Below are 57,671 nucleotides of genomic sequence, written 5' to 3'. Positions count from 1 at the left end.
AAGCGTGATTAAAAGCAATATCCAAAATAACAGCAATACCATTTTGATGGCAAACATCTACCAGTTCTTTGAATTTGTCAGGAGTCCCATAAAACTTATCCAAAGCCATATGATATGCTGTATTATAACCCCAACTTTCATTGCCTTCAAATTCCATTACAGGCATTAACTCAATTGCATTGATATTAAGATTTTTAAAATAATCGATTCTATCAATAATATCTTGGTAGTTGCGGTTTGCATCAAAGTCCCTAACCAATACTTCGTAGACAATAAGATCTTCTTCTTTAGGTTTGTCAAAGTTGGATACTACCCAATTATATGGTGTTTGTCCTGTTTGTAATACTGTGACTTCACGTTCTTGTCCAGCAGGATATGTTGGTAAGTTTGGGTAGCTAGAAGCAGGAATAAATGGATCATCGAATGGTGATAGCACCAGAGTAGAGTATGGGTCAGCAGCTTTGACTATTACTGGAGATCCACTTATAGGTGTTGTGTCATATACCCAATACTGATAGGTTTCAACTTGTCCTGAGGTTAATCCTGTAATTTCTAGCCAATATTTGCCAGTTGATGGGTCACGTTTCATCACATCAGATGCTTGAGGTTGATAGTTATTAAAACTTCCTGCAACTTCAATAAAATCTTTGTTAGGTGCTGTAAGAACTAATGTAGCTTTTGTGGCATCCATAGTATCATAATTAATACCATCTTTAAGTCCAGCCGGTAATGCTTCTTCAACAACAGTAGGACTTACTATAACTTGAAAACTATCTTCAATAGTTATAGTGTTATTTGGTGATGGAGGTGTACCACTAAAAGTTACTATTCCGCCACTTGTAATATTTTGTATAGTATTTGTGCAATTTGGAAAACCGCACATACTATTCAAGGGTGTATTATCCGCTGTACCAGTAAAAGAAATTGTATATGTGCCACCAGCTGTTAGACTACCTTGAAGTTCAATTTGAGCTTGAACTGACAAATTATCTCCAGAATTAACAATTACAGTATTTTGAGTAGGTGTGATAAAAATAATATTTCCAATTCCAACATCTTTAAAACTATCGATGGTTTGACTAGTGCCGTCTTGAGATTTTAATAAAAAACCAATCCTTGAAACACCATTGTAATTGGGGTTTGCAAAAAAGTCTTCGGGTTTTCCAAAATTAAAAGAGTATGTGCCATTACCATTGTCCGTAAATTTTGCAGTCTCTGGGGAGTTGCCAAAATCGTTTCCTACAGCTGTAGGGTTATTTATTTGAGTGCCGTCATTATCGAAATGCCAAGCCCAAAGGTATATATCTGAGACTGACCATTCAGTATTTGGATTAAAGCCAGATACAGTAAGTGTAACATTATCTGTTGTGTCTTCAAAAAACTCAGGCGACCAAGTGTAAGTTTGCCCAAGCATAGTATATGTTGAATATAATAACCCAAGAATTATGAGTAAATATTTTTTCATTTTCATTTTTTTAAAAGAAAAGGCTATGATAATCATAGCCTTTTCTAATTGCATTATATTACATAATTAAGGTTTAAAACTGTTAATTATTTACTCTAGGGTAATAGTTAAATTAACAGTATCAATTGTTGTAAAGTACTGACCAGTTTCACCAACAAATTTGAAATTTAAATCATCATCGTCATTTTGCTCAAATCTACTATCTATGGTATAACCACCATCAGAGAAGAATGGGTAATTTTGACCACTTCCCCAGGCACCATTTTCAGTAAAGAATCTAAAGTTAGCATCATTATCAGATGTGTAATTAACCCAGCCTGAATAAACACCATCACCTTCGCATACTAACTGCACTGGTGTCGTCCAGTCCCAACCTGCATCAGCCAAACCAGCTCCTACTGCCCAATATTGATCTAAATCACAATCACCTTGAGGTGTTGGTTCGTCTAAAGTTATAGTGAGGTTATTAGCGTCTATAGTTAAGAAATATTTTCCTGAAGGTCCAGTGAATAAGAAGTTAGCATCATCATCAGTAGCTTCTTCAAACATAGCGTCAATTGTGTAACCTGCATTAATGAACGATGGATAGTTTTGTCCACTTCCCCATGCGCCATTTTCGGTAAAGAATCTAAAATTACCATCTCCGTCTACATTGTTTACTAAGTCTACATTTATTGTGTAAACATTTGTGCCAGAGCATAAGACTGCTTGAGGAGTTGTCCAATCCCATCCTGTAAACTTTACTGCAGCACCAACCATGAAATACTGATCTAAATCACATACTGCTGGCGCAGCACCTGAATCTTCAGGTAGTACTACTGTTAATGCAGACGCTGGAGAAAAACTCTCTAAGCCATTATCACCAACAACTGCACGTAGTCTAAAATTGATTATGCCAGTGTTAGGCAAATCAGTAGTTGCTGGGTCTGCATCAAGGCCAGCTTCTGTCGCATATGTAAGCATATCTCCTATAGTGATTGCAATATCATTACCTGAAGTTGTTCCTACGACTTCTGCATCAGCAAAATCTCCAGTGATAGATTTTTGTAATTGGTATGTAACATTAGTTGGAACATCAAAATCAGCATTGTTCCATGTAAAACGTTCAGCTAGATTATTAGCAGCTTGTGGAATAAGAATATACTCTGCCTGAAATGAGTTAGTAAAAACTAAGTCTTGAGCCTCTTGAGCAATAAATTCTAAATCATTATCATCTTCACATGCTGTGAAACTAATTACAGCAATAAATGTTAGTAGTATAAATTCTATTTTTTTCATCTTTTGTAATTTTAGTGTTATTAGAAGTCTGGATTTTGAGTAAGGTTAGGATTTGCTTGTAAAGCAGTAGCTGGAATAGGGAAAAGGTTATAAGAGTCAGGAATCGATGTTCCTTGTTCTGAGCCTCCTTTCCAAGGCCATATATAATTGCCACCAGTAAACATATTAAATCTAATTAGGTCTGAACGTCTATGACCCTCAAAGTTTAATTCACGAGCACGCTCATCAATAATGAAATCCATAGTTAAATCAGACATAGTGATTGCATCTGCATTAGACCTAGTTCTAACATCGTTTACATAGCCTAAAGCTTCTGAAGTAGTAGTTCCAGTAGCACCTCTTAAGGCTAACTCAGCATACATTAGGTAAGCATCAGATAGTCGATAGAACGGAAAATCTGTTCCAGAAAAATCTACAGCATTACCAGAACCATCAGAGTTAGTATTTCTAAATTTTGTTACAGGAAACCCATCTGTCCAAGTTCTGTAATCTGTCATTTCAAAATTATGACCATCGGTCCAAAATAAACTTGCTCTAACGTCGTTAGATGATGCTAAATCTTCAGCGCTATCACCAAATAAACCATACCAACCTTTAGAAGAGCGGTGCCCTGTCCAACCTTGAGTAGCTCCAAATTGAGCGAGCGGCATAGTATCTGCACTAAGACTACCATTTACCATGTATGTTGTGTTACCAAAGCTTTGACTTGAAACGGATTCAGCTAATAAAGGAAAAATGATTTCAGGAGATGTGTTATTGTCTAGAGAAAACATTCTAACAAAATTATTGTCAAGACTGTAAGGTCCTTCGGTTATTACCTTGTTTACATATGTAGCAGCATCATTCCATCGTGCAGTTCCCGTGTAGACTTCTGCGTTGATATAAAGTTTTGCTAAAAGCATATCTACTACATATCTGTTAGCACGCCCGTAGTTAGATGTTTCAGATATTACAGGCTCTATCGCTAGTAACTCAGATTCAACATAATTAAATAATTCAAGACGTGAAGCTTCAGGAAGAGGCTCTGACTGTCCTAAATTTTCTTCAGTTGCAAGGACACCTTTTCCAAAAACGTCTATGATATTGTAGTATGCTAAAGCTCTTAAGAATCGAGTTTCAGCTGCAATATTCTCTTCATCAGGAAAATCAGCAATTTCTAGAGCCTGTAAAAAGTTATTACATTGAGGAATAGTGTAATATGCTCTGTCATAAAACAATCTAAAGAACTTATTATTTCTATCCCAGTTAGATGTGGTAGTCAATTGATCTAAACCATCATCACCCCATCTATTCTTCATAGCATCAGCAGTAAAATCTTGTAGATTTATGATAGCTCTTAAAAACGCACCTTCACCTGCATCGGGGCTTACAATATCTGAACTGGAAGGTCCGCTTGGTCCTGATAATGCAAAAGAAGCATAGAGCCTAGATACAAGGCCTTCGACTGCATTAGGGTCAGAGGCTAATAATTCCTCCAGAGTAAGTTGAACTATTGGTTCTGTATCTAAATCATCAGAGCATGATAGATTGAAGCACAATAGTATTCCAAATGTTAAAATTAAAACTCTTTTTTTCATAATTCTTTTTTTTAAAAATCTATATTAACTCCAAAAGTGTATACCGTTGGTCTTGGATAAAAATTACGGTCAATTCCACCAAAATTTTCAGGATCTTCACCAGTGTAGTCGGTTATTATAAAAGGATTTGTTACAGCGGCATAAAGTCGCATAGAACCATCCTTGATTAACTTATCGAAACGATAACCTAGTGCAATATTATCGCATCTTAAGAAAGTAGCATCTTCTAAGTAAAAGTCAGAGAATTGGATGTTACCATTAACATTTTCTATTGCCGGATTAGCAGAGCCGTCAAAGAAGTTTAGAACGTTTGTTAAGTTATTTTGGCTAGAGAAAACGGCACTATCTGTCCAACCATAATTGAGTTGAGCGAAATTATATACATTACCGCCTATTTGACCTCTAAAACTTGAACTTAAATCCCAATTCTTATAATTTAGATTAAGATTAAAACCATATGTCCAGTTAGGAGCTATTTGCTCATAATATCTATCTTCGTCAGTAATTTGGTTATCACCATTTAAGTCTACGAAGGCATTAGGTATAGGATTGCCATTTGAATCATATACTTGTCTGAAGACAAAAGCACTTCCAGCTTGCTCTCCAACGGCATGTCTTAATAAATCGGCACCAGTACCTCTTAAAGATCCTCCCGCATTAATATCATTTAAGCCATTTAAGCCAGTAACTTCAGTATTATTATAAGATAAATTTCCGCCTAAACTAACAGTGAAATTATCATTGTCAACAGGCACTATATTGAGATTAAGTTCAAACCCTTCACTTTCGGTCTCACCAATATTATCAACAAAAGCATTTGTTAATGCTTGTCCAGGAGGTACAGGAGCAACAGCTAATAAATCTGTAGTTTCTCTTTTGTAAATATCAAAAGATCCTGATAATAAGCCATTATTAAATAAAGAAAAGTCTATACCAAGATTGTAAGTTGTGGACTTTTCCCATGTTAAATTTGGATTAAAAGGTTCAGCAGAATATATTGATGAATTAGGGAAATATTGACTATTCGCATCACCAGCAAGGAACAGTGGGATAGAAGGATAAAAACTACCTACTGCATCAGTAATATCTTGCTGTCCTGTTTCTCCCCAGCTTAATCGTAACTTCAGAGAATTAAAAACATTAGAGTTTTCTAAAAATGTTTCCTCATCAATCTGCCATGCTAAAGCTGCAGCAGGAAAGTAACCCCAGCGATTATCTTCTGTAAACAAAGAAGATCCATCAGCTCTAATCGAAGCAGTAAGAAGAAACCTATCTAAGATACTTATATTTCCTCTGGCAAAATAAGATTGCAAATTTAGTACATCATAGTATCTGAAATTTCGATTAGCAGGGTTGAATATAGCTTCTCTAATTCCAGTAGTAGCATTGTACTGAAAACGTTCCTGGTTCCCATCATTTTTAAAGTTTTGATAAGAATATCCAACTTGTAAATCGTATTTGCTAACAAAGCTTTCACTTATATCCTTAGCGTATTGAATAAAACCATCAAAGGTAGTATTGGTGATTTGTTGACGTTCTCTAAAGTTAACACCAGGGTTAAAAACACCTTCGTTAGTATCATTGTTTAGTCTGAAAGTTTCGAAAGCGTTTCCTATAAAGCGCTCTTCAATTTTTGAGCCAGAAGCATCTAATCCAAAATTTACTACTGCTCTTAATTCAGGCAAGAAAGGCAATGTGTAATCAAACTCTACATTACCTATAAATCGATAAACATTCTCTGGTCTCTCACGCTGTTCTAATCTAGCTAGGGGATTGGATTGAAAAATACCAAAATTACCACCGCCGTTAAGTGTTAAGTAATAATCGTCAAATAGATTGTTTGATGATCTGTCAAAAACTGGTTTTGTAGGGTCAAATGATAATGCCTCACCAATAGCAGATCCTGAGTCTACATTATTCTTAAAAGCAAAAATACTTTTTGCATTTACGTCTATTTTTAGGTTATCATTTAAAACCCTAGGAGTAAGTTTTACCGATAAAGTAAGTCTTTCATAATCGTCATTTTTCACAACACCTTCTGCATAGGTATAGCCAAAAGAACCTCTAAAAGGAATTTTGTCAAATAAATTTGCTCTGGCACTAAAATTAGTATTAGAAGTTGTTGCCGTTCTAGTAATAGCATCTCTCCAGTTTGTGTTATAAATGTCTCTGCCATTTAAAGTCTGTAGTACAGCTTCACTAGTTGCTACAGATCCTGAAGGAACACCTAATTGGTTGACTCTGGAAGGATGGAATTCTTGAATAAATCTTGTAAACTCATCTGCATTCATCACGTCTAAACCGTCTCCTAATGAGCTAACAGAAAAGTCAGTTGAAAAATTATATTGTACATCACCAGAAGTCCCTTTTTTGGTAGTAATAATAATAACACCATTTGATGCTCTAGAGCCATATATTGCAGTGGCTGATGCATCTTTTAGAATAGAAAAACTTTCTATGTCATTTGGGTTTACAAGAGCTAGTGGGTTATTTACACCAGCAGGATTATCATTCCCAATTGGTACACCATCAATCACTATCAATGGATTATTTTGAGCATTTAAAGAAGAACCACCTCTAATACGAATATTTGGAGCGGAATCTGGAGATCCACCTGTATTTGTAATTCTAACACCTGCAGCTTTACCATTAAGTAGTTGGTCCGTTGAAACAATTGCACCTTGATTAAAATCTTTTGCAGAAACAACATCTACTGAACCAGTAGCATCTTTTTTTGTTGTAGAACCGTAACCGATTAATACAATTTCATCAAGTTGAGCAGCATCTTCAGTTAATGTAACATCTATAGTTGCTTGTCCATTATATGTAATTTCTTGAGTAACAAAACCAATGTAGGAGAAAACAATGACATCGCCGTTGTTTACTGTAAGGGAATATTTACCGTCAAAATCAGTATTATTTCCATTGGTTGTTCCTTTAACAATAACATTAACACCTGGTAAAGGCATTGAGTTAGATCCATCCGTTACTGTTCCTGTTACCGTTGATTGAGCAAACAATGTTACCGGTGCCAAGAAAACACATAACAAAATGGCATTTAAAAATGTTTTCATAAATTATTTTTAAGTTAATTGCTTAGTTTATTTTTAACTTTATTTTCACTTCTCGGGTTAAATTTATGTAAATTTAGAGTGTCGAAAGTGTTAAAAACACTGATGAACGCTACGAAAACGTTTTCGTGTTAAAAACTTTTTAAGAAACATTAACAAAGTAGATAATTCCGTAAAAAAATATGGATTTCGTAATGGAGGTATTGTTAAATTACGATGTTTGCATTGCTAAAAAATGGTTGCAATCGTTTTTTTTGATTAAAACAGCTAAAAGAAAACTCAATGAAAAGAAAAGTTACTCTCAAACAAATAGCCAAAGAACTTGATGTTTCAATTTCTACTGTGTCTAAAGCACTACGAAATAGTGTGGAGATTAGTGATGATACTAAGCAAAAAGTGCAAGCGTTCGCCAAACTATACAATTACAAACCAAACAATATTGCGTTAAGCTTAAAAAATAGAAAAACAAACACTATAGGTATTATAATTCCCGAAATTGTTCACCATTTCTTTTCTAAAGTCATAAGGGGTGTAGAGTTAGTGGCTAACCAAAGAGGTTATAACGTTATTATAGGTCTGTCTAATGAGTCATTTGCCAAAGAGGTAATTAATATGGAAATGTTGGCTAATGGTAGTATTGATGGATTTATTATTTCATTATCTAAAGAAACATTGCAACTGCAAGATTATCATCATTTTAATGAAACTATAAGTCAAGGGATGCCAATTGTTATGTTTGATCGCGTAGTTAGCGAAATACAATGCGATAAGGTTATTGTTGATGATTTTGAAGGAGCAAAAAATGCAGTAGAGAAATTAATAGAAAACAAATGTAAAAATATAGCACTTATTACAACTAAAGACTACGTTAGTGTTGGTAGATTAAGGACGCAAGGATATCTCGAAGCCCTTAAAAATCATAGTTTAGATTTAAAAGCTGAGCTAATTTTAAAACTTGATGATAATATTAATTATGAAGTAAATCTTGATGCACTCGAAAAAGAAATCGAGCAACTATTTAAAACAAACAAAACCATTGATGGTATTTTTGCGGTTAATGAGCTCTATGCCTTAACAGCGATGCGCGTTGCTAGACGTTTAGGTTTTAATGTGCCAAATGATATGCAAGTTATAGGTTTTACAGATGGTGTTTTATCCAAACATTCCACGCCAAGCCTTAGTACGGTCAGTCAACATGCACAACTTATGGGTGAAAAAGCCGCTGGTTTGCTAATCGATAAATTAGAGAATGATGAAGACGAAGAAAGTTACCAAACACAGATAATTGCGTCAGAACTTATTGAGCGCGAATCGACCAAGTAATGTTAATGTATTTGGCTGTTTCATATTCTTTGCTACCTTTGTAATCAAATCAAAACGTATATTTTCACTTCTCAATGAAAAGTTTTGATGAGTTTAGCTTGTCAGAATAGTATTAATCTAAACATACTATTAATGAAAAAGCGTACACTAGGTTTCTGGGAAATTTGGAACATGAGTTTCGGTTTCTTAGGGATTCAATTTGGCTTTGCCCTTCAAGGCGGCTTCATGTCTCGAATATTTCAAACCTTAGGTGCAGGAAAGGATGACATTCCGTTGCTATGGATTGCAGCTCCTTTAACAGGGTTGTTGGTGCAACCTATTATTGGGTACTTTAGCGATCGCACTTGGCATCCAAGATGGGGTAGAAGAAGACCTTATTTCTTGATTGGTGCAATTCTTAGTTCACTTGCATTGTTCTTTGTTCCATATTCTTCAGTAATATGGATGGCTGCTGGTTTTCTTTGGATACTAGATGCATCTATTAATGTGTCAATGGAACCTTTTAGAGCATTAGTAGCTGATAAGTTAAACGAATCCCAACGTACCTATGGTTTTGTTGTTCAAACCTTAATAATTGGTATCGGTACATGGGTGGCGAGCAATTTACCTTGGCTGGTATCTCAAATGGGAGTTAGTGACTCTGCAGATGTTGGAGTTGTCCCAAACTCAGTTAAAGTAGCTTTTGCTATTGGTGCTTTTGTGTTTCTACTCAGTATTCTCTATACAGTTTTTACGACATCTGAGTATCCTCCTGAAGATATGGAAGAGTTTGAGAGAGAGCGAAAGAAGAAAAGCAGTTTTGTTTCAGACATTATAAATAATGTCGGAAACATGCCAAGGACAATGAAGCGACTAGGTGTGATACAGTTCTTTAGTTGGTTTGCTTTTTTTACAATGTGGAGTTTAGCCAACCCTGCATTGACAGAGCATGTGTTCAAAACACCAGCTCCTGATAAAATGGAGTATAATATGTCAATACAAGAAGAGAAAGAAGCTTTTGATATTGCAAATACATCATTTCAAAAAGCGTCAAACGAAGTAGGTTCAGCTATGGGAGTCTATGGATTATCATCTATGGCATTTGCTTTATTACTTGTCTTATATACGTCTAAACGTAGAATTAATAGAAAGTTTGTTCACATGGCAGCGCTAATTACAGGTGGTGTTGGTTTCCTTCTCATGAACATTGTTACACCAGAGCAATTAAAGTATTGCTTTATTCTAATTGGAGTCTCATGGGGTAGTATTCTTTCTATGCCTTATGCGATGTTGTCAAGTTCAGTTGATGAGAAAAAAATGGGAATGTTTATGGGGCTATTTAATATGTTTATTGTTATACCTCAGATTATTGCTGCAGTTGGTGGTGTTAATTTTATTTCTGGACTACTTGGAGATGAGGCCATTAATGCAATGACTGTTGCAGGTATAAGCTTAATAATAGCGGGGATAAGCAACTTATTAATTACAAATAAATCGGCAATTACTTATCAGCCTTCATAATATTTAGATGAATAAAAAAGGATTCATATTTGACCTAGATGGTGTTATTGTAGACACTGCCAAATACCATTTTCTTGCATGGCGAAAGCTAGCTAACGGCTTGGGTATAGATTTTACACATGAAGAAAACGAACAACTCAAAGGCGTAAGTCGTGTTCGTTCTCTCGAAAAAATATTAGAGTGGGGCGGAAAAACTCTAAGCCAAGATGAGTTTACGTCACTCATGGCAAAAAAGAATGAAGAATATTTAAGTTACATTAGTACAATGGATGCTTCAGAAATTCTTCCACATGTTTCTAAGGTATTAGAATTTTTAGAAGAAAAACACCAAGCTGTAGCATTAGGTTCAGCAAGTAAAAATGCTAGACCTATTTTAGAAAAAGTGAGTTTGTTAGAAAAATTTAATGCCATCGTAGACGGTAACGATGTATCAAAAGCAAAACCAGACCCGGAAGTCTTTCTAATAGGAGCAAAACTATTAAATATGCAACCTCAAGATTGTATCGTTTTTGAAGACTCAGTTGCTGGAGTAAAAGCAGCAAATACAGCCAATATGATATCTATTGGTATTGGAGAAAAAGATGTTCTGCACGAAGCAGATTACGTGTTTAAAGATTTTACAGAAATGTCTCAAGAGTTTGTTGAGGCTATTATTTCTAATAAAGTGACTAAAAAAATCAATTAAATCAGCTAATCACTGATATTATAATCAAGACAATGAATAATATTTATATACAACCCAATCCTTGGTCAATTATAGAAGAAGGTTTTGATGCTGCCCGAGTAAAATCATCGGAAAGCTTAATGAGTTTGGGAAATGGGGCTATGGGGCAACGTGCTAATTTTGAAGAGCATTACTCAGGAGCTACATTTCAAGGAAGTTATGTGGCTGGGGTATATTATCCAGATAAAACAAGAGTAGGCTGGTGGAAAAACGGTTACCCAGAATATTTTGCAAAAGTACTTAATGCCCCAAATTGGATAGGAATTAATGTACATGTTAATGGAGAGCAATTAGACCTAGCAGAATGTAAGTCTGTCGAAGATTTCCGTAGAGAGCTTAACATGAAAGAAGGTTGGCTATCTCGTAGTTTTACTGCGACGCTCAAAAATGATATTACTATAAAGGTTAATACCAAACGCTTTTTGAGTTTAAATATTGATGAAATAGGTGCTATTGAATATAGTATTACTCCTGTTAATAGTGATGCACAAATAGACTATTCACCATATTTAGATAATGGAATTACCAATGAAGATTCTAATTGGGACGATAAGTTCTGGGATGTATTAAGTATAGATTTTGAAGACAATCAAGCATTCATAGTGTCTCGAACTATGAAAACAGATTTTTACGTCTGTACATACATGCAAACAGAATTGGCTATAAATAATAACGCTATTGAAGCACAACCTAATGTTGATGCTTTTAAAGATATGATTTCGTTTAGTTATACCCAAGAAGTTACTAAAGGAGATACATTTACAATTACCAAGTACGGAGGTTATAATTCTGATAGAAATCATGACAGAAACCAATTGGTTGATATAGCCAAGAGCACATTAAGCAAAGTTTCAGATTTAGGATTCAATAGGCTTTTAGAACAACAGAAACAAGCTTGGGCAGACATCTGGAACATGTCTGACATTACTATAGATGGTGATGTTGAAGCGCAACAAGGTATACGTTTCAATATCTTTCAATTAAATCAAACCTACTTAGGAAAAGACGCAAGGTTAAATATTGGCCCAAAGGGCTTTACAGGTGAAAAATATGGAGGAAGTACCTACTGGGATACTGAAGCGTATTGCATTCCTTTTTACATGGCAACAAAAGACCAAAGCGTCGCTAAAAGCTTATTAGAGTATCGTTATAAGCATTTAGAGAAAGCTATCGAAAATGCTGAGAAATTAGGATTTACAAACGGAGCAGCCTTGTATCCTATGGTAACCATGAATGGTGAAGAGTGTCATAACGAATGGGAAATTACTTTCGAAGAAATTCATAGAAATGGTGCTATAGCTTTTGCAATTTTTAACTATTACAGGTATACAGGAGACTACAGTTATGTCCCTGAGAAAGGATTAGAAGTTCTTATCGGTATCGCACGTTTTTGGCAACAACGCGCCACGTTTTCGACAGCAAAAGAGCAATATGTAATTCTCGGTGTAACTGGTCCAAACGAATACGAAAATAATGTAAACAATAACTGGTACACGAATTACATTGCAAAGTGGTGTATTGACTATGCGATACAAAGCATTGATAAAGTCAAAAGAGAGTATCAATCAGACTACAATAGAATAATGAGTAAGGTTAATTTATCTGAAGATGAATTAGCTAAATGGAAAGCTGTTGCAGATAATATGTATTTCCCTTATGATGACAATCAAAAAATATTTTTACAACAAGATGGCTTTTTAGACAAGGAATTAATTACCGTTTCTGATTTACCTAAGTCAGAGAGGCCAATAAATCAAAAATGGTCTTGGGATAGAATTTTACGCTCGCCTTATATAAAGCAGGCAGATATACTTCAAGGGTTCTACTTTTTTGAAGACCAATTCACAGACCAAGAGCTAGAGCGTCATTTTGATTTTTACGAGCCTTTCACAGTACATGAAAGTTCTTTATCACCTTGTGTGCACAGTATTCAGGCGGCAAAGTTAGGGCGTATGGATCAAGCATATGAGTTCTATTTAAGAACATCTCGATTAGACTTAGATGATTATAACCATGAAGTTGAAGAAGGACTACATATTACATCAATGGCAGGCACATGGATGAGTATTGTAGAAGGTTTTGGAGGTATGCGTATTGTAAATGATACCTTATCTTTTGAGCCTAAAATTCCTCAGCAATGGGAAGCGTTTTCTTTTAAAGTTAATTTCAGAAATCAAATACTTAGAGTTAATGCATGTAAAGGACATACACATTTTGAGCTCGAGGGTAATCGTGATATAAACATAATAGTTAATGGTAAATCAGTAACTATAAGCCCAAATAGTTTAGTTACTGTATAGATTATAATTATAAGCCTTATGATATTTTCATGAGGCTTTTTTAATACCTAAACTCATGAAGATATTTAATTTCAGAGTGTTCGCGATAATCCTATTATCACTTACAGTAAACGTTTCTTGTAAAGACACCAATGGCACTAGTAATGCTCAAAATAAAACAGAATTAATTGATAAAAATGATATTGAACGCATTGAGCCACCAAATTGGTGGGTAGGTTTCAAGAATGATAGCTTACAACTATTAGTGAAGCATGAAAATATTGCGGATTACCAACCAAGAATTTCTTACAAAGGTGTGTCCATTGCAAAAGTTTCAAAAGGCGATAATAGTAATAACTACTTGTTTATTGATTTAGGTATTTCAAAAGCTAGTTCTGGGAAATTCAATATTACCTTCGAAAAAGAAAATAGCGAATCCCTTATTGCAACCTACGAGTTAAAAGACAGATTAAAACCTTCTGAAGACTATATAGGTTTTAATAGTAGTGATGCAATTTATTTAATTACTCCAGACCGTTTTGTAAACGGCACAGTAGAAAATGATTCACCTTCAGGAATTGAAGGTCAACCAGAACTTTTAGAGCGTACTATTGATAGAACAAATAGCTATGCAAGACATGGTGGAGATATATCAGGGGTTATAAAACACATAGACTACATCAAAGACTTGGGCTTTACTGCAATTTGGCCACAACCCATGCTAATTAATGATATGCAACAGGGTTCATATCATGGTTATGCTATTACAGACTTATATCAGATAGACCCGCGTTTTGGGACTTTAGAAGAGTATAAAACGCTTTCAAGAACATTACAATATAACGGGATGAAACTCATTATGGACCAAGTGGCTAACCATTGTGGGTTATACCATTGGTGGATGAAAGATTTACCATTTAAAGACTGGTTAAATCTTCAGCAAAATTTTGAAGAGCATAAAGAAAATTGGGGGCACAACTACACAAATTATTCAAACCACAGAAGAACAACAAATCAAGATATATATGCCTCAGAAGCAGATAAAAAGGGCAATAATCAAGGTTGGTTTGTAGCTACAATGCCAGACTTAAATCAACGTAATCCGTTTATGGCAACATATATTATTCAGAATAGTATTTGGTGGATAGAAACTGCTCAGTTGGGGGGCATTCGTCAAGATACATACCCATATCCAGATAAAGCCTTTATGAGTGATTGGGCTGGTGCTATTATGACCGAATATCCAAATTTTACTATCGTTGGTGAAGAATGGAGTTATAATCCGCTGCTCATAGGTTACTGGCAGGAAGGTGCTAAAAACAATGATGGGTATGACTCTAATTTAAAATCTACGATGGATTTTGCTATGCAAAAGGAAGTAGTTGACGGTATCAAAGAAAAAGAATCATGGGATAAAGGCTTGGTAAAAATCTATGAAGGCTTAGCAAACGATTTCCATTATGCCAGTCCAAAGGATATTATGATTTTCCCTGACAATCATGATATGAGTCGCATTTTTACTCAAATGGATGGTGATGTTGTAAAGACAAAGATGGCGATGGCAACTTATGCAACAATGCCAAGAATTATGCAAATGTATTATGGTACAGAAATTTTGATGAATGATTTTGAAATGCCAGGAGACCATGGGTTGATTCGTACAGATTTTCCTGGTGGTTGGGATGGGGATGCGGTAAATGCATTTACAGGTCAGGGTTTAACAGATGTGCAAAAAGATATGCAAGTATTCATCAAAAAACTCTTCAACTACAGAAAGAATAGTAAAGCCATACATGAAGGTGAAACAATACATTTTGCACCATTTGTTGGTACGTACTTTATGTATAGAACATTTGGTGATGAGACTGTGGTTTTAATTCTAAATAAAAATGAAGACATCATCACAATAGACCTTAATTATCAATCAGAAATTGGGCTTAAGGGGAAAACTTTAAAGAACATTATTACAGGAGAAACAAAACTTTGGGGAGATGTTATAGAACTCAAATCTAAAGGTGTAACTCTATTAACCACAAAATAGGATTAATATGAAACAGACATTTGTTTTACTCGCTTTTATATTGTCTTTTACTGCAACTGCGCAAATAACTAATGATATCAAATTTCAGAAATTAGATAGTGCAATTTTATTCGCTGGTAGTTTGCATCGGGTAGAAGCATTTCCTTCAAAATTTATAAAGCCACGACCAGTCGATGTTTGGTTGCCAGAGAACTATTCTAAAGACAAAAAATATGCAGTTTTGTACATGCATGACGGTCAAAATCTTTTTGATGCTACAACGACTTGGAATAAGCAGGAATGGATGGTTGATGAATGGTCCAGTAAAATGATGGAAAAGGGTATCACAAAAGACTTCATTGTTGTAGCTATTCATAATATTCCTCAAATACGTTGGCAAGATTTATACCCAGAAAAGGCAATGAGTTATATGAATGAAAAAGTGCGAGACTCTTTAATTACACTTGCTAAGAAGAGTAATTTTAATGTAGATTTTAAAGGAGACGAATATTTAAGTTTTATAGCTAAAGAATTAAAACCTGTTATCGATAAGCAGTATGCTGTATATACAGATAAGGCCAATACGTTTGTTGGAGGCTCGAGTATGGGAGGCTTAATGTCTATGTACGCAGTAGCAGAATATCCCGATGTTTTTGGAGGAGCTGCATGCCTTTCTACACATTGGCCTGGCGCAATGCCAGCACCAAATAATCCACACCCTAAAGCGATTTTCGATTATATGAAAGAAAATTTGCCCAATGCAGGTATGCATAAGTTGTATTTTGATTATGGTAATAAAACACTAGATCAATATTATCCAAAGTATGCACCAAATGTAGATGCTATTTTAAAAGCAAAAGGATATACAGATTCAGATTCTAAAAATTTATTTTTTGAAGGGACTAATCACTCAGAGCAATCTTGGAACAAGCGTTTGGATAAACCACTATTATTCTTGTTAGGTAAATAATATTTAAAGACATCTATACTATTAAGTACAGTCGAGAACTATCAATATGAAAAATATACTTTATATACTTTTATGTTTTATTCAATTCGGTTATACCCAAAATCCAGACCGAGTTTATAAATCTCACAGTGAAGAGAATAACATTTTTACCGTTGTCACTAATGATGGTAATTATAGATTTCAGTTTTACTCAGATGATATTGTTGAAACGACGTTTATTCCAAAAGCTGAAAGCTCAACATTAGAAAGTCATGCAGTGGTCATGAAACCTAATCAGGTTAAAACAGCATACAAATATGTTGGAAATACAATTTCTTTTTCGAGTAACGCATTATCTGTATTAATCAACACTGTACCATTTCAGATTTCATACGCTTATAATGATAAGCTCATTACTTCAGAAAGAAGAGGTTACTACAAAAGTTCTCACGAACCTATGGAAATGGTTGCCGGAAACATTGTTGCTGATGACACCGAAAAAATAGAATTTAATCTTACTAAAGATGAAGTTTTATATGGTGCTGGCGCAAGAGCTTTAGGAATGAATCGTCGTGGCTATCGTTTACCACTTTTTAATAGAGCACATTATGGTTACGAAACCAAAAGTGAATTGATGAACTATACGATGCCAATTGTATTGTCATCTAAAAAATACATGATTCATTTCGATAATGCACCAATTGGGTACTTAGATTTTGATAGTAAAAAGGATAATACCTTAACATACGAAACCATTTCTGGACGTAAAACTTATCAGGTAATAGCAGGAAATTCATGGTATGATATTATTGAAAATTACACAGATTTAACAGGAAAACAACCTATGTTGCCTCGTTGGGCTTTGGGTAATTTTTCAAGCCGATTTGGGTATCATTCGCAAAAAGAAACTTTAGAAACAATAAATAAATTTAAAGAAGATAAAATACCTGTTGATGCTATAATTCTTGATTTATACTGGTTTGGTAAAGAGATAAAAGGCACTATGGGGAATCTCAAATTTGATAGAGATTCTTTTCCAAATCCTAAGCAAATGATTAAGGATTTAAAATCTCAAAATGTAGAAACAATTCTCATTACAGAGCCTTTTATTTTAACCACATCTAATCGTTGGGAAGAAGCCGTTGAGAAGAAGGTTTTAGCAAAAGATTCTATTGGTAATCCAGCCAAATATGATTTCTATTTTGGCAATACTGGAATCGTAGATATTTATAAAAAAGAAGGTTATAAATGGTTTAGTGATATCTATAAAGACTTGTCAGACTATGGTGTAACTGGTTTTTGGGGAGATTTAGGAGAGCCAGAAGTACATCCAACATGGGTGCAACATGCAACAGGTTCAGCAGATGAGGTCCATAATATTTACGGACATGATTGGGCTAAATTAGTTTATAAAGCTAGTTTGGAGGCCAATCCAAACAAAAGGCCTTTTATACTTATGCGAGCTGGGTACTCAGGCTCACAACGTTACGGTATGATACCTTGGTCCGGTGATGTAAATAGAACTTGGGGTGGCTTACAAAGTCAACCAGAAATTGCATTACAAATGGGTATGCAAGGCTTGGCTTATATGCATAGTGATTTAGGTGGTTTTGCAGGAGCAAATTTGGATGACGAATTGTATGCACGTTGGCTACAATATGGTGTTTTTCAGCCAATATTTAGACCCCATGCTCAGGAAGAAGTGCCTAGCGAACCTGTTTTTAGAAGTGAAAAGGCAAAACGCTTTGCAAAGTATGCGATAGAAATGCGTTACAGAATGCTGCCCTATAATTATCACCTAATGGCTCAGAATCATATTGAAGGAACACCATTAATGCGACCATTATTTTTTGAGGAGATTGATAATCCTAATCTCTTTAACTATTCAAAAGCATATTTATGGGGGAATGACTTTTTAGTTTCACCAGTATTAGAAGCTGGTAAAACAGAGCAAGAAATATACTTTCCAAAAACTTCAAATTGGTTTAATATTGAAACTGACGAAATTATTAAAGGAGGACAAACCAAGACGGTAAAACTTCATCCAGCATACATACCAACATATGTTAGAGCAGGTGCTTTTATCCCATTAGCAAAATCTATGCAGTCGACAAAAGCGTATAATGTCAATATATTTCAATTGCAACATTACTACGATGATTCAATAAAAAAATCTGAGCGCGAATTTTATTTTGATGATGGCCATACTGTCAACCCTATAGAGAAATCTCAATATCAAATTTTAGCATTTGAATCAGAAAAAAAAGGAGGCTGGCTACATATAAATTTTGAAGCAGAAACGGCTGCGAATTATAAAGCAGAATCAAAAACTATTGAGTTTGTAGTTCATAATTTAAATAAAAAGCCAAAAAAAGTTCTTGTAGACAGAAAGGAAGTTACAGGAAAATACAATTCAAAATATAAAACACTAACCCTAGATATAAGTTGGGATACTACTAACAAAAAAAGAATTAAAGTAAAACTATAATAATCACCAATCATGAAAAAATTAAGCCTCATCGTTTTAAGTTGCCTGCTTTTTATGGCATGCAAAAAAGAAAATACCGAAAAGATAGAAGCAAAAGAAGAAGCAAAAGTAATTGCACCAATGTCTAATGATATTATGGAATCGGCTGTAATTTACGAGGCTAATATCCGTCAATATTCTCCAGAAGGTACTTTTGCTGAGTTCACTAAAGACATTCCTGAATTAAGAGAATTAGGTGTAAAAGTAATTTGGTTAATGCCAGTTTTTCCAATTTCAGAAACGAAGCGTAAAGCTACAGGTGGTGCTGATAGTAAGTTTGCTTCAGAATTCCCAGAAGAAGAACAAGTAAAGTATTTGGGGAGTTATTATGCAGTAACAGATTTTACAAAGATTAATCCAGAATTTGGCACTATTGAAGACTTTAGAGATTTAGTGAAAACGGCTCATGATAATGATATTTATGTCATATTAGATTGGGTGCCAAACCATACAGGTTGGGATCACAAATGGCTTAAAACTAATCCAGAATATTATACGCAAAATGATAAGGGAGAAGTTATTCATCCAAAAGATACGGATTGGACAGATGTTGCTGATCTTAATTATGATAATCAAGATATGCGAAAAGAAATGATTGCCGATATGAGTTATTGGGTTACAGAAGAAGGTGTAGATGGTTTTAGATGTGATGTTGCGGGTTCTGTGCCAACTGATTTTTGGCAGCAAGCAGTTCCTGAACTTAGAAAACTTAAAGATCTTTTTATGCTAGCTGAAGCATGGGAACCTGAATTACTAAAAGGTAATTTGTTTGATATGGCTTACGCTTGGGATGGGCATCATTTAATGAATGCTTTGGCAAAAAGTGAAAAAACGTTACAGGATTATGATGCTTATCTCGAGAAAGTATCAAATGATTATGAAGCTGATGATATCTTAATGAATTTCGTGACAAACCATGACGAAAACTCATGGAATGGTACCATAAAAGAGCGTATGGGTAACGCTGGCGAATTGATGACAGCGCTTTCGTTTACAATGAGAGGAATGCCACTGATTTACTCAGGACAAGAATACGATTTAGACCATAGATTAAAGTTTTTTGAGAAGGACTCTATTCCGCACACAAAGCAAAAATCATGGGAATTACTTAAGAAATTAGGAACATTAAAAAATTCAAATCCAGCCTTGAATGGTGGTAAGAATCCTGCTTCGTACAAACAATTAGATTCAGAAGAGAATGTTTTAATGTTCGAGCGTTCAAAAGATGGAAATACCATTTTGTTTGTTGGAAATTTCTCTGCAGAATCAAATAAAGTATCTATTCCAAATGGCAAATACCTTGATTATATATCAGATGAAAAAATGGAAGCAAAAGGAGATGCCATTAATCTTGAAGCTTGGGCATATAAAATCTTAATTAAATAATTATGAAAAAAATCTTTTCAATTGGTTTAATAGCTCTATTGTGTACAAACTGCAAAAATCAGTCGGAAGAAATCTTAGATACATCAATAGATATTATTGGTAAAACTGATGCAAACGAATTTTTTTGGGAAGCGGCTAATGTATATTTCCTGTTAACAGACCGCTTTAATAATGCAGATACTTCAAATGATTTAATGTATGACAGAAAAAATGATGCCGCTACTCTAAGAGGTTATATGGGCGGCGATTTAAAAGGGGTAACGCAAAAAATCAATGAAGGCTATTTCACGGATTTAGGGATTAATGCCATTTGGATGACACCTGTCGTTGAGCAAATTCACGCCGGAACAGACGAAGGTACAGGTAAAAGTTATGGGTTTCATGGGTATTGGACCAAGGACTGGACAGCTATAGATGCTAACCTCGGTACTAGACGAGATTTGCAAGAATTAGTAGATGCTGCGCATAGTAAAGGTATACGAGTGCTTTTAGATGCAGTAATAAATCATACTGGACCTGTAACTGAAAAAGACCCTGTTTGGCCTTCGGATTGGGTAAGAACTGAGCCACAATGTGAGTATACTAATTATGATAACACCATTACTTGTACCTTAGTGAAGAATCTACCAGATATTAAAACAGAGAGCAATGAAAATGTAGACTTACCTCCACAATTAGTCACCAAATGGAAAGCAGAAGGACGTTTTGAAGAAGAAGTGAAAGAGCTTGATGAATTCTTTAAGCGAACCGGTCATCCTCGTGCACCACGTTTTTATATCATGAAATGGCTAACAGATTATATTACAGATTTTGGTATTGATGGGTATCGTGTAGACACAGTAAAACATACTGAAGAGTTTGTATGGCAAGAATTTAGAAAAGAATGTGATTATGCGTTTAATCAATATAAAAAGAATAACACTGAAAAGGCTTTAGATGATACAGATTTCTATTTAGTAGGTGAAGTGTATAATTATTCCATTTCACATGGAAAAGCTTTTGATTTTGGAGATAAAAAGGCCAATTATTTTGATAATGCTTTTGATGCATTAATCAATTTTGAAATCAAATGGAACGCTAAGCAAATGCCAGTTAAAAACGTTTTCGAAAAATACAACAATTCCCTAAATGGAGAGCTTAAAGGCTATAGTGTTTTAAATTATATGTCATCACATGACGATGGTCAGCCTTTTGATAAAGAAAGAAAGATGCCCTACAAAACAGCTACAATGCTACTCTTAACACAAGGGGCATCTCAAGTGTATTATGGAGATGAAATAGCTAGAGAACTTATTGTGGAAGACGCAACAGGAGATGCTAATTTACGCTCGGTGATGGATTGGGATAAGGCGAAAAATAATCCTGAAACTCAAATGCTATTAACTCATTGGCAAAAGCTAGGTCAGTTTAGAGCAAAACATCCAGCCGTTGGAGCTGGAGTTCATCAACTAATTTCTGAAGATAATGGATTGGTGTTTTCTAGAGTAAGAAATGACGATAAGATTATCGCTGGAATTAACCTGCCAAAAGGAAATAAGTCAATTGATGTAGCTTCAATATTTGAAGACAAAGTAACTGTAAAGGATTATTATTCTGGAAATGAGTCAATTGTGAGTAATGGTGTTGTTACTATTAATTCTCCTTTTGATCTAGTACTATTAGAATTGAAATAGATATAAGCCTTAAGAAGAGTAATTTCAAATAAAGTAATTTTTATACGTTTTTAAGTAACAAATAGTACGTAAGATAGTCTAACTAAAAACGACTATTTTAAATATTTGTAACTTTGCTTATAGAAAAAAATTACAGTTTGGATATAAACGATAATATAGAGTCACCTCTTATTCTTAAAGTTAGCTTTGATAAATACTTATCACAGTACGAAGAATTAGTTAGTACTGATAATGATTTTATTGCTGCTAATGCACGTCGTGTCTTAGAAATTGCTGAAAAAAACCCAATATTAAGAGAAGGTTTCAGTGATTTATCGTCATTTAAAACCTATGAAAAGGAAATAGAAGGTTTGCTGCAGGATGCGTTTAGCCCTATACTTACTAAAAATGAAATTAAAACAGCATCAGTTCCGTTTCATAATCTCATTTTTAATTCATCAGAGCGTTTTAAATCTATACTAAAGACTGCAGGAAATAATTTTGATTTAGAAATCAAAAACATGCCTACGGATCAGAAGTATATTATTGCATGTACTATAATTTTAAATTTATGTTATGGATATAACTTAAATTTTAAAAGGCCATTTTTTTACGAAATCCCTGATGCTAATGGCATTACACGTTACTATAAGATATTATATAATGCTGATTTTACTGAAATTGTTGCAAAACCTAATGCGCCTAAGATAACTTTAGAGGATTATAATGAGCTACTAGATAATTTTGAAAACATCGAGCTTTGGAAAGAAAAATTTCCACCTAATAGTTATGAGTTCAAAGGGTTTGTAATATCTAATATTTTTGATGTTACAGATGATCAGTCTATATCAAATATCAAGTCAACATTAATTGGAGAAGACAAGCGTAAAGACGAGAGTTTTATGGAAGATTTTCATGAGATTTTTCGATCATTACTGGGTCTAAAAGACATTAAAGTTGGGTTTTCTATCTATAATAAAGATGAAGATACTTTTGAGCGTGTATATGGGGCAGGAATGAATAGCTTTTTACTTGATACATTAGAAACTGCGCAATGTTCTGATTCTCTATGTAGTTGGTCATATAATAGACTATTGAAAGAGAAAAAATACTTTACTGTATCAGATGTTGAGGCAAAGTACAAAATTTCTGAAGGTCAGGCGCCACATGTTAAAGTGCTTCATGATCAAGGCATACAGAGTGCCATATTTGCGCCAATAGCAAATGATGAGGGCCTTATGGGAATTTTAGAAATCGTTTCAGAAGAGCCTAAAGTACTCAATAGTATCAATGCTAACAAACTAATAGATGTTATGCCATTTATAGTTTCTGCAGTAGAACGTAGTAAAAACGAGGAAGAAAATTTAATAGAAGCTATTATTCAAAAAGAATGTACATCTATACACCCAAGTGTACATTGGAGGTTTGAAAAAGAAGCTAAAAACTTTATTAAAGATCAGCTCAATGGTAAAGAACCTTATTTTAGTAAAATAGCATTCGAAAACATATATCCACTTTACGGACAAATAGATATTAAAGGATCATCCGAAGCTAGAAACCTAGCAACTAAACAGGATTTAACTTTACAGTTAAAATCTATAAAAAGTATTATTAATGACGCTTCTAAAATAGATAGTCTTCCTATTTATGATCAATATATCTATCAAGCAAATCAGTATCTAAAAAGGATATCTAGTAATTTTCAGGTAGACAGTGAGCATCAAATATCTGGTTTTATAAAAGATGATATAGAACCAGTTTTGAAACATTTATTTGTTAAAGAAGAATTAAAGAGTAAGATAGATGCTTACTTTAACAACATAGATAAAAACACAGATGCTGTATATCAAAACCGTAAAGACTATGATGATACTATAGCACTTATAAACAAAGAGATGGCTGCTTTGTTAGATGCAAAACAAGTAGATGCCCAATTGATGTACCCTCATTATTTCGAGAGGTTTAAAACGGATGGTGTAGAGCATAATATGTATATAGGAGAATCTATTACTAAAGAAGATAGTTTTAATCCTATGTATTTATACAATCTAAGATTGTGGCAATTGCAAGTTATGTGCGAAATGGAGAATGCTTTTTATCTCATGCAGCCAAGCTTTCCTGTAAAATTAGATGTGGCTTCAATGATATTGGTGTTTAATCAGCCATTGTCCATAAGCTTTAGAATGGACGAAAAACAGTTTGATGTTGATGGGACATACAATGCCAGATATGAAATTGTAAAAAAACGTGTAGACAAGGCTTATATTAAAGGGACTACAGAGCGCGTTACTCAAAAAGGTAAAATAAGTATTGTTTACTCTCAGAAAGAAGATGAAAGAGAATATTTGAGATATATTAAGTTTTTACAATCTAAAAAGTTATTAGGTAATGATGTTGAGATTGTAGATTTACAAGATTTACAAGCTGTTACTGGCTTAAAAGCTATACGAGTAAGTGTACTTTATCATAAAGAAAATAATGATAAAGATTTTTACACCTATGATGATTTAATGAAAGAGATTAATTCTTAAAGCAATGCCGATTCTGCCATATAGAACGATACAGCAAAAGCAATAACACTTATAACAATACCTACCATAAATACAGTATATGTAATTCTCAATAAATTATATTTTCTGTTAAGGACTAACCCAAGAAAGTATAAATCTTTTGTAAGTGAGCCATAAAGATATTCTTTGTCTTGCATCATTTCATGCATTGCCCATTCAAATTCGCTAAGACTCATTTGGTGAAAATTCCCAAAGAATAAAAGATTCACTTTTTGATTGGCAACATCTTCTTTTGTGAATTTTCCTTTTGTAACATTAGGACGCGTTGCCAATACAGAAAGTACAATACAAACCACCGTAAAGGTTAAAAATATTAGCGTAGGATATATAAGATATGCATTCGACGGGTTATCAAGTTTAGGTAGCAGGTTGGACAATGCAACAGAAATAATAATGGCATTAACAGATAATAAAATATTGGCTTTTGTATCTGCAATATCACTAAGAGTAATGTGATTTCTCAATGCCACCCTAAACATAGTCTCAATACCACGATCTGGTAAGTCGCGTTTTTCTTTTTTAAAGCTTAGCTCATTTTTCTTTTGTTTTAGCTTTTCTGAAGCTTCCTTTATTTTGCTTTGACTTTGAATAAGATTAGCCAAGTTTTTCCCTTTTCGGCCTTCCCACTTCTTAGTGGCAGTTGCAGAGTAAAATGTATGATTGGTCAAAAACTTTATATTTTCATCAATCCAATCTTGTTTAGTCACTTTTTTATCAAGAGTTAATTCCCATTCTTTTCTAAGTAAAGACGTGTAGTTGCTGTAATTTTTACTGGAAACATGTGAAGAATCAGCATCTCTAATTAAACCCTCAACTTCTGTTTTAGGCTTGTATGTCATTTCTGTGGCAAGTATGATTTTAGAGATGGCTTTAATATCTTCCTCAGAAGCTTTATGATCTTCTAAAAAAGAAGTTGCAATTTTTACACTTTCAGTTTCATGGCCTTTAATAACTTTGGTAAACCCAGTATCATGAAACCAAGCCGCAATAACTAACTGATGCTTCTCTGTATCAGTTAAATTGCTGTCTTCAGTCAATTCAATAGCTCTATTTACTACACGTTGTGTATGAGCCAAATTATGATATACAAATTTAGAATCTAAATTGTCATTTAAGAAGTGTGTTACAAAATCTTCAACTTGTTTTATGAGTGCCTCCATGTACTAAAATTATTAACGAATTTAAGAATTATTTATGAGCATAAAATATAGCATTGGTTTAACTTGTATGACTAGCCCAAAATCTGAAAGGTTTTGAGCTGTTTTTCGACATATTCAAAATAGTAAATTATGAAAGCAATTTGGAACAATACCGTTATATCAGAGAGTCAGGATACAGTGGTGGTTGAAGGAAATCATTACTTTCCTCATGAGAGTATAAAATCTGCCTATTTTAAGCCAAGTAACACAAATACAGTTTGCCCATGGAAAGGCACTGCATCGTATTATACAATTGATGTAAATGGAAAAGAAAATCCTGATGCTGCATGGTTTTATCCAGAAGTTTCAGAATTAGCAAAAGGGATTAAAAATAGAGTCGCCTTTTGGCGAGGCGTAACTATCGAAGAATAAATTTATGAGAAGTCAAAAACTTAAAATCAAAAATCGTAAAGGTCTAATTTTGAATGCTCATCTTGAGCTACCAGCCAACCAAAAACCAAATTACTATGCTATTTTCGCACATTGTTTTACATGTAGCAGTAGTTTAGGAGCTGTCCGTAATGTAAGTAGAGCATTAACTAAAGATGGTTTTGCTTTAGTACGCTTTGATTTTACGGGATTAGGTAGAAGTGAGGGCGAATTTGCCGATAGCCATTTTTCTGCCAATGTAGAAGACTTAATAGATGTACATAGTTATATGACGGAGCACTTTGATGCGCCTAGTCTACTTGTAGGACATTCTCTCGGTGGTGCAGCAGTATTAGTTGCTGCTTCTCAAATAAGCCAGATTAAAGCTGTTGCAACTATTGGAGCGCCAGCCGATGTAGAGCATGTAAAACATTTGTTCTCTCATGGAATTGATGAGGTTAAAGAAAAAGGAGAAGCTGAGATTAATATTGGTGGTCGCCCTTTTAAAATCAATACTAATTTTGTTGAAGCTTTCGATAGAACAGATTTGCCTGCTATTGTTAAGGACCTCAGGAAACCATTACTTATTTTACATTCGCCGATAGACACTATTGTTGGGATTAACAATGCAGAAAAGTTATATGTCAGTGCACATCATCCAAAGAGTTTTGTAACTCTAGATAATGCAGATCACCTATTGTCAAAAGAGAAAGATAGCTTATATGTGGGCGAAGTAATAGGAACATGGGTAAAACGTTATTTTCCGCAAGTAGAAAATACAATGTTAGATACTGAAGGCGAACAATTAGTTGGTCATCTTAATATAGTTGAAGATAATTTTACAACGTCAATACAAACAAAAAATCATACCATGATTGCTGATGAGCCAGCGAGTGTTGGAGGAAGCGATTTTGGGCCATCTCCTTATGAGTATCTCAATGCTGCTCTAGCCGCTTGTACAGTTATGACATTAAAAATGTATGCAGAACGAAAAAAATGGGACCTACAAGAAGTTTTTGTCTATATATCGCATTCACGTAAGCACAGTAATGACTTAAATATTGAAGTCGAGAAACCAAAATATTTAGACCATATTAGTAAGAAATTAAAATTTGTTGGTAACTTAGACAATCAACAAAAAGAAAGATTAAAAGAGATTGCATCGCGTTGTCCAGTTCACAAAACAATTGCTAGCGAAGTTATTTTTGATACAAAAATATTAGACCTATAAAATTTTGGAAGTACTAACCGTAACATCAACATTAAAAGACCGTTTTTTAGAGATTAGAAAAAATACAGAGCGCATATGCAGCTCTCTAGAAAAAGACGATTTTTCCACTCAACCTGTTGCATATGTTTCTCCTCCTAAGTGGCACTTAGGGCATACGACTTGGTTTTTTGAACAGTTTGTTTTATCAGAATATAAAAAAGATTATCGCTTGTTTAGTGACGATTTTTCATATTGCTTTAATAGTTATTATAACAATGTTGGAGATCGTATTCTAAGGGCTAATAGAGGTAATATGACGCGCCCGACAATTGATGATGTATTTAACTATAGAAGATATGTAAGTCAGCACCTATCAGAATTTTTGGATGAAGATTTAAGTGCAGATATTTTGGAAATAGTTGAGATAGGTATGCAGCATGAACAGCAGCATCAAGAACTCTTAACCTACGATATAAAATACATATTCGGAAATCAACCAGCCTTCCCGGCATTAGAAACAAACATTCAATTACAACAAGAGATTGATAATGGTTTTATTGAAATCAATGAGGGTGTATATGAAATAGGTCATAAAAGCAAAGAATTTTGTTTTGATAATGAATTGGGAGTTCACAAAACATATATTCATAAATGCAAAATTGCTAGTAAATTGGTTACCAATGGTGAGTACATTGAGTTTATTGAAGCAGGTGGTTACACAAATTTTAACCTTTGGCATGCTGATGGTTGGGATTGGGTAAAATCTGAACAGATAACATCTCCCATGTATTGGCATAAACACAAAGGCATTTGGATGCAATACACTTTAAAAGGACTTGTTGAAGTAGATTTAAATTTGCCTGTTAACCATGTGAGTTTTTATGAAGCTTGGGCTTTTGCTGAGTGGAAAGGCATGCGTTTACCTACAGAGTTTGAATGGGAAGTTGCTTCAAAACAATTAAACTATGGCCAACTTTGGGAATGGACCAATAGTGCATATTTGCCTTATCCTAACTATCAAAAAGCTGAAGGTGCTATTGGTGAGTATAACGGCAAATTTATGGTGAATACTATGGTCCTGAGAGGCGCTTCATTAGCAACACCAAAATACCATTGTAGACCAACTTACAGAAACTTTTTTACGCCTGATACCAGATGGCATTTTTCTGGAATACGACTAGCTAAATAAGATGACAGATACATTCGCTAAAGATGTGCTAGCTGGTTTAACGGCAAAAAACAAGCACTTGTCTTCAAAATATTTTTACGACGATAACGGAAGTCGCATATTTCAAGAGATAATGAATATGCCCGAGTATTATTTAACCGATGCAGAATTTGAGATTCTCTCGATGCAATCCAGACAAATAATAGAAGCTTTAGAATTTTCTCAACCTTTTAATATTATAGAGTTAGGTGCTGGAGATGGTTTTAAGACATTTAAGCTATTAGAAAATTTGGTTAATCAAAAGATAGACTTCAAATATGTACCTATAGATATTTCGCAAGAAGCGATGGATATTTTAACTAAACGACTTAAAGAACGTCTTCCAGATTTAAATATAAAACCACAAGTCGGTGATTATTTTGAAATCCTTAAAGTTAATAGAGAAAGTATTTACCCTAGCTTATTATTGTTTTTAGGATCTAATATTGGCAACTACCAAAACGATAAGGCCATAGAACTTTTGAAATTATTTAATGATAATATGAAAGATGGCGATAAGCTTCTTATTGGTATGGATCTTAAGAAAAATCCAGTAACCATCCATAATGCGTATTATGACAAACACGGTATAACCAAACGTTTTAATCTCAATTTATTACTACGTATTAATCGAGAGTTAGATGCAGATTTTAAAGTAGATGATTTCGATTTTTACTGTCATTATAATCCAGATAATGGTGAAGTAAAAAGCTATCTTGTTAGTCTAAGAGAACAAAAAGTAAATATTAAAAAGCTTAACAAAACCATTGACTTTGGATATCATGAGTTGATATGGACTGAGCTTTCCAAAAAGTATAGTTTACAAGACATAAAGTTATTAGCAGAAGAGACAAAATTTAAACTCAATTATAATTTCTTAGACTGTAAACATTTCTTTACAGATAGTCTCTGGGAGAAATAATAATTATCTTCTAGGAAATTTGTCCAACTAATATTTCTAACTTTTAATTATCTTAGAGATAATTAATCTAACCAATATTTCTACCATGAATAGAAATTTTAAGCTCAGTCTTTTTCCTCTGTTAACTATTTTTTTAAGTGGTTGTGCAACTATGCAGATGCAAGTAGACCAATCAAAAGTAGCCCAGTATCCAACAGATAAGGAGTTATTGCATTCTTTTTATTTAATTGGTGATGCGGGTAATTCAAAACTTGGAGAAACAGATTTGGCCATTCAAGATTTTAAAGCGGCATTAAATCAAGCTAACTCTAATAGTACTGCAATTTTTCTTGGAGATAATATTTATCCTAATGGATTTAATTTAAAAGATAAAGAGAGCGAAGAGTTAGTAAAGCATAGACTACAAGTGCAGATAGATGCTGCTAAAAACTTTAAAGGAAATACAATTTTTATACCAGGAAATCATGACTGGTATAGCCAATTAAAAGGCCTTAAGAAACAAGAAAAATTTGTAGAAGACGCTCTGGGTAAAAATACATTTTTACCTGAAAATGGTTGCCCAATAGAAAGGGTTAAGATTTCTGATGATGTTGTTTTAATCCTCATCGATTCGCATTGGTATATCACCAATTGGGATAAGCATCCAACAATAAATGATGATTGCGAAATTAAAACAAGAGCAGATTTTTTACTAGAATTAGGTAGTGAAATAAAGAAAGCTAGAGGGAAAACAACATTAATAGCATTACATCATCCAATGTTTAATAATGGTTCTCATGGGGGACAATATTCTTTTAAAAGTCATATGAAACCGCTTCCCGTAATAGGAACTTTAAAAAATGTCGTAAGAAAAACAGGAGGTGTTATTGATGTAGATGTACAAAATAAGATGTATAGCGAGCTTCAGAAACGAGTTGTAAGTCTAGCCAGACAAAATGATAAAGCTGTTTTTGTTTCTGGTCATGATCATAGTCTTCAGTATTTAGTTAATAGTGACTTGCCGCAAATAATTAGTGGCTCAGGTTCTAAAGCTTCAGCTGTAAGATTAATAGGTAATGGTCAATTTGCATACGGCGCAAATGGTTATGCAAGATTAGATGTATTTAAAGATGGTTCATCTTTTGTTCGTTTTTATGAAGCAGGAAAAGATGCGGTAGTTTTTCAGACAGAAGTTCTAAAGCCAAATCAAAAAGCAAACTTAAAGGACTATCCAGAGAGCTTTCCAAAAGAAAAAATCGCTTCAATTTACACAAATGAAGAAGTAGAAAAATCAGGGTTCCATAAGTTTCTTTGGGGAGACAGATATCGTAAACAATTTGGAACTGAGGTAAAAGCACCAATAGTAAGTTTAGACACATTATTTGGCGGAGTGTTTCCTGTTAGAAAAGGTGGTGGTAACCAGTCAAAATCCTTACGGTTGGAAGATAAAGAAGGTCGTCAGTATGTAATGCGAGCATTAAAAAAACAAGCCTCTCAATACTTGCAAGCTATTTTGTTTAAAGACCAATATATAGGGGATAAATTGGATGATAGTTTTGCATCAGATTTATTGCTAGATGTCTTTACAGGTGCGCACCCATATGCGCCTTTTGTGGTAGGAGATTTAGCTGATGCTATTGGAGTGTACCATACAAATCCTGTCTTGTATTACATTCCTAAACAAAAAGCGCTTGGCAACTTTAACTCTGACTTCGGCGATGAACTATATATGATTGAAGAACATACTTCTGAAGGTCATAATGATAAAGCCAGTTTCGGTTATAGTAATACATTGATAAGCACTACAGATATGATGAAGAAGATTCATGAGGATGAAGATATTATCATTGATGAAGCGGCATATATTAAAGCACGTTTGTTTGATATGCTTATTGGAGATTGGGATAGACATCAAGACCAATGGCGCTGGATAGAGTTTAAAGAAAATGGCAAGAAAGTGTATCGCCCTATGCCAAGAGATAGGGATCAAGCATTTTCTAAGATGAGTGATGGATTCTTGCTTACTGCCGCTGTAAAATTAATACCTACTGCTGGTTTATTAAGAAGTTATAATGAAGACTTAGTAGATGTAAAAGGTGTTAATGTGGAGCCATATCCTTTAGATATGGAGTTAATTCAAGACGCTGGTAAAGACGTTTGGGATGAACAAGTACGTCTTATTCAAAATAATGTAACTGATGCTATTATAGAAAAGGCATTTTTAAATATACCAGAGGAAGTAAGGGATGGTAAGGTTGATGAAATTAAGAGATTGCTTAGAGCAAGACGCGGAAATCTTCAAAAAATATCTGACAGATATTTTGATGTTGTTGCTAAATTTTCAGTCATAAAAGGAACAAACAAAGACGATTGGTTTGATATTGAGCGCATGCCAAACGGAAAAACAAAAGTTACGGCATATAGAATTAAAGATGGTGAAAAAGCTGATATATTCCATGAACGTACCTTTAGTAGAAATCAAACCAAAGAAATTTGGATTTATGCTTTGGACGATGATGATGTATTTAACGTTTTTGGAGAAGGCGACCGACTCATAAAAATTAGATTAATAGGCGGACAGAATAATGATACCTATGATATTAAGAATGGGAAGAAGCTTAAATATTACGATTATAAATCAAAGAAGAACACTTTTGTTACTAATAAAGGTTCAAGAAAACTTACGGATGATTATGAAACAAATGTCTATAACTACAAGAAGCTAAAAAATAATACAATACAAACTGTACCATCGATTGGCTTTAATCCCGATGATGGTTTTAAAATTGGTTTTTCAAGTACATTAACTAACTACACGTTTGAAAGAAATCCATTCTCATCACGGCATACAATTACAGCAGGATATTTCTTTGCAACTAGTGGTTTTGATATAGGTTACACCGGAGAGTTTGCTAATATCGTAAGACAGGCCAATCTTAAAATAGATGCCAGGTTTACAAGTCCTAATTTTGCACGTAACTTCTTTGGTTTTGGTAATAGTACACCAAACCTAGAACCAGATAACGATGCAATAGAATTAGATTTTAATAGAGTTAAAATAAGAACTTTAAGAGTTTCACCAGCACTAGTTTGGAAATCGCAATATGGATCTGAGTTTGAGATTGGAGCTACGTATGAGTCTAATGAGGTAGATCGTACACCAGGTCGTTATTTAGAAACGATTACAACACCAACAGATGCCGTTTTTGATAAGCAAGATTTTTATGGTGCACATGCAAAATATATCTACGATATTAAAGATAGCAGCTCGTTTCCAACCTTAGGAATGCTATTTGGTCTCGAAGCTGGTTTCAAAAATAATGTTAGTACCTCTAAAGGTTTTGGATATATCATACCTGAGTTAGGTTTTGATTATAAAATTACGAATAAAGGAAGTGTAGTATTAGCAACTAAATTAAGAAGTCAGATTAACTTAGGCGATGATTTTGAGTTTTATCAAGCAGCAACATTGGGAGATTCTGAAGGCTTGCGCGGATTTAGGAGAGAGCGTTTTGCAGGTAAACAATCTTTTGTACAGAGTACAGATTTAAGATTTAACTTAAGACGCAAAGGCGCCAATTTTTTACCTTTTAATGTAGGCTTTTATGGGGGCTTTGATTATGGTCGCGTATGGATAGATGATAATAGAGTTCTAAATCCAATGTTTAATGAAAGTGGATGGAATACATCTGCAGGAGGTGGTGTTTTTGTAAGTGCTTATAGTATGTTTACAGCTAACGTCTCTGCATTTAGTAGTGATGACGGATTACGACTAGCCTTTAGATTAGGTTTTGGATTCTGATAATCACTTTATATAATTTAAAAACCAGTGATTAATCACTGGCTTTTTTATGTTTTCTAATCTATATTGTATTCATATACATTTCCGCCTATTACACCTAAATACTCATCAGCAATATAAAGGGTGCTATCGTTTTTAAAAGCAACACTTTCTTTCTGAGAAGCATACTCAAACACGTAGCGTTTATAGTCAGACTTAAAGAATTTATTTCCTTTTAGTTTTGAGAAAACCAAAACAGAATTCTCAGTCAGAAGCGCAAGTTTAGTGCCTTTTTCATTAATATCTGCTGAAGTAACCCAGCATTCAGACTGGTCACATGTATTAAATGTATCTATATATTCAGCTTTATAATTTCCTTTTGTTGTAGGTAATCTGTAAAGGTTAGTTTTGCCTGGGTTTTTAGGAGCACGGCTTTTGGTAAAAAGATAAAGAGAGTCCTTGTAAAAGAAAAAGGCTTCACAATCAAAATGACGTTTGCTCTTCTTAGGAGGGAATTTTTTTTGTTCGGGATACGTAAAACTAATGACCTTTGGTTTAATAGATTCTTTATTTTTACTCAAGTCTTTTGCAGTAATCTTTAATATAGAGAGTTGCTCACTATCATTACCATTGTTGCCAAAATTCCCTATATAAATATTACCTTTTGGATCAATTGTTAAATCTTCCCAATCTCTATTTTTAGCTTTTATTTTTATGACTTTTATAATGTCTCCAGTTCGGTTTAGGCCATACAGAATAGGTTTATTGCCACTATCATTAACCATCCAAAACAGACTGTCTTTTGAATCAGTTTCTAATCCAGAAACTTCATTAAGGTCAACAGGTAAATCCATTATAACTTTAAGCTCTCCAGTTTCACAACTAAGAGCTAATAAGCAAATAATAAAAAAGTATTTACGCATAAAGGCTTCCTAATTTATAATGCTAAATTTACAGCGATAATTTTAAGGAACTGACTTTTTGAAGAATTTTAATTCAGATTTGGATATTGCAATTGTTGGCGGCGGTGCAGCAGGTTTTTTTGCGGCTATTAATATTGCAGAGCAAAATCCAAACCTTACAATTGCTATTCTTGAGCGAGGAAAAACAGGTTTGCAAAAAGTAAAAATTTCTGGAGGTGGGCGTTGCAATGTAACACATGCCGAGTTTATACCTTCAGAACTTGTTACAAACTATCCTAGAGGCAAAAAAGAGTTACTAGGACCTTTTCATACGTTTATGACAGGTGATACTATTGCTTGGTTCGAAGAACGTGGTATTGCCCTTAAAACTGAAGAAGATGGTCGTATGTTTCCTGTATCTAATTCCTCACAAACAATAGTTGATTGTTTTATAAATCAAGCAAAAAAGCATCATGTAAATGTGATGTATAATTACTCCGTAAAATCAATTAATGTACAAGAATATGGGTTTACCTTAAAAACCAGTAAAGAAGATATTTCCTGTAAAAAAATAATCATAGCCACTGGGAGCAATCCTAAAATCTGGAATCTTTTAGAAGACTTAGGTCATACTATTGTTTCACCAGTACCTTCATTATTTACCTTTGATATTAGAGATGAACGTATTAAAGATATTCCTGGGGTTGTAGCAAAAAATGTTGAGGTTAAGGTATTAGGTACAAATTTAGAATCTCAAGGGCCATTGCTAATTACACATGTGGGTATGAGTGCGCCTGCAATTTTAAAATTGTCTGCTTTTGGTGCAGTAGAATTGGCAAAACTTAATTATAACTTTAAAATAAGCGTCAATTTTATTCAACAGGATACAGAGGATTGTTTAAATGGTTTAAAAGAATTGAAATTAACCTTAGCTAAAAAAATAGTCTATAAAGCACCACAGTTTAACTTGCCAAAACGTCTATGGAAAGAGTTAGTTCTAGCATCTAATATTAGTGAAGAAGAACGTTGGGCAGATTTAGATAAAAATCAACTAGAAGCTCTAGCAAGTCAGCTTACCAATGCCATTTTTAAAGTTACAGGAAAAAGTACGTTTAAAGAAGAGTTTGTTACAGCAGGTGGCGTAGATTTAAAAGAAATCAATTTTAAGACCTTTGAGAGTAAGTCTATTCCAAACCTATATTTTGCAGGTGAGGTTATCAATGTAGATGCCGTAACAGGTGGGTTTAATTTCCAAAATGCGTGGACTAGTGCGTATATTGCTGCACAATCTATAACTAAAAAATGAAAATATATATAGCACTTTTAAGGGGTATTAATGTCGGTGGACACCGAAAAGTCCTTATGGCTGAGTTGCGAGAATTACTGTCTAAGTCAGGCTTAAAAGATGTGCAAACTTATATACAAAGTGGTAATGTTGTGTTTCAGTCTTCTGATACTGCAAAACATATCAAATCAAACATTGAAAAAGCCATTTTAGATTATTTTGGTTTTGAAGTAACAACGCTTATCAAAACTGATGACCAATTAAAAGCCATTTTCGATAACTGTCCTTTTCAGAATGAAGAAAAAGAAAAAAGCTATTTTATGATGCTCGATAGCATCCCAGATAAAATAGGTTTAGAAGAGGTCTCAGAGTTGTCTTACAGTGGTGAAGAATTTCATATTACAGACAACTGTATTTATTTCTTTTCTGCAAATGGTTATGGTCGTACAAAATTCAACTCAAGTTTCTTTGAGCGTAAGCTTAAAGCCAATGCTACAGCGAGAAATTATAAAACGATGCTAAAATTGTTAGCTATGGTAAAAGAAATTAAGAGTAAGCCTTAGATTTTGCCTATTTTTGCATAACAATTTTTATGAATGACAGAACAAGATTTCACACTTACATCCTATACGTCTAACGTTGAAAACGGTAGCGTAAAATGGGAGTCGCCAAGTAATATTGCTCTAGTAAAATATTGGGGAAAACGCGAAAATCAAATCCCAGAAAATCCTTCAATAAGTTTTACCTTATCTAATTGCAAAACAATTACTGAAGTCACTTATACCAAAAAAGAAGGTGATAATTTTAGTTTTGATGTGATTTTTGAAGGCCAAATAAATGAAGCTTTCAAGCCAAAAATCCAAACATTTTTTGAGCGTATTGAAGCTTATGTTCCGTTTTTAAGAGACTTTCATTTTAAAATTGAAACGTCAAATACATTTCCACATAGTTCTGGTATAGCATCTTCAGCTTCGGGGATGAGTGCTTTGGCTTTGTGCTTGATGAGTATTGAATGTTCACTGAGCGAATTAGAAGTGAACGAATCTTATTTCAACAAAAAAGCATCCTTTTTAGCACGTTTGGGTTCAGGAAGTGCCTGCAGAAGTGTAGAAGGAGAATTGGTTGTTTGGGGAAATAATAAATCAACAGAAAGTTCAGATTTATTCGGCGTTAAGTTTACGGAAGACATTCATCCAAATTTTAAAGACTATCAAGATGCTATTTTATTAGTGGATAAAGGAGAAAAGCAAGTGAGCAGTACCGTTGGCCACAAGTTAATGTTTAGTCACCCTTTTGCTGAAAAACGTTTTGAGCAAGCACATGAACATTTGGCTGAATTAAAAGATGTCCTCATATCTGGAAACCAAAAACGATTTATAGAAATTGTTGAAAGTGAAGCCTTGACCTTACATGCGATGATGATGACGAGCATGCCATACTTTATATTAATGAAACCAAATACGCTAGAAATTATTAATAAAATCTGGCAGTTTAGAGTAGAAACAGGCTCTAATATTTGTTTCACTTTAGATGCAGGTGCTAATGTACATGTCTTATTTCCAAAGGCTGAAGCTGATAAAGTTTATGAATTCATTAAGACCGAGTTGGTTGCGTATTGCCAAAATGGTCACTATATTTGTGATACAGTTGGAAAAGGTGCTAAAAAACTAGCGCATATTTCTGATTAACTAAGAGCTAGCTATGAAAGGTCCCCTATTTTATTCCAAAATTTTGTTATTCGGTGAATACGGAATTATAAAAGATTCTAAAGGTTTATCAATCCCTTATAATTTCTATAACGGGGCGCTTAAATTGGATGAAAACCCTTCTGAAGATGCAAAACAATCTAACGAAAGTTTAAAACGATTTGTTGCATATTTAAAAAGGTTAGATACGAATTTAGTGGTTTTCGATTTTGAGAAGTTACAATCAGATGTTGATTCAGGAATGTATTTCGACTCATCAATACCTCAAGGTTATGGTGTAGGAAGTAGTGGTGCATTAGTAGCGGCTATATATGATAAATATGCTTCAGATAAAATTACAGTTCTAGAAAACTTAACTCGAGAGAAGCTGTTGAAATTAAAATCAATCTTCTCAGCTATGGAGTCTTTTTTCCATGGGAAATCTTCTGGTCTCGATCCATTAAATAGTTATTTGAGTCTTCCTATTCTTATTAATTCTCAGGATAATATTGAAGCTACTGGGATCCCATCTCAAAAAAGTGAAGGCAAAGGTGCAGTCTTTTTATTAGATAGTGGTATTGTTGGAGAAACAGCGCCGATGGTAAGTATTTTTATGGAAAATATGAAAAATGAAGGGTTTCGAAGTATGCTTAAAGAGCAGTTTATAAAACATACAGATGCTTGTGTGGACGATTTCTTAAAAGGTGATATAAAGTCTTTATTCAAAAATACTAAGCAATTATCTAAAGTAGTGTTTAATAACTTTAAACCAATGATACCAAAACAATTCCATGCTTTATGGAAAAAAGGTATCGAAACCAACGACTATTATTTAAAACTTTGTGGTTCTGGTGGCGGAGGTTATATTCTTGGATTTACTGAAAATATAGACAGAGCCAAGGAAGCACTCAAAGGCCAAAAGCTAGAAGTCGTTTACAATTTCTAAATTCATGTTATCTAGGGCTCAAAAACACTTCGTTTTAAAGGTTTTTAGTCTCTTTTCTGTTGTTCGCGGGTATAATATTCTCATAGTAGTTATAGCACAGTATTTGGCATCTATTTATATTTTTGCACCTCATTTTCATTTAAAAGATGTATTATTTGATATTTATCTCTTAATGCTAGTCTTAGCGTCATCTGCGGTCATAGCATCAGGTTATATTATCAATAATTTTTACGACTCTGAAAAAGATTTAATTAATCGTCCTAATAAAAGTATGCTGGATAGATTGGTAAGTCAAAATACCAAGCTATCTATTTATTTTACGCTAAATTTTTTAGCCATTATCTTTGTGAGTTACGTATCTTTTAGAGCAGTAATTTTCTTTGCACTTTACATTTTTGCTATTTGGTTTTATTCACACAAGCTGAAGAAAATGCCAATTACAGGTAATTTGGTTTCGGCGATATTAACAGTAACTCCATTTTTTGCCATATTCATCTACTACAAAAATTTTGAATTGGTAGTTTTTGTTCATGCACTATTTCTGTTTATGCTGATTTCGATGAGAGAATTAACAAAGGATTTAGAAAACATTAAAGGCGATTTGGCATTAAACTATAGAACGATTCCTGTAGTTTATGGCGAAAAAATTTCAAAATACTTATTGACGGGTGCATTAGTAGTCACTTGTACCACTGCAATGATACTTGTCTTTTATTTTGAAATTGGGCATATGTATTATTTCTTCTATGCGAGTGTAATTTTACTGCTTATTTTTCTACTACTGCTATGGAAATCTAATAGGAGAGCCCACTATCTATGGCTTCATAATATTCTAAAGTTTATTATTGTAGCTGGAGTATTTTCAATTATACTTATAAATATTAATCTTGTTTTAAATCGACTCTAAAATGAATACCTCCCTTAAAATCGCAATGGCGCAGATTGCACCAGTTTGGTTAGATAAATCTGCAACACTTCAGAAAATTGAAAAATCTATTAGTGATGCAGCAAAAGAACAAGCAGAACTTATTGTTTTTGGAGAAGCATTATTGCCGGGTTATCCATTTTGGTTGGCCTTAACAGGAGGAGCCGAATGGAATACGGATGTTAATAAAAAGCTTCACGCGCATTATGTCAATAATTCTATCTGTATAGAAAAAGGCGAGCTAGACTCGGTTTGTAAACTAGCAAAAGCGCACAATATTGCGATTTATTTAGGAATTATGGAACGCCCTGAAGACCGTGGTGGGCATAGTATTTATGCATCTTTGGTTTATATAAATCAAGAAGGTAGTGTAGAGTCTGTACATAGAAAGCTACAGCCAACTTATGATGAGCGCTTAACATGGGCACCAGGAGATGGTAATGGATTAAAAGTACATCCGCTCAAAGCATTTACAGTTGGTGGATTAAACTGTTGGGAAAACTGGATGCCACTACCAAGAACTGCATTGTACGGGCAAGGCGAAAATTTGCATATCGCCGTTTGGCCAGGAAGTGACCATAATACGAAAGACATTACACGATTTATAGCAAGAGAGTCACGTTCTTATGTGGTCTCTGTATCTAGTCTAATGGCAAAGTCAGACTTTCCTAAAGACACACCTTATTACAATGAAATCATAAAAAATGCGCCAGATACTTTAGCCAATGGCGGTAGTTGTATTGCAGGGCCAGATGGCGAATGGATTGTAGAACCCGTTTTACATAAGGATGGATTAATCTATGAGACAATAGATTTTAATCGCGTTTTAGAGGAGCGACAAAACTTTGATGTCGTTGGACATTATTCGCGACCAGATGTTACAAAATTAACGGTCAATACTGAGCGTCAAACAACTGTGGAAATAAAGTAGTACATGTAAACTATTGTATTACCTTTGCAAAAAATTTAGTCATGACGAGACAGCAAGGTAATAAAGGGAAAGGAAAGAGAGACGGAAAACAGAAATCCGTAGGAGGAAAGAAGTCATTTTCTAGACAGTATTCTGCGACTAGAAAAAAGACGACCCCTAAAAAACCATCTAATCCAGACGAAATTCGTCTTAACAAATACATTGCAAATTCTGGGATGTGCTCTCGCCGTGAAGCTGATGAAAATATTTCTATAGGTTTGGTAACTGTAAACGGTAAAGTAGTTACCGAGATGGGTTATAAAGTAAAACCAACTGACGAAGTACGTTTCGATGGTCGTCGTATTAATCCAGAACCAAAGGCTTATGTGTTACTAAATAAACCAAAAGGTTTTGCAACTACAACTGCTGAAGGTAAAGGTAGAACCGTGATGGATTTAGTGTCGAATGCTACTAGCGCTAGAATAAAGCCCATTGGTCGCTTAGGGCGTAATTCTTTAGGCTTGTTGTTATTTACTAATGATGATGAAGTTGTACAGAAATTTACCAATTCTAAAAATGGGGTTGCACGATTATTTCAAGTTGAGTTAGATAAAAATTTAAAGTTTGAAGACTTCAAAAAAATAAAAGAAGGTTTTAAGATTAAAGGAAAACTTATTTCAGTAGAAGAAATAAGCTATATTGACGGTGAGTCAAAAAATAAAATCGGTATAAAAATTAAAAATACAGGTAATACTATTTTACGTGCTATTTTTGATGAACTTAAATACGATTTAGTAAAAATAGACTGCGTTTCAATAGGACACCTGACTAAGAAAGATATTCCTAGAGGTCATTGGAAACATTTGACCATACAAGAGGTTAATACTTTAAAAATGCTCTAATAAATATTCGAAAATTGTTTTTGTAATCAAACATTAAACTATCTTTGCACCCCTTTTTAAAAATTAGATATTATGACAGTTAGCGGAAAATTAACTTTCGATGTATTAATAGAAATTCCTAAAGGAAGTCGTAATAAGTACGAGTATGACTTTGAGCTTAATAAAATACGTTTTGATCGTATGTTGTTCTCGTCAATGATGTATCCTGGAGATTATGGGTTTATTCCTGAGACTTTAGCATTGGATGGCGATCCATTAGACGTACTAGTCATGGGTACAGAGCCAACATTTCCCATGTGTGTAATGGAGGTTAAACCAATTGGGGTTTTTCATATGGCTGACGAAAAAGGTCCAGATGAAAAACTAATCTGCGTGCCAGTTACTGACCCTATTTGGAATAGCTACGAGGATATATCAGATTTAAATCCACATCGTAAAAAAGAAATTACACACTTCTTTCAAGTGTATAAAGATCTTGAAAAGAAAAAAGTAGATGTTGGTGGTTGGGGTGATGCTAAAGAAGCTTACGATATCCTTAATAAATGTGTAGAGCGTTATGAAAATAGCGAACATAAAACTAATGGCGATTTTACGATTTAGGTAGATGTAAAGATTGTATTAAAAAAAAGTCCTTTTGCAAGCAATGCAGAAGGACTTTCTTATTAGGTATCATTTTACTACATTTGCCCAGCTAAAAAACTAATCAAATTAAATAAAAACAATATGGAATCATACATGATTTGGATGCCAATAGTTCTGGCTATTTTAGGTTTAATTTATATGCTTATAAAGCGCTCTTGGGTTATGAAACAAGATGCAGGTGATGGTAAGATGAAAGAGATATCTGATCATATTTATGTAGGTGCTCTTGCGTTCTTAAAAGCAGAATACAAACTCTTAACTTTTTTTGTAATCGGAGCAAGTATAGCATTAGCTGGTGTTGCAACAGTTGTAGAGTCTACAAGTTACTTAATTATTATCGCTTTTATTATCGGAGCTGTATTTTCTGCAGTAGCAGGTAATATAGGTATGCGTATAGCTACAAAAACTAATGTAAGAACTACGCAAGCAGCAAAGACGAGTTTACCAAAAGCATTAAACATTTCGTTTGGTGGTGGAACAGTTATGGGACTTGGTGTTGCAGGTTTAGCTGTATTAGGTTTAACGGCGTTTTTTATCCTTTTCTACAAAATGTTTATGGGAGGCGAGTGGACAAACACTACCGATATGACATTGGTATTAGAAACACTAGCAGGTTTCTCTCTGGGAGCTGAGTCTATTGCATTATTTGCACGCGTAGGTGGAGGTATCTATACAAAAGCAGCAGATGTAGGTGCCGATTTAGTTGGTAAAGTAGAAGCAGGTATTCCTGAAGATGATCCCCGTAACCCTGCAACAATTGCAGATAATGTGGGTGATAATGTTGGTGATGTTGCCGGAATGGGCGCTGATTTATTTGGGTCATATGTAGCAACTGTTTTGGCTGCAATGGTACTAGGTAATTATATCATTAAAGATATGGGCGGTGCTATTACTGATGCATTTGGAGGTATTGGACCAATCTTATTACCAATGGCTATTGCTGGAGCTGGAATTATTATTTCAATTATTGGAACATTCTTAGTTAAAATTTCTTCTAACGATGCAAAAGAAGCTCAAGTGCAAAAAGCCCTTAATATTGGTAACTGGACATCTATTGCTTTAGTAGCAGCGGCTTGTTTTGGTTTGGTAACATGGATGCTTCCTGAGACAATGAAAATGGAATTCTTTGGAGAAGGTTTACAGGAAATCTCTTCAATGCGAGTATTCTATGCAACCTTAGTAGGGTTAGTTGTAGGAGGCGCTATTTCTTCTTTTACAGAATATTACACAGGATTAGGTAAAAAGCCAATCTTAAATATCGTACAACAATCAAGTACTGGTGCAGCCACAAACATAATTGCAGGTTTGGCAACAGGTATGATTTCTACATTTAGCTCTGTATTATTATTTGCTGTTGCTATATGGGCTTCATACGCCTTTGCAGGATTTTATGGTGTAGCAATGGCAGCATCAGCAATGATGGCAACAACAGCAATGCAATTGGCTATTGATGCATTTGGACCTATTGCTGATAACGCTGGCGGTATTGCAGAGATGAGTGAGCAAGAACCAATTGTTAGAGAGCGTACAGATATCCTTGATTCTGTAGGTAATACAACTGCAGCAACAGGTAAAGGTTTTGCAATTGCTTCTGCAGCATTAACAGCATTAGCACTATTCGCGGCCTATGTAACGTTTACTGATATCGACGGTATTAACATCTTTAAGGCACCTGTATTGGCAATGCTTTTTGTTGGAGGAATGGTGCCAGTTGTATTCTCTGCATTAGCTATGAGTTCTGTAGGGAAAGCTGCTATGGAAATGGTAGAAGAAGTAAGAAGGCAGTTTAAAGAAATTCCTGGCATCATGGAAGGTACAGGAAAACCAGAATACGATAAATGTGTAGATATCTCTACTAAAGCCTCTCTAAAACAAATGTTGTTGCCGGGAATATTAACTATCGGTTTTCCAATTGTAATCGTATTAGTAGGAATTTTAATCTATCCAGAGAATCATAAACTAGTAGCAGAAATGCTTGGGGGTTATATGGCTGGGGTATCTGTTAGTGGTGTGCTTTGGGCGATTTTCCAAAATAATGCAGGTGGTGCATGGGATAATGCTAAGAAGTCTTTTGAAGCTGGAGTTGAAATAAATGGTGAAATGACATATAAAGGTTCTGATGCACACAAGGCAGCAGTAACTGGAGATACTGTTGGTGACCCTTTTAAAGATACATCTGGACCATCTATGAATATTTTAATTAAGCTAACATGTTTAATAGGTTTAGTAATAGCACCAATTTTAGGAGGTCATTCTATTGAAGAAGGTTTAGCTAATAGGCAGAGTGAGATTAATATAGAGATGTCTGTAGGGTCAGATGATATAGCAATGGCTAAAATTACTCATACTGCTTTTGTAAAAGGGAAAGAAGTTGTAAGTGAAAAAATAATCAAAGGCACTATAGAAGAAGTTGAAGCCAAGCTTGTAGCTTTTGAAAATTCTAAAGCTTATTTAAAGAGTAAAGTAAAAAAGGTAGAAATTACGAAATAGTAATTTTCAAATCTAAATAAATAAACCACGCTTTCTTAAGTTAAAAGAAAGCGTGGTTTTTTTATATTTGGGTAATGCTAAAAAAAGACCCCCTACAAATTATCCCGTTTTTAACATATGGTACCAAGAACCATTTGTATTTACGAGGTCGGGCATTGGAGGATGAGGATATAGATTTGTCAAAGAAAGGCTGGTTTAATCTTCTGGTTAATTCTTGGAAGCGTTTTGAAACAGACGAAATCCGAAATGCGGTCATTCAAATTAATATTCATAACACTAATTTTGAATTAAAAACAGATGCTGAAGGCTATTACTTAAAAGATACTACCTCAGAAATTGATATTAATACTGATAGTGAAGGTTGGTTAGACTATACAGTAAGTTATAACGATGAAACCATAACACGTCAAATACAATTAAATAATCAGTTTACTGGTGAAATGTTAGTACCATCAGATAATGCACAATTTGGTGTTATTAGTGATATTGATGATACCATTTTGTATACAGGTGTAACTTCAAGATTAAAGTGGAAAGTTATTGTTAATACACTTTTTAAAACGCCTTTAAAACGAAAAGCTTTAGAAGGTACCGTAGAGTTTTACAAATTGCTTCACAATACTGTAAATCCTATTTTTTATGTGAGTAATAGCCCTTGGAATTTGTATCGTTATTTGGCATTCTTTCTGAAATCTAATACATTCCCTAAAGGGCCAATTTTATTACGTGATTTTCGTACACCGTTCGATAAGACACCAAAGCCAGAATTGGCACATAAATATCATGAGGTGTACAATATTTTAAATACATATCCGAATTTAAACTTTATACTTATTGGAGATTGTGGTGAAAAAGATGCCTATATTTATTTAGATGTCGTCAAAAAATTCCCAAATAGAATAGCCGCAATATACCTACGTAGTGTAGATCATAAAAAAAGAATGAAACGTATTCAGAATCTATTTAAAGATTATAAAGAGCTGCCGGTTTTAATCGTTGACGATAGTAAACAAGCGATTGAGCATGCTAAAAAGCATAATTTTATTTTATAGATTTTTTATATGTATTAATTGCAGTTTTACAAAAATCAATAGCAGCTTCTTTATTAAGGTTTTTAATAGACAACGCAAATCCCTTCCAGCTATCACCATAGTAATTTTTATGCGAAGTTGGGTTGATAATATCTACTGAATCATGACCATTATAGCCACTTATATAAAAATAAAAGTCATTAATTAACGTATCTGGCATTGCCATTCCAATTCCGATAGACAGATTCTCATTAATATAAAAAAAAGCGCCAGTGTCAAAATGATGAGGCCAGATTCTAATAGGGGATTTGTAGTTGTTAGATTGTAAAACATTAGATATTACATCTAAAGCCAAATCTCTATTTTTAATTAATTGGCTAAGTTCATTCTGTTGAGCTAATTGAAATTGATAAGAATTTTCAATTATGTTATTTGGAATTTCATAATGTAGATTATAACTATATGGTTTTGTAATTCCATTATTTATACTTGTAAGAGATATCCAGTATACAATGTCCTTATGTGTTTTTCCATCTAAAAGGAAATGCTCTTTATTTCCATTTTGTGCTATCCACTCTAATGAAAAATTTTCGTAATTAAGCCCTAATTTATCTCCATTAGGAAATGGATGTGTTACTAGATTATGATTTGTCCAGCCTAAATTGGTATGACTATCATCAGCTTTTTTTTCGATAAAACTTATCGCCGCAGTTGCTAAATACTGTGCGGTCAAATGCATTGTTTGTCTCATTAATTAAAATTTTATACCAGCATAATTAATACCAGTGAGTTTATGCATGTCATAGTCAAATGTAGAAAGATCATTAGGGTTGAATTTTGAAATATCATCATAACCACATGCTCTAGCAACAACTTTTATCAAATCATTTGTGGCATTAAAATAATTATATAATTGCTTTGCCGAAGACTGAATAATTAATCTGCTTCTCAACGTTTCTTTTTGAGTAGCTATGCCAACAGGGCAATTGTTGGTCCCGCAAGCTCGCATACCTAAACAGCCGATGGCTTGTAATGCAGAATTTGAAACTGCAATGGCATCAGCACCAAGCATCATTGCTTTAGCAAAATCTTCAGCAACTCTTAAGCCACCTGTTATAATTAGACTGATGTTCTTTGCGCCTACTTTATCTAAATATTTTCTTGCTCTTGCTAATGCAGGAATAGTTGGGACATTGATGTGATCTCTTAATATGGTAGGCGCAGAGCCTGTTCCACCACCGCGACCATCTAGAATAATATAATCTACACCAGCGTCTAACGCAAACTGAATGTCCTTTTCAATATGGCTAGCTGCAATTTTAAAACCAATAGGTATGCCACCAGTACGTTCTCTTACCTTATCTCCAAAATCTTTAAAATCTTGCGCTGTATAAAAATTGGGATTTGCTGCGGGAGATATTGCCGTTTCACCTTCGTTTAGTCCTCTAACTTCTGCAATTTCGGCACTTACTTTATTTCCTGGCAAATGACCTCCAGTTCCTGTTTTTGCACCTTGACCACCCTTAAAATGAAATGCTTGGACATTATCTAATTTATCCCAAGAAAAGCCAAATTGAGCTGAAGCTAATTCGTAAAAGTATCTTGAGTTACTTTCTTGCTCTTCAGGAAGCATACCGCCTTCACCAGAACAAATGCCAGTTCCAGCCATTTCTGCACCTTTACTCAATGCTATTTTTGCTTCTCGAGATAATGCCCCAAAACTCATATCAGAAACAAATAAAGGGATGTCTAATTCCAAGGGTTTCTTTGCATTTGGTCCTATAATTACTTTTGTAGCGACGTCGTCTTCATCTAATAGAGGACGAGTAGCCAGTTGTGCCGGTAAAAATTGAATATCATTCCATTTTGGGAGTGTGTTTCTGTCAACTCCCATTGATGCGGAAAATCCATGATGACCAATATTTTTTAAACCATTTTTGGCTAACTCTTTTATGTAACCTGTGTAAGGTTCAGTATCTTCGGGATGAGTGTCTGCGTATGTGCCTAAGTATTCATCGCGATTAAATGGTTGCGGGTGATTAGTTTCAAAATTTATGATTTCATCTTCGTCAATCAACAACGAATCCCCATCAATATATTCTTGAAATTTATGTAGTTGCTCTTCATTATTATATTCACTTACTCCAGTATCATATCTATAATCCCAATGATGAACACCGCAGATGAGGTTATGACCTTCAATATAACCATCTGCTAACAAAGCGCCACGATGATGACATCGTCCATAGAGAACTGAGATGCCTTTTTCATGTTTTATAATTACTAAGTCTGTGTTTTTGACTAGTGCATAAGCAGGTTGCTTATCTTTAAGTTCTGATAGTTTTGCGATTTCAATCTTTCGATTTGCCATTTGGTGAATTGTTTAGATTCTGTAAGTTACAATCTTTGTACGTAAAACAACAATGGCATATTACAACTAAGTCATAGCTGTATAGTTATTGTATAGGTTTTGAGCCTATGATTTTAATTAATTAAAAAATAACTAAGAGTAATCTTAAAACAAACCGTTAATTTCTGCATCAATTTTATTAATAATGCCTCCTAAATCTTCGGGATTTGAAACAAAATCTAGGTCGTCTACATCAATAATTAAAAGGTTGCCTTTAGTGTATTTACTAATCCAGGCTTCGTAACGCTCATTAAGTCGACTTAAATAATCAATACTAATCGTGTTTTCGTAGTCACGTCCTCTCTTATGAATTTGAGCAACCAAATTTGGAATAGAACTACGCAGGTAAATTAATAAATCTGGACCTTTTACAAAAGATTCCATTAGCTCAAAAAGAGATGAGTAATTTTCAAAATCACGATTGGTCATTAGACCCATTGCATGTAGATTAGGTGCAAAAATAAAAGCATCTTCATAGATGGTTCTATCTTGTATAATATCTTTTTTTCCTTGTTGAATTTGATTGACTTGACGGAATCTACTATTTAAGAAATAGACTTGTAAATTAAAGCTCCAGCGCTCCATCTGGTTATAAAAATCATCTAGATATGGATTGTCTACAACATCTTCAAGTTGCGCTTCCCATTTGTAATGTTTGGCTAGTAATTTTGTGAGCGTAGTTTTTCCTGCGCCGATATTCCCCGCAATAGCAACATGCATAATTTATTGTGATTTTAATTGGTAGCGACGTAGCTTTTCGTCGTTGTAAATATACAAGGTTTCATTGGTTACCAAAAACTGATTTATTAACAAATCTGAAGTTTTTAATGGTTTTATAGTAATACTGTTTTTTGGTAGCAAAAACAACGCATTCTCTTTCTTTAAAACTAGATTAGCTTTGCTAAATGCCATTTCTGTATAGCCTTTGTTTTCAATTTTATGGATTAAACTTCCAAAATAACTGTATATATAAAGATGTTTCTCTGTAAGTAAGTAGCAGTAGTTATAATCACTTTTTAAATCTAATACCTGAGACTGTATAGGCACAGTTTTTACACGAGTCTTATTATTTAGGTAATCATATAACTCAAGTTGTTGTAAGTCTTGATTAAAAAGCCAAAGTGTATTGTCATAGCCAGTAGAAACAAATGATACGTTTTTGTAGTCTTGTATTGTATTGAAATCTACTTTAGTGATTTCTGCTAATCGGTTGTCTAAAATAATTACGGTATTAAAATCCTGGTAAAACAGATTTATTTTTAATGGGTTAAAGGTGTTGGCTGAGGTAATTTTGCCTAATTGAAAATTAGCATAGCTAATAGTTGTATCTGCCGATTTTTTATAAAAACTCTGGTTGTCATCAGAGTAATATAGTGTGCCAAAAGTATCTACGCCAAAAACATCTTTGGCTTTTAAGTCTATAGATGCTTCAAACTGAAGTTGAATCTCATCTTGGGCAAAAGCAAAAAATGAAAAACAAAAAATAAGATAAAACAAAGATTTCATAGTGATTTGAAAAGTACAAAAATCAAACCACAATCACTAAGCCATAAGTAGAATCGTTAAACAGTTAGTTTATACCCAAATCCTCGAACATTCAATATTTGAATACGGTCGTCTTGTTTTAGTTTTTTTCTGAGCTTTGAGATAAAGACATCCATGCTTCTAGCTGAGAAAAAATCATCTGTCCCCCATAGTTTATTCAATATTAAAGAACGGTCTAAAACTTTGTTTTTATTTTTAATTAAATGAAATAAAAGATGCGCTTCTCGATGCGTTAGCTGAAGCGTTTCCTCAGATTTATAGGTTAATAATTGTTTTGGAAAATCAAACGTATAATCACCAATAGTTAATACATCTGCTGTTTTTTGAAGCTTGGTTCTATTAATGAGGTTATGTATCCTAACAATGAGCTCCTCCATACTAAAAGGTTTCTTTAAATAATCATTACCGCCAATGGTAAAGCCTTCGACAACGTCTTGAGTTTGAGATTTAGCGGTTAAGAAAATAATAGGAATAGTATCATCGATTTTACGAACGTCTTTAGCTAAAGTAAAGCCATCTTTTTTTGGCATCATTACATCTAAAACCAGAATTTCGGGACTTTCAGTTTTATAGGTTTTAAAAGCTTTATCGCCATCTTCGCAAAGTAAAACTTCAAAATCTCGAGTTTCTAAACTCTCTTTTATAATTTGTCCTAACGCGGCTTCATCTTCCGCTAATAATATTTTTATAGGATCAGCCATTTGGTAATTCTATTTTAAAAGTGGTGAGTTTATTATTAAGGTCTAAGCTAATATTTCCGTTATGCTTTTCAACAATACTTTTGGTGTAATATAAGCCAATACCAAAACCTTTAACATCATGTTTGTTACCTTTTGGTACGCGATAAAATTTCTCAAAAATACGTTCTTTACTTGCTTTTGTTAAGCTAGTGCCATTATCTGAAATATTAATATTAAAGCTGTTTTTATTCGGAATCAAATCCACAGTAATTATGTCACCACCATATTTTATAGCATTATCTAAAATATTATTCAGTGCATTTTCAAAATGAAAAATATCAACCTTGGCACTTAAGGATTCAATCTTGAAACTTGTTTGTATGGTCTTAGTTGTATTATGCGCTTGGTATCTTGAGCTTAGCGATGTTAGTAAGGCTACAATATCTATCTCTTCTTTGTTGAGGTCTAAGCTTTCACTATCAAGCGTCGCTGTTTCTAATAACTTCTCCACCATGAGATTGAGTTTAGTAAGCTGGTTAGAAGACATGTCTATATATTTTTTCGTCTTTTCTTGGTCTTCTATTACATTAAAGTTGTTGATGCTTTCTAGTGCAACTCCAATAGTGGCAATAGGTGTTTTAAATTCATGTGTTATATTACTAATTAGATCATTTTTAACTTCGGCTAGCTGCTTCTGATGGTTTATGATTTTTAGAAGATAAAATAAGCAACTTATTACTGCCAAAACTAAAAAGGTAGATATAAGAATGCCACTAAAACTACGCTTAAGGATATTAAAGGTTTCATTGTCAAAACTCAACTTTAATAAACTGCCTTCAGGTAAAAAAGTAGACTTAGACTCAACCTGTAAATCATAATTTTCATGCTCACTTTGTGGTAAATTCTTTGTTAACTCTTTCATACGAATTTGTAATAAACTATCAGGCTTTTTTTCGAAATATGCTAAATGATGGTCTAGCTCTATTTTTTTTCGTTTAAAATCTTCAATAAGAAATTTGTTAACCTTTCTAACATCTAAAGAATCGTTTTTAATTGATATAAATATTTTTGTAGAAAGCATTTGTATATCCGAGGCATCAAATGAAGGCTGTGTTTGTCTTATATCTTCTAAAGTTTTCTTAATTGAATCTGCAGAAATGGATTTACGTTGCTTATTATGTTCTCTCATTAAGGAGTCTGCACTAAATCCTGTAAATACGGCTAGACTTTTTATTTCACTTGTGTCAATTGAGTCAATGGACTTAATTGTACCATTTTTTTCGTCTATGTTTTCTAATATTTTAGTAAAAGGACTATCCTCTTCAAATATCTTATCTGTAGATGTCTCTTCAAAAGAAAAGCCAACACGTGTTTCTTTTGCCAGATTTGCATAATAGTCGTCTACAGCTTTATCCAAACTTACTTGTACATCATTAATAAGTTGTTGCTTATTGGTGAGATAGTTTTTGTAGTTCCAATAAATCTGAATACCTATTGTAGCAATAATTACAAGCGTAATTGTATACAATATATATTTATAGCGTTTATCATTCATACTTCAAAAGTAGATGTTATTCTCAATCTAGACTAATCGGTTAACAGACGTTAACGTTGATTAACTTTAAAACTAAGAACAAGTTGTCATATTTGTGGTGTACTAATCAAAAAATAAAAGAATAAAATGAAAAACTTAATTACAGTAATAGCATTATGCCTTTCTGCATCGATTTTTGGGCAATCTCTAAATCTTAAAGGTGAAGTAAAAGACAATGACGTAAAAGTGGAAAATGTAAAAATTGAAGTAGAAGTAGATTCGATTGAAGAGATAGAGTCTACATTTACAATTGAAGATTTTAAACAGTTGTTAGATGAAACCACTGAGGGTGAAGACTTAACTTTTAAAATTAAGTGTAATGGTAAAAAAATGTCTAATGGTCTTAAGTCTAGTATGAGCTATGAAATAAAGGGCAATACTAGTGATAAAGAAACTTTTCTTGAAAATGTCACAAAACTTAGAAAAGCTGCGATCAAATACTATCAATCAAAAAATAAATAAATATGGAAATTATAGTTAAACTATTATTAGTTGTACTGTTGACAAGTACAACATATGCACAAGAATTTAAAGGTGTAGCTACATACAAGACGCTAACAAAATTGGGTATAGATATAGATAGTACTGCTATAGGTACTAGTAAAAAAGCATCAGCTAATGGCATTAGTATCTCTTCAGAAATGAAAGAGCAAATCATAGCGCAATTAAAGAAAGGGTCTCAGCAAACCTATAAGTTGAGTTTTGATAAGCAGCAGTCTATATATAAAAAAGAAGAAAAACTAGCAGCGCCACAACCTAATTCTAGTGGTGTCAATATCTCGTTTAGTTTTAATGGAGGAGAAGGTGATGTACTATATAAAAATACTAAAGAAAAAAGATATACAAGTTCTAGTGAAACTTTTGGGAAGTTATTTTTAATACAAGACGAACTCCAAGAACACGACTGGAAATTAGAAAATGAAACCAAGAATATAGGAGAATATACTTGTTACAAAGCTACCAAGACATTCACAAGAACGGAAACAGTAAGTACAGTTACTAGTTTTAGTATTAATGATAAAGATGAAGATGATAAAGAAAAGAAAGAGCCAGAAACTAAAGAGGTTACAGTAGTAGTTACTGCTTGGTATACACCTCAAATACCGGTAAGTACTGGTCCAAGTATCTATCATGGTCTTCCAGGGTTGATTCTTGAGGTTAATGATGGCAGAACTACTACAGTTTGCAGTAAGATAGAGATTAACCCAAAAGACGGATTTGAGATTAAGGAACCAAAAAAAGGAAAAAAAGTTAATCAAGAAGAGTATGATAAAATCATAAGAAAAAAGTCTGAAGAACAAATGGAACAATTCAGATCTAGAAGAGGTAGGAACGGTGAGGGCGTACAAATGATAAGAATTGGAGGCTAATCCAACTATAATAAATGGCGCTATATTTTTATTCTATAGCATATCATCTTTCAAAATAAATGGAACATCCGTAATAAGTCTTTTTTAATTCATAAAACAAAGTTATGGATGTTTCATTAATCATTAAATCACAATAAACAGTATCCTATGAAATATATTTATACTGCTATGTTATTATTCATAGTGGCTAACTCCTCTTATGCACAAATTAAAATAAATGGAACTGTAAAAGACAGTATCGGTAATCCATTAGAACTTGCTAATGTTGTAGCTATTAATGCAGAGACAAATGGTCTTGAATCATTTGCTATTACAGATGAAGCAGGTAAATACAAACTTAATCTAGAGAAAAATACTAAGTATGTATTGCAAGTGAGCTCTATAGGATATAAAGCCATCAGCAATACTTATGAAACAAAGGAGGTAGACGCTATTAAAAATTTTGTTCTAAAGGAAGACAATCTGTTAGATGAAATTGAACTGACCTACGAAATTCCTGTAAAAATAGATGGAGATACTATAACTTATAATGCAGACTCGTTTAAGAAGCCTACTGATAGAAAACTGGGTGACTTATTAAAGAACATGCCAGGGATAGAAGTTAATGAAGCAGGCGAGGTTAAAGCGGAAGGCAAAACAATCCAAAAGTTAATGGTGGACGGAAAAGTTTTTTTTGATGGAGATACAAAATTAGGAACTAAAAACATACCAGCTAATGCGGTAGATAAAGTACAGCTTTTGAAAAATTTTTCTGAGGTAGATCAGCTTAAAGGCGTTCAGGATAATTCTGATAATATAGCTTTAAATATTAAACTTAAAGAAGGTAAAAAGAATTTTTGGTTTGGTGATATTACTGCAGGCGCAGGGTCATCTAGTGATTTTGATATAACAAACAGTAGTGTTGCTGTGAATGCTGGATTACCTTCTAGCTCTACTTTAAAAGGAGATAACCTCTATATTTTTCAGCCTAAACTATTTTATTACAGTCCAAAATATAGTATTAATCTTATAGGGGACATTAATAATATTGGAGAAGTTGTATTAAATAGAGGTGATCTTTTTAGACTTTATAGTGGGTTTAGAGCTCCAAGCACTTCAAGTGGTACAAATATTAATTTAGGAAGTAATGATCTAGGATTTTTAGCCTTGCAGAATAATGCTGCTTTAGATGTAAATACCAAACTTGGTGCAGCAAACTTCACGTATTCACCAAATAAAAAAGTAAATATTAATGGTTTTGGTATATTTTCTAGTAGTCGTATAGAGCAAAGATTGAATCGTATTACACAATATGTACAATTTGAAGATAATCCTAATACACCAATAGATGAATCTCTAAATACACCTCCAGATGAGGCAAGCCTTAGTCAAACACAACAGGCTTCAGATATGGGTTTGCTAAAACTCAGTGGAAAATATAAGCCTAATTCAAATAACCAATTAGAGTATAATTTACAAGGACGTTTATCAAAAACATCCCAAGTTAAAGATTTTTTCTCCACTGTAACTGGTGATACAGATGAATTTAGGGATGCTACTCCATTTAGCGTGAGACAAAGTTTAAACTATTATTACACTGTAAATACAAATAATATTTTTGCATTTTCATCGCAATACTTAATTCAAGATGAAGACCCATTTTATAATGCTATACTAGAGAATAATCCAGCTAATAATGATGACCCTAATGCTGATGCTTTTGATATTACTGCTGATAATTTAGGTTTAGATAGGAGTTTTAATAACTATGACTTATCTCAAGAACGACGTGTCAAATCAAATCAATTAGATACAAGAATAGATTATTGGAATGTCCTTACTGAAAGAAGTAATATCAATCTTACTTTAGGTGCTATTTTAAGTCGTCAACGTTTTAATTCTGACTTTTTTCAGTTGTTGGGTAATACAGAAGATTCAAATCGTCCTGAGTTTATTCCAACGCCATTAATTAATGATGGACTTAATACTAATAATATAGAATACAATTTCTCAGACGTTTATCTGGGATTACATTATCAATTTAAAACAGGCATATTTACCTTTACGCCAGGGTTTAATTTGCATGCTTATAGAGTAAATAACAAGCAGTTTGGAGATGAGTTTAATGATGACTTTTTCAGTATTTTACCAGATTTCTCAGCAAGGATTCAATTAAAAAAGAGTGAGAACTTAAGGCTAAGTTATAATATGAGAGCACAGTTTAATGATGTCAAACAGTTTGCTCAAGGATTAGTGCTAAATAATTTTAATTCTCCTTTCTCCGGTAATCCAGTTCTAGATAATGCACTTTTGCATGTTGCTAGTTTAGGCTATTCTAGTTTTAATCAATTTAATAACACAAATGCTTTTGCTAATATCACATATACAAAAAGTATAGATCAAGTGCAGAGTGATATTGATTTTAATAGTGTTATAAGAACAAGGACTTTGTTTAATTCTCCGGTAGATAATGAATCGATAACTGCTAATGGAAATTTTCAAAAGAGGTTTAAAAGAATAACGGGAACTATAGGCGGTAGCTTTACCTATAATAAGTTTAATCAGTTGTTTTTAGGAGTGCCAACAATAAACGAAAACTATAATCAAAATTATTTTGCGCAAATACGAACCAATTTCAGAACAGCCCCGAATGTTCAGTTAGCCTATAGATATGGAGTGGCAGATAATAATCAAGGGACTAGAAATACTAAGTTCGTTACAAATGCACCTTCTATCGAATTTGATGCATATATCTTTAAATCATTGACATTTAAAACAGATTATAGTTATACTCGCATCAGTAATGAAAGCGAGACATTAAATTCTTTCGATTTTTGGAATGCTACACTATCTTATAGAAAAAGCCAAGATTCTAAATTAGAATACGAGATTAGAGCCACTAACCTCTTAAATACACGTTCTAGAGATCAGAATAATGTAAATGATTTTTCAACAAGCTTTAATCAGATATTCATTCAACCAAGATTTATAACATTTAGATTGCGTTATGACTTGTAGAGTGTAAAGATGTAAATGAGATATGTCTGTTAATGTTTTGGTAAACAGAATGATTTTTGTTTAATGATTACGTAAATTTGTTAAACAATAATATCAACTTTACATTATCATGAAATCAATTCTTTTCAAATTAGGTGTTTTAACAATCTTAGTAGGTTTTTCCTTTAAAGGCGAAGCCCAAGAATTTCAAGGCAAAGCATATTACTTTTCAAAATCTAAAATGGATTTAGGGCGTTGGGGTGCAAGATTAAGCGAGGCTCAAAAAAAGCAAGTTGCAGTACGTATGAAGAATAGGTTGGAAAAAACGTATGTCTTAACATTTAATAAAACCGAATCCTTTTTTAAAGAAGATGAAAAATTAGACGCCATGTCTGGAGCAACTGATTCTTGGGGAAAAAACTTTGCTCAAGGCGATCAGTATAAAAATGTAAAGGATAATCAATTAGTGCAAAGCCAAGAGTTTTATGGGAAGAAGTTTTTAGTAAAAGATAAGCTTCAAAAAATAGAATGGAAAATGGGTTCTGAAACAAAGCAAATAGGGAATTATACCTGTTTTAAGGCTATGGCTTTAATACCATCAGACGAATTATCATGGTATAATTTTTCTTGGGATAAAATGAGAAGAAATACTCCACAAAAAGATTCTACCGGAGCAGTTATAGAACCAGAAATAAAAATGACACAGGTTGAAGCCTGGTATTCTCCACAAATCCCTGTTAGTCATGGGCCATCAGAGTTTTGGGGATTACCTGGATTAATTTTAGAAGTTAGTATGGATGATACCACTATGTTATGCTCTAAAATTATAATCAATCCTAAGGAGACTATTGAGATTGAAGCACCAAAACGAGGTGAGGAAATCAACAAAAAAGATTACCAAGCTACTGTTATAGAAAAGATGCAAGATTTTAGAAATAATCGAGGTCGACGACGTGGTTAATTCTTTAACTCAAGTTTAACAAAGTCCGATTTAACTTTTTGTCTATTTGCTAGTCTTAATGTAAATAACATTAAGTTAAAGCAATTCAAAAATGAAATTATCAGTATTTAAATCACTTATCCTAGTATTAGCAATCTGTTTAAGTAGTTCAACATTTGGTCAAGATTTCCAAGGAAAAGCGTACTACCAGACAAAAACAACAATGGATTTTAGTCAATTTGGTAGAGGTGGACAGCAACCAAGTCCAGAGCAGATGAAACGTATTCAAGAGAGAATGAAAAGTTTTCTTGAAAAGCGGTATGTATTAGTCTTTAATAGAGAAGAATCTATATATAAAGAAGAAGAAAAATTAGAAGCCCAAGGCGGTAGAGGTGGTTTTGGCGCCTTTGCAAGTAGCTTAACTAGTGGTCCAAAATATAAAAACATTAAATCAAAAGAAATACTTGTAGATCAAGAGTTTTTTGGGAAACAATTTTTAATAAAAGATGATTTAAGCCCTATACAATGGACAATGGGAAAAGAATCGAAACAAATAGGGCAGTATACAGTTTTTAAAGCAACAGCTACAGTTCCTGATACAAGTTTTGATATGTCAAGTTTTAGGCGCCCAAGAGGAGGTGAAGACAAACAGGAAGAAGAAAAGACAGGGCGTACAGTTGATGTTGTTGCATGGTATACACCACAAGTGCCAGTTAATCAAGGGCCTGATAATTATTGGGGTTTACCAGGATTGATTTTAGAAGTAAATGCAGGGAATACTACTATACTTTGTACTAAAATAGTAATGAATTCGAAAGACAAAGAGAATATTAAGAAACCAGAAAAGGGAGATGTTGTTACCCAAGAAGAATACACAAAAATCACTACTGATAAAATGGAAGAATTCCGTAATAATAGAGGTCGCGGTAGAGGTCGTGGTCGAAACTAATCTACATCAAACTCAAAAATACTAACAAACCACATCATGAAAAAAATATTAACGCTGCTAGCAATGATAGTAGTAATAAGCTCCTATTCGCAAGTTAAAATGTCTGGAGTCGTAAAGGATAGTATTGGTCAGCCTCTTGAGCTTGCTAATGTTATTGCCATAAATCAAGAGACAAAAGCATTGGAATCTTATGGAATTACGGATGCTAAAGGCGAGTATAAAATTGCACTTGGTAAAAATGGCAAGTACAATGTGCAAGTGACATATATTGGTATGAAAACCATTAACATGGTTTTTGAGACTAAAGAAGTAGATATTAAAAAGGATTTTGTAATGGCATTAGATAACGCACTTGATGCTGTTGAATTAACATATGAGATGCCTGTAACCATAAAAGGTGATACTATTGTTTACAATGCAGATTCTTTTAAAAATGGCTCAGAACGAAAACTAGGTGATGTTCTTGAGAAACTTCCGGGAGTAGAGATTAATGATAATGGA

At 33.7% G+C, this 57,671-nt stretch carries 43 protein-coding genes (2 of these 43 running past the window's edge); 31 read left to right on the top strand and 12 right to left on the bottom strand.

Annotated features, from left to right (window positions below; genetic code table 11):
- The 4 genes from IEV10_RS00745 to IEV10_RS00730 all read right to left on the bottom strand — a co-directional run.
- Nucleotides 1-1,465 carry the 5' portion of an alpha-amylase family glycosyl hydrolase gene (locus tag IEV10_RS00745; protein ID WP_188372781.1) on the bottom strand. It extends 1,505 nt beyond the left edge of the window, so 1,465 of the gene's 2,970 nt are visible here — the first part of the coding sequence; its start codon is at nucleotides 1,463-1,465; its stop codon lies off the left edge, out of view.
- A 90-nt stretch (nucleotides 1,466-1,555) separates the two neighbouring features.
- The gene (locus IEV10_RS00740) at nucleotides 1,556-2,743 is read right to left on the bottom strand and encodes a SusE domain-containing protein (protein WP_188372780.1); all 1,188 of its coding nucleotides are present in this window, start codon (nucleotides 2,741-2,743) and stop codon (nucleotides 1,556-1,558) included.
- Nucleotides 2,744-2,763: 20 nt separating this feature from the next.
- Complete coding sequence (locus IEV10_RS00735) at nucleotides 2,764-4,320, bottom strand: RagB/SusD family nutrient uptake outer membrane protein (protein ID WP_188372779.1); 1,557 nt, start codon at nucleotides 4,318-4,320, stop codon at nucleotides 2,764-2,766.
- A gap of 11 nt (nucleotides 4,321-4,331) precedes the next feature.
- Nucleotides 4,332-7,394 (bottom strand): SusC/RagA family TonB-linked outer membrane protein, encoded by a 3,063-nt coding sequence (locus IEV10_RS00730; protein WP_188372778.1) that lies wholly within the window; start codon nucleotides 7,392-7,394, stop codon nucleotides 4,332-4,334.
- Nucleotides 7,395-7,673: 279 nt separating this feature from the next.
- Between IEV10_RS00730 and IEV10_RS00725 the strand changes: the two genes are divergently transcribed.
- The 10 genes from IEV10_RS00725 to IEV10_RS00680 all read left to right on the top strand — a co-directional run bounded on the left by IEV10_RS00725 (nucleotide 7,674) and on the right by IEV10_RS00680 (nucleotide 24,282).
- On the top strand, nucleotides 7,674-8,714 hold the full coding sequence (locus IEV10_RS00725; protein WP_188372777.1) for a LacI family DNA-binding transcriptional regulator: 1,041 nt from the start codon (nucleotides 7,674-7,676) through the stop codon (nucleotides 8,712-8,714).
- Between the two features lie 132 nt (nucleotides 8,715-8,846).
- Nucleotides 8,847-10,214, top strand: a complete 1,368-nt coding sequence (locus tag IEV10_RS00720; RefSeq protein WP_188372776.1) for an MFS transporter — start codon at nucleotides 8,847-8,849, stop codon at nucleotides 10,212-10,214.
- Between the two features lie 7 nt (nucleotides 10,215-10,221).
- The gene (gene pgmB / locus IEV10_RS00715) at nucleotides 10,222-10,899 is read left to right on the top strand and encodes a beta-phosphoglucomutase (protein ID WP_188372775.1); all 678 of its coding nucleotides are present in this window, start codon (nucleotides 10,222-10,224) and stop codon (nucleotides 10,897-10,899) included.
- A 32-nt stretch (nucleotides 10,900-10,931) separates the two neighbouring features.
- Nucleotides 10,932-13,238: a maltose phosphorylase MdxK gene (gene mdxK / locus IEV10_RS00710; protein ID WP_188372774.1), complete on the top strand. Its 2,307-nt coding sequence runs from the start codon at nucleotides 10,932-10,934 to the stop codon at nucleotides 13,236-13,238.
- Nucleotides 13,239-13,293: 55 nt separating this feature from the next.
- Nucleotides 13,294-15,258 (top strand): glycoside hydrolase family 13 protein, encoded by a 1,965-nt coding sequence (locus tag IEV10_RS00705; protein WP_188372773.1) that lies wholly within the window; start codon nucleotides 13,294-13,296, stop codon nucleotides 15,256-15,258.
- A 7-nt stretch (nucleotides 15,259-15,265) separates the two neighbouring features.
- Complete coding sequence (locus IEV10_RS00700; RefSeq protein WP_188372772.1) at nucleotides 15,266-16,207, top strand: alpha/beta hydrolase; 942 nt, start codon at nucleotides 15,266-15,268, stop codon at nucleotides 16,205-16,207.
- Nucleotides 16,208-16,253: 46 nt separating this feature from the next.
- Nucleotides 16,254-18,674, top strand: a complete 2,421-nt coding sequence (locus tag IEV10_RS00695; RefSeq protein ID WP_188372771.1) for a TIM-barrel domain-containing protein — start codon at nucleotides 16,254-16,256, stop codon at nucleotides 18,672-18,674.
- A gap of 12 nt (nucleotides 18,675-18,686) precedes the next feature.
- The gene (locus IEV10_RS00690) at nucleotides 18,687-20,099 is read left to right on the top strand and encodes an alpha-amylase family glycosyl hydrolase (protein ID WP_188372770.1); all 1,413 of its coding nucleotides are present in this window, start codon (nucleotides 18,687-18,689) and stop codon (nucleotides 20,097-20,099) included.
- Between the two features lie 2 nt (nucleotides 20,100-20,101).
- Nucleotides 20,102-21,772: an alpha-amylase family glycosyl hydrolase gene (locus IEV10_RS00685; RefSeq protein ID WP_188372769.1), complete on the top strand. Its 1,671-nt coding sequence runs from the start codon at nucleotides 20,102-20,104 to the stop codon at nucleotides 21,770-21,772.
- A 137-nt stretch (nucleotides 21,773-21,909) separates the two neighbouring features.
- Entirely contained in the window at nucleotides 21,910-24,282 is a 2,373-nt protein-coding gene (locus tag IEV10_RS00680) for a GAF domain-containing protein (protein WP_188374163.1), read from the top strand.
- Here IEV10_RS00680 and IEV10_RS00675 read toward each other — a convergent pair.
- A complete protein-coding gene (locus IEV10_RS00675; protein WP_188372768.1) occupies nucleotides 24,279-25,481 on the bottom strand; it encodes a Pycsar system effector family protein in 1,203 nt (400 codons plus the stop codon). The genes IEV10_RS00680 and IEV10_RS00675 overlap by 4 nt on opposite strands.
- Nucleotides 25,482-25,610: 129 nt before the next feature.
- On the opposite strand from IEV10_RS00675, the gene IEV10_RS00670 reads away from it, so the two are divergent.
- The 5 genes from IEV10_RS00670 (at nucleotide 25,611) to IEV10_RS00650 (ending at nucleotide 33,009) form a co-directional block, all read left to right on the top strand.
- Nucleotides 25,611-25,892 carry a DUF427 domain-containing protein gene (locus IEV10_RS00670; RefSeq protein WP_188372767.1) on the top strand — a complete coding sequence of 94 codons (282 nt, stop codon included), beginning with the start codon at nucleotides 25,611-25,613 and terminating at the stop codon, nucleotides 25,890-25,892.
- 4 nt (nucleotides 25,893-25,896) lie between these two features.
- Complete coding sequence (locus IEV10_RS00665; RefSeq protein WP_188372766.1) at nucleotides 25,897-27,120, top strand: bifunctional alpha/beta hydrolase/OsmC family protein; 1,224 nt, start codon at nucleotides 25,897-25,899, stop codon at nucleotides 27,118-27,120.
- Between the two features lie 4 nt (nucleotides 27,121-27,124).
- Nucleotides 27,125-28,288 (top strand): ergothioneine biosynthesis protein EgtB, encoded by a 1,164-nt coding sequence (gene egtB, locus IEV10_RS00660; protein ID WP_188372765.1) that lies wholly within the window; start codon nucleotides 27,125-27,127, stop codon nucleotides 28,286-28,288.
- Nucleotide 28,289: 1 nt separating this feature from the next.
- Nucleotides 28,290-29,228 carry an L-histidine N(alpha)-methyltransferase gene (locus tag IEV10_RS00655; protein WP_188372764.1) on the top strand — a complete coding sequence of 313 codons (939 nt, stop codon included), beginning with the start codon at nucleotides 28,290-28,292 and terminating at the stop codon, nucleotides 29,226-29,228.
- A gap of 85 nt (nucleotides 29,229-29,313) precedes the next feature.
- The gene (locus tag IEV10_RS00650) at nucleotides 29,314-33,009 is read left to right on the top strand and encodes a metallophosphoesterase (RefSeq protein ID WP_188372763.1); all 3,696 of its coding nucleotides are present in this window, start codon (nucleotides 29,314-29,316) and stop codon (nucleotides 33,007-33,009) included.
- Nucleotides 33,010-33,065: 56 nt separating this feature from the next.
- Here IEV10_RS00650 and IEV10_RS00645 read toward each other — a convergent pair whose 3' ends face one another.
- On the bottom strand, nucleotides 33,066-33,911 hold the full coding sequence (locus tag IEV10_RS00645) for an NHL repeat-containing protein (protein ID WP_188372762.1): 846 nt from the start codon (nucleotides 33,909-33,911) through the stop codon (nucleotides 33,066-33,068).
- Between the two features lie 58 nt (nucleotides 33,912-33,969).
- Here IEV10_RS00645 and IEV10_RS00640 point away from each other — a divergent pair, with 58 nt between their 5' ends.
- From IEV10_RS00640 to IEV10_RS00595, 10 genes are all read left to right on the top strand, one after another.
- Nucleotides 33,970-35,196, top strand: a complete 1,227-nt coding sequence (locus tag IEV10_RS00640; protein ID WP_229719553.1) for a BaiN/RdsA family NAD(P)/FAD-dependent oxidoreductase — start codon at nucleotides 33,970-33,972, stop codon at nucleotides 35,194-35,196.
- Entirely contained in the window at nucleotides 35,193-35,738 is a 546-nt protein-coding gene (locus tag IEV10_RS00635; protein WP_188372761.1) for a DUF1697 domain-containing protein, read from the top strand. The genes IEV10_RS00640 and IEV10_RS00635 overlap by 4 nt, the downstream gene beginning before the upstream one ends.
- A gap of 33 nt (nucleotides 35,739-35,771) precedes the next feature.
- Nucleotides 35,772-36,863 carry a diphosphomevalonate decarboxylase gene (locus IEV10_RS00630; protein ID WP_188372760.1) on the top strand — a complete coding sequence of 364 codons (1,092 nt, stop codon included), beginning with the start codon at nucleotides 35,772-35,774 and terminating at the stop codon, nucleotides 36,861-36,863.
- A 13-nt stretch (nucleotides 36,864-36,876) separates the two neighbouring features.
- Nucleotides 36,877-37,806, top strand: coding sequence for a mevalonate kinase family protein (locus IEV10_RS00625; RefSeq protein WP_188372759.1), 930 nt, complete (start codon nucleotides 36,877-36,879; stop codon nucleotides 37,804-37,806).
- A 4-nt stretch (nucleotides 37,807-37,810) separates the two neighbouring features.
- Nucleotides 37,811-38,713, top strand: a complete 903-nt coding sequence (locus tag IEV10_RS00620) for a geranylgeranylglycerol-phosphate geranylgeranyltransferase (RefSeq protein WP_188372758.1) — start codon at nucleotides 37,811-37,813, stop codon at nucleotides 38,711-38,713.
- A gap of 1 nt (nucleotide 38,714) precedes the next feature.
- Nucleotides 38,715-39,662 carry a carbon-nitrogen hydrolase family protein gene (locus tag IEV10_RS00615; protein WP_188372757.1) on the top strand — a complete coding sequence of 316 codons (948 nt, stop codon included), beginning with the start codon at nucleotides 38,715-38,717 and terminating at the stop codon, nucleotides 39,660-39,662.
- Between the two features lie 41 nt (nucleotides 39,663-39,703).
- A complete protein-coding gene (locus IEV10_RS00610; protein WP_188372756.1) occupies nucleotides 39,704-40,543 on the top strand; it encodes a pseudouridine synthase in 840 nt (279 codons plus the stop codon).
- Nucleotides 40,544-40,615: 72 nt separating this feature from the next.
- Nucleotides 40,616-41,143 (top strand): inorganic diphosphatase, encoded by a 528-nt coding sequence (locus tag IEV10_RS00605; protein ID WP_188372755.1) that lies wholly within the window; start codon nucleotides 40,616-40,618, stop codon nucleotides 41,141-41,143.
- A gap of 123 nt (nucleotides 41,144-41,266) precedes the next feature.
- Nucleotides 41,267-43,675 (top strand): sodium-translocating pyrophosphatase, encoded by a 2,409-nt coding sequence (locus tag IEV10_RS00600; RefSeq protein ID WP_188372754.1) that lies wholly within the window; start codon nucleotides 41,267-41,269, stop codon nucleotides 43,673-43,675.
- 74 nt (nucleotides 43,676-43,749) lie between these two features.
- Nucleotides 43,750-44,727 carry an App1 family protein phosphatidate phosphatase gene (locus IEV10_RS00595; RefSeq protein ID WP_188372753.1) on the top strand — a complete coding sequence of 326 codons (978 nt, stop codon included), beginning with the start codon at nucleotides 43,750-43,752 and terminating at the stop codon, nucleotides 44,725-44,727.
- Here IEV10_RS00595 and IEV10_RS00590 read toward each other — a convergent pair.
- The 6 genes from IEV10_RS00590 to IEV10_RS00565 form a co-directional block, all read right to left on the bottom strand.
- Nucleotides 44,717-45,457 (bottom strand): hypothetical protein, encoded by a 741-nt coding sequence (locus tag IEV10_RS00590; RefSeq protein WP_188372752.1) that lies wholly within the window; start codon nucleotides 45,455-45,457, stop codon nucleotides 44,717-44,719. The two genes, IEV10_RS00595 and IEV10_RS00590, sit on opposite strands and share 11 nt — an antisense overlap.
- 3 nt (nucleotides 45,458-45,460) lie before the next feature.
- The gene (locus tag IEV10_RS00585; protein WP_188372751.1) at nucleotides 45,461-47,077 is read right to left on the bottom strand and encodes a glutamate synthase-related protein; all 1,617 of its coding nucleotides are present in this window, start codon (nucleotides 47,075-47,077) and stop codon (nucleotides 45,461-45,463) included.
- 144 nt (nucleotides 47,078-47,221) lie between these two features.
- Entirely contained in the window at nucleotides 47,222-47,836 is a 615-nt protein-coding gene (locus IEV10_RS00580) for a deoxynucleoside kinase (RefSeq protein WP_188372750.1), read from the bottom strand.
- A gap of 3 nt (nucleotides 47,837-47,839) precedes the next feature.
- Nucleotides 47,840-48,622 carry a hypothetical protein gene (locus tag IEV10_RS00575; protein WP_188372749.1) on the bottom strand — a complete coding sequence of 261 codons (783 nt, stop codon included), beginning with the start codon at nucleotides 48,620-48,622 and terminating at the stop codon, nucleotides 47,840-47,842.
- A gap of 56 nt (nucleotides 48,623-48,678) precedes the next feature.
- Entirely contained in the window at nucleotides 48,679-49,362 is a 684-nt protein-coding gene (locus IEV10_RS00570; protein WP_188372748.1) for a response regulator transcription factor, read from the bottom strand.
- The gene (locus IEV10_RS00565; RefSeq protein WP_188372747.1) at nucleotides 49,355-50,896 is read right to left on the bottom strand and encodes a sensor histidine kinase; all 1,542 of its coding nucleotides are present in this window, start codon (nucleotides 50,894-50,896) and stop codon (nucleotides 49,355-49,357) included. The genes IEV10_RS00570 and IEV10_RS00565 overlap by 8 nt, the downstream gene beginning before the upstream one ends.
- Before the next feature lie 126 nt (nucleotides 50,897-51,022).
- On the opposite strand from IEV10_RS00565, the gene IEV10_RS00560 reads away from it, so the two are divergent.
- The 6 genes from IEV10_RS00560 to IEV10_RS00535 form a co-directional block, all read left to right on the top strand.
- On the top strand, nucleotides 51,023-51,397 hold the full coding sequence (locus tag IEV10_RS00560; protein ID WP_188372746.1) for a hypothetical protein: 375 nt from the start codon (nucleotides 51,023-51,025) through the stop codon (nucleotides 51,395-51,397).
- Between the two features lie 2 nt (nucleotides 51,398-51,399).
- Nucleotides 51,400-52,305 (top strand): GLPGLI family protein, encoded by a 906-nt coding sequence (locus IEV10_RS00555; RefSeq protein ID WP_188372745.1) that lies wholly within the window; start codon nucleotides 51,400-51,402, stop codon nucleotides 52,303-52,305.
- A 147-nt stretch (nucleotides 52,306-52,452) separates the two neighbouring features.
- Entirely contained in the window at nucleotides 52,453-55,302 is a 2,850-nt protein-coding gene (locus tag IEV10_RS00550) for a carboxypeptidase regulatory-like domain-containing protein (protein ID WP_188372744.1), read from the top strand.
- A 109-nt stretch (nucleotides 55,303-55,411) separates the two neighbouring features.
- Nucleotides 55,412-56,242: a GLPGLI family protein gene (locus IEV10_RS00545; protein ID WP_188372743.1), complete on the top strand. Its 831-nt coding sequence runs from the start codon at nucleotides 55,412-55,414 to the stop codon at nucleotides 56,240-56,242.
- A 91-nt stretch (nucleotides 56,243-56,333) separates the two neighbouring features.
- A complete protein-coding gene (locus IEV10_RS00540; protein WP_188372742.1) occupies nucleotides 56,334-57,170 on the top strand; it encodes a GLPGLI family protein in 837 nt (278 codons plus the stop codon).
- A 36-nt stretch (nucleotides 57,171-57,206) separates the two neighbouring features.
- On the top strand, nucleotides 57,207-57,671 hold the beginning of the coding sequence (locus tag IEV10_RS00535) for a TonB-dependent receptor (protein WP_188372741.1). Its footprint extends 2,316 nt past the window's final position; the window shows 465 of its 2,781 coding nt (coding positions 1-465); its start codon is at nucleotides 57,207-57,209; the stop codon falls past the right edge of the window.

It is taken from the genome of Winogradskyella haliclonae, assembly GCF_014635865.1.
Classification (GTDB): domain Bacteria; phylum Bacteroidota; class Bacteroidia; order Flavobacteriales; family Flavobacteriaceae; genus Winogradskyella; species Winogradskyella haliclonae.
This window is presented reverse-complemented; position numbering and strand designations above follow the sequence as displayed.

Excerpts from the sequence above, each read along its gene's own strand:
- IEV10_RS00740 (WP_188372780.1), bottom strand. The coding sequence starts at position 2,743 with ATGAAAAAAATAGAATTTATACTACTAACATTTATTGCTGTAATTAGT.
- IEV10_RS00735 (WP_188372779.1), bottom strand. The coding sequence starts at position 4,320 with ATGAAAAAAAGAGTTTTAATTTTAACATTTGGAATACTATTGTGCTTC.
- IEV10_RS00730 (WP_188372778.1), bottom strand. The coding sequence starts at position 7,394 with ATGAAAACATTTTTAAATGCCATTTTGTTATGTGTTTTCTTGGCACCG.
- IEV10_RS00725 (WP_188372777.1), top strand. The coding sequence starts at position 7,674 with ATGAAAAGAAAAGTTACTCTCAAACAAATAGCCAAAGAACTTGATGTT.
- IEV10_RS00720 (WP_188372776.1), top strand. The coding sequence starts at position 8,847 with ATGAAAAAGCGTACACTAGGTTTCTGGGAAATTTGGAACATGAGTTTC.
- pgmB (WP_188372775.1), top strand. The coding sequence starts at position 10,222 with ATGAATAAAAAAGGATTCATATTTGACCTAGATGGTGTTATTGTAGAC.
- mdxK (WP_188372774.1), top strand. The coding sequence starts at position 10,932 with ATGAATAATATTTATATACAACCCAATCCTTGGTCAATTATAGAAGAA.
- IEV10_RS00705 (WP_188372773.1), top strand. The coding sequence starts at position 13,294 with ATGAAGATATTTAATTTCAGAGTGTTCGCGATAATCCTATTATCACTT.
- IEV10_RS00700 (WP_188372772.1), top strand. The coding sequence starts at position 15,266 with ATGAAACAGACATTTGTTTTACTCGCTTTTATATTGTCTTTTACTGCA.
- IEV10_RS00695 (WP_188372771.1), top strand. The coding sequence starts at position 16,254 with ATGAAAAATATACTTTATATACTTTTATGTTTTATTCAATTCGGTTAT.
- IEV10_RS00690 (WP_188372770.1), top strand. The coding sequence starts at position 18,687 with ATGAAAAAATTAAGCCTCATCGTTTTAAGTTGCCTGCTTTTTATGGCA.
- IEV10_RS00685 (WP_188372769.1), top strand. The coding sequence starts at position 20,102 with ATGAAAAAAATCTTTTCAATTGGTTTAATAGCTCTATTGTGTACAAAC.
- IEV10_RS00675 (WP_188372768.1), bottom strand. The coding sequence starts at position 25,481 with ATGGAGGCACTCATAAAACAAGTTGAAGATTTTGTAACACACTTCTTA.
- IEV10_RS00670 (WP_188372767.1), top strand. The coding sequence starts at position 25,611 with ATGAAAGCAATTTGGAACAATACCGTTATATCAGAGAGTCAGGATACA.
- IEV10_RS00665 (WP_188372766.1), top strand. The coding sequence starts at position 25,897 with ATGAGAAGTCAAAAACTTAAAATCAAAAATCGTAAAGGTCTAATTTTG.
- IEV10_RS00655 (WP_188372764.1), top strand. The coding sequence starts at position 28,290 with ATGACAGATACATTCGCTAAAGATGTGCTAGCTGGTTTAACGGCAAAA.
- IEV10_RS00650 (WP_188372763.1), top strand. The coding sequence starts at position 29,314 with ATGAATAGAAATTTTAAGCTCAGTCTTTTTCCTCTGTTAACTATTTTT.
- IEV10_RS00645 (WP_188372762.1), bottom strand. The coding sequence starts at position 33,911 with ATGCGTAAATACTTTTTTATTATTTGCTTATTAGCTCTTAGTTGTGAA.
- IEV10_RS00635 (WP_188372761.1), top strand. The coding sequence starts at position 35,193 with ATGAAAATATATATAGCACTTTTAAGGGGTATTAATGTCGGTGGACAC.
- IEV10_RS00630 (WP_188372760.1), top strand. The coding sequence starts at position 35,772 with ATGACAGAACAAGATTTCACACTTACATCCTATACGTCTAACGTTGAA.
- IEV10_RS00625 (WP_188372759.1), top strand. The coding sequence starts at position 36,877 with ATGAAAGGTCCCCTATTTTATTCCAAAATTTTGTTATTCGGTGAATAC.
- IEV10_RS00620 (WP_188372758.1), top strand. The coding sequence starts at position 37,811 with ATGTTATCTAGGGCTCAAAAACACTTCGTTTTAAAGGTTTTTAGTCTC.
- IEV10_RS00615 (WP_188372757.1), top strand. The coding sequence starts at position 38,715 with ATGAATACCTCCCTTAAAATCGCAATGGCGCAGATTGCACCAGTTTGG.
- IEV10_RS00610 (WP_188372756.1), top strand. The coding sequence starts at position 39,704 with ATGACGAGACAGCAAGGTAATAAAGGGAAAGGAAAGAGAGACGGAAAA.
- IEV10_RS00605 (WP_188372755.1), top strand. The coding sequence starts at position 40,616 with ATGACAGTTAGCGGAAAATTAACTTTCGATGTATTAATAGAAATTCCT.
- IEV10_RS00600 (WP_188372754.1), top strand. The coding sequence starts at position 41,267 with ATGGAATCATACATGATTTGGATGCCAATAGTTCTGGCTATTTTAGGT.
- IEV10_RS00595 (WP_188372753.1), top strand. The coding sequence starts at position 43,750 with ATGCTAAAAAAAGACCCCCTACAAATTATCCCGTTTTTAACATATGGT.
- IEV10_RS00590 (WP_188372752.1), bottom strand. The coding sequence starts at position 45,457 with ATGAGACAAACAATGCATTTGACCGCACAGTATTTAGCAACTGCGGCG.
- IEV10_RS00585 (WP_188372751.1), bottom strand. The coding sequence starts at position 47,077 with ATGGCAAATCGAAAGATTGAAATCGCAAAACTATCAGAACTTAAAGAT.
- IEV10_RS00580 (WP_188372750.1), bottom strand. The coding sequence starts at position 47,836 with ATGCATGTTGCTATTGCGGGGAATATCGGCGCAGGAAAAACTACGCTC.
- IEV10_RS00575 (WP_188372749.1), bottom strand. The coding sequence starts at position 48,622 with ATGAAATCTTTGTTTTATCTTATTTTTTGTTTTTCATTTTTTGCTTTT.
- IEV10_RS00570 (WP_188372748.1), bottom strand. The coding sequence starts at position 49,362 with ATGGCTGATCCTATAAAAATATTATTAGCGGAAGATGAAGCCGCGTTA.
- IEV10_RS00565 (WP_188372747.1), bottom strand. The coding sequence starts at position 50,896 with ATGAATGATAAACGCTATAAATATATATTGTATACAATTACGCTTGTA.
- IEV10_RS00560 (WP_188372746.1), top strand. The coding sequence starts at position 51,023 with ATGAAAAACTTAATTACAGTAATAGCATTATGCCTTTCTGCATCGATT.
- IEV10_RS00555 (WP_188372745.1), top strand. The coding sequence starts at position 51,400 with ATGGAAATTATAGTTAAACTATTATTAGTTGTACTGTTGACAAGTACA.
- IEV10_RS00550 (WP_188372744.1), top strand. The coding sequence starts at position 52,453 with ATGAAATATATTTATACTGCTATGTTATTATTCATAGTGGCTAACTCC.
- IEV10_RS00545 (WP_188372743.1), top strand. The coding sequence starts at position 55,412 with ATGAAATCAATTCTTTTCAAATTAGGTGTTTTAACAATCTTAGTAGGT.
- IEV10_RS00540 (WP_188372742.1), top strand. The coding sequence starts at position 56,334 with ATGAAATTATCAGTATTTAAATCACTTATCCTAGTATTAGCAATCTGT.